At 68.4% G+C, this 56804-nt stretch carries 46 protein-coding genes and 9 pseudogenes (1 of these 55 running past the window's edge); 26 read left to right on the forward strand and 29 right to left on the reverse strand.

Annotation, left to right across the window (positions count from 1 at the left end; all coding sequences use genetic code 11):
• Positions 1 to 69: 69 nt before the first annotated feature.
• Entirely contained in the window at positions 70 to 1167 is a 1098-nt protein-coding gene (locus ACFZDE_RS30055; RefSeq protein WP_391205680.1) for a Bcr/CflA family efflux MFS transporter, read from the forward strand.
• 297 nt (positions 1168 to 1464) lie between these two features.
• On the opposite strand, the pseudogene ACFZDE_RS30060 reads toward ACFZDE_RS30055, so the two are convergent.
• From ACFZDE_RS30060 to ACFZDE_RS30080, 5 genes and pseudogenes are all read right to left on the reverse strand, one after another.
• Positions 1465 to 1622 (reverse strand): annotated as a pseudogene (locus ACFZDE_RS30060) (IS256 family transposase); the annotation flags it as partial.
• Positions 1623 to 1813: 191 nt separating this feature from the next.
• Complete coding sequence (locus ACFZDE_RS30065) at positions 1814 to 2680, reverse strand: alpha/beta fold hydrolase (protein WP_391205064.1); 867 nt, start codon at positions 2678 to 2680, stop codon at positions 1814 to 1816.
• Between the two features lie 27 nt (positions 2681 to 2707).
• On the reverse strand, positions 2708 to 3595 hold the full coding sequence (locus ACFZDE_RS30070; RefSeq protein ID WP_391205067.1) for a VOC family protein: 888 nt from the start codon (positions 3593 to 3595) through the stop codon (positions 2708 to 2710).
• 814 nt (positions 3596 to 4409) lie between these two features.
• Positions 4410 to 5174, reverse strand: coding sequence for an IclR family transcriptional regulator C-terminal domain-containing protein (locus ACFZDE_RS30075; RefSeq protein WP_391205070.1), 765 nt, complete (start codon positions 5172 to 5174; stop codon positions 4410 to 4412).
• Between the two features lie 224 nt (positions 5175 to 5398).
• The gene (locus ACFZDE_RS30080) at positions 5399 to 6040 is read right to left on the reverse strand and encodes an NAD(P)H-dependent oxidoreductase (RefSeq protein ID WP_391205073.1); all 642 of its coding nucleotides are present in this window, start codon (positions 6038 to 6040) and stop codon (positions 5399 to 5401) included.
• A gap of 298 nt (positions 6041 to 6338) precedes the next feature.
• On the opposite strand from ACFZDE_RS30080, the gene ACFZDE_RS30085 reads away from it, so the two are divergent.
• Positions 6339 to 6827 (forward strand): MarR family transcriptional regulator, encoded by a 489-nt coding sequence (locus tag ACFZDE_RS30085; RefSeq protein ID WP_391205077.1) that lies wholly within the window; start codon positions 6339 to 6341, stop codon positions 6825 to 6827.
• Positions 6828 to 6844: 17 nt separating this feature from the next.
• On the opposite strand, the pseudogene ACFZDE_RS30090 reads toward ACFZDE_RS30085, so the two are convergent.
• The 5 genes and pseudogenes from ACFZDE_RS30090 to ACFZDE_RS30110 form a co-directional block, all read right to left on the reverse strand.
• A pseudogene (locus ACFZDE_RS30090) lies at positions 6845 to 7106 on the reverse strand (4-hydroxy-2-oxovalerate aldolase); the annotation flags it as partial.
• A 281-nt stretch (positions 7107 to 7387) separates the two neighbouring features.
• A complete protein-coding gene (locus ACFZDE_RS30095; protein WP_391205079.1) occupies positions 7388 to 7744 on the reverse strand; it encodes a VOC family protein in 357 nt (118 codons plus the stop codon).
• A gap of 182 nt (positions 7745 to 7926) precedes the next feature.
• On the reverse strand, positions 7927 to 8946 hold the full coding sequence (gene dmpG / locus ACFZDE_RS30100) for a 4-hydroxy-2-oxovalerate aldolase (protein WP_391205082.1): 1020 nt from the start codon (positions 8944 to 8946) through the stop codon (positions 7927 to 7929).
• A gap of 2 nt (positions 8947 to 8948) precedes the next feature.
• Positions 8949 to 9923 carry an acetaldehyde dehydrogenase (acetylating) gene (locus ACFZDE_RS30105; RefSeq protein WP_391205085.1) on the reverse strand — a complete coding sequence of 325 codons (975 nt, stop codon included), beginning with the start codon at positions 9921 to 9923 and terminating at the stop codon, positions 8949 to 8951.
• Positions 9920 to 10756 carry a fumarylacetoacetate hydrolase family protein gene (locus ACFZDE_RS30110; protein WP_391205088.1) on the reverse strand — a complete coding sequence of 279 codons (837 nt, stop codon included), beginning with the start codon at positions 10754 to 10756 and terminating at the stop codon, positions 9920 to 9922. Before ACFZDE_RS30110 ends, ACFZDE_RS30105 begins: the two co-directional genes overlap by 4 nt.
• A gap of 1201 nt (positions 10757 to 11957) precedes the next feature.
• Between ACFZDE_RS30110 and ACFZDE_RS30115 the strand changes: the two genes are divergently transcribed.
• Positions 11958 to 12509, forward strand: coding sequence for a transposase (locus tag ACFZDE_RS30115; protein WP_391205091.1), 552 nt, complete (start codon positions 11958 to 11960; stop codon positions 12507 to 12509).
• A 362-nt stretch (positions 12510 to 12871) separates the two neighbouring features.
• Here the strand turns inward: ACFZDE_RS30115 and ACFZDE_RS30120 are convergent, their stop codons facing one another.
• A complete protein-coding gene (locus ACFZDE_RS30120; RefSeq protein ID WP_391205094.1) occupies positions 12872 to 14206 on the reverse strand; it encodes an MFS transporter in 1335 nt (444 codons plus the stop codon).
• Between the two features lie 537 nt (positions 14207 to 14743).
• Between ACFZDE_RS30120 and ACFZDE_RS30125 the strand changes: the two are divergent.
• Positions 14744 to 15132, forward strand: a pseudogene (locus tag ACFZDE_RS30125) (ATP-binding protein); the annotation flags it as partial.
• Positions 15133 to 15187: 55 nt separating this feature from the next.
• Here ACFZDE_RS30125 and ACFZDE_RS30130 read toward each other — a convergent pair.
• From ACFZDE_RS30130 to ACFZDE_RS30140, 3 genes and pseudogenes are all read right to left on the reverse strand, one after another.
• Positions 15188 to 15767: pseudogene (locus ACFZDE_RS30130) on the reverse strand (DinB family protein).
• A gap of 516 nt (positions 15768 to 16283) precedes the next feature.
• Positions 16284 to 16607 carry a hypothetical protein gene (locus ACFZDE_RS30135; RefSeq protein WP_391205096.1) on the reverse strand — a complete coding sequence of 108 codons (324 nt, stop codon included), beginning with the start codon at positions 16605 to 16607 and terminating at the stop codon, positions 16284 to 16286.
• A 243-nt stretch (positions 16608 to 16850) separates the two neighbouring features.
• A complete protein-coding gene (locus ACFZDE_RS30140) occupies positions 16851 to 16973 on the reverse strand; it encodes a hypothetical protein (protein ID WP_391205099.1) in 123 nt (40 codons plus the stop codon).
• A 259-nt stretch (positions 16974 to 17232) separates the two neighbouring features.
• On the opposite strand from ACFZDE_RS30140, the pseudogene ACFZDE_RS30145 reads away from it, so the two are divergent.
• Positions 17233 to 17785: pseudogene (locus ACFZDE_RS30145) on the forward strand (GNAT family N-acetyltransferase).
• Between the two features lie 564 nt (positions 17786 to 18349).
• Here the strand turns inward: ACFZDE_RS30145 and ACFZDE_RS30150 are convergent.
• The 4 genes from ACFZDE_RS30150 to ACFZDE_RS30165 form a co-directional block, all read right to left on the reverse strand.
• On the reverse strand, positions 18350 to 19498 hold the full coding sequence (locus ACFZDE_RS30150; protein WP_391205102.1) for an acyl-CoA dehydrogenase family protein: 1149 nt from the start codon (positions 19496 to 19498) through the stop codon (positions 18350 to 18352).
• Positions 19477 to 20703: an acyl-CoA dehydrogenase family protein gene (locus ACFZDE_RS30155; RefSeq protein WP_391205683.1), complete on the reverse strand. Its 1227-nt coding sequence runs from the start codon at positions 20701 to 20703 to the stop codon at positions 19477 to 19479. Before ACFZDE_RS30155 ends, ACFZDE_RS30150 begins: the two co-directional genes overlap by 22 nt.
• 305 nt (positions 20704 to 21008) lie before the next feature.
• Complete coding sequence (locus ACFZDE_RS30160; RefSeq protein ID WP_391205105.1) at positions 21009 to 21443, reverse strand: thioesterase family protein; 435 nt, start codon at positions 21441 to 21443, stop codon at positions 21009 to 21011.
• A 171-nt stretch (positions 21444 to 21614) separates the two neighbouring features.
• Positions 21615 to 24188, reverse strand: coding sequence for a LuxR C-terminal-related transcriptional regulator (locus ACFZDE_RS30165; protein ID WP_391205108.1), 2574 nt, complete (start codon positions 24186 to 24188; stop codon positions 21615 to 21617).
• Between the two features lie 695 nt (positions 24189 to 24883).
• Between ACFZDE_RS30165 and ACFZDE_RS30170 the strand changes: the two genes are divergently transcribed.
• From ACFZDE_RS30170 to ACFZDE_RS30180, 3 genes are all read left to right on the forward strand, one after another.
• A complete protein-coding gene (locus ACFZDE_RS30170; RefSeq protein ID WP_391205111.1) occupies positions 24884 to 25912 on the forward strand; it encodes an ABC transporter permease in 1029 nt (342 codons plus the stop codon).
• Between the two features lie 185 nt (positions 25913 to 26097).
• Complete coding sequence (locus ACFZDE_RS30175) at positions 26098 to 27594, forward strand: AMP-binding protein (RefSeq protein WP_391205114.1); 1497 nt, start codon at positions 26098 to 26100, stop codon at positions 27592 to 27594.
• Between the two features lie 84 nt (positions 27595 to 27678).
• On the forward strand, positions 27679 to 28404 hold the full coding sequence (locus ACFZDE_RS30180) for a hypothetical protein (RefSeq protein WP_391205117.1): 726 nt from the start codon (positions 27679 to 27681) through the stop codon (positions 28402 to 28404).
• A gap of 121 nt (positions 28405 to 28525) precedes the next feature.
• On the opposite strand, the gene ACFZDE_RS30185 is transcribed toward ACFZDE_RS30180, so the two are convergent.
• The 5 genes and pseudogenes from ACFZDE_RS30185 to ACFZDE_RS30205 all read right to left on the reverse strand — a co-directional run bounded on the left by ACFZDE_RS30185 (position 28526) and on the right by ACFZDE_RS30205 (position 32917).
• Positions 28526 to 29164, reverse strand: a complete 639-nt coding sequence (locus ACFZDE_RS30185) for a LysE family transporter (protein WP_391205119.1) — start codon at positions 29162 to 29164, stop codon at positions 28526 to 28528.
• 99 nt (positions 29165 to 29263) lie between these two features.
• A pseudogene (locus ACFZDE_RS30190) lies at positions 29264 to 29965 on the reverse strand (phage/plasmid primase, P4 family); the annotation flags it as partial.
• 17 nt (positions 29966 to 29982) lie between these two features.
• A complete protein-coding gene (locus ACFZDE_RS30195; protein WP_391205122.1) occupies positions 29983 to 30207 on the reverse strand; it encodes a hypothetical protein in 225 nt (74 codons plus the stop codon).
• A 179-nt stretch (positions 30208 to 30386) separates the two neighbouring features.
• Positions 30387 to 31277 (reverse strand): alpha/beta fold hydrolase, encoded by an 891-nt coding sequence (locus tag ACFZDE_RS30200; protein WP_391205125.1) that lies wholly within the window; start codon positions 31275 to 31277, stop codon positions 30387 to 30389.
• A 362-nt stretch (positions 31278 to 31639) separates the two neighbouring features.
• A complete protein-coding gene (locus ACFZDE_RS30205; RefSeq protein ID WP_391205127.1) occupies positions 31640 to 32917 on the reverse strand; it encodes a DUF418 domain-containing protein in 1278 nt (425 codons plus the stop codon).
• A 419-nt stretch (positions 32918 to 33336) separates the two neighbouring features.
• On the opposite strand from ACFZDE_RS30205, the gene ACFZDE_RS30210 reads away from it, so the two are divergent.
• From ACFZDE_RS30210 to ACFZDE_RS30230, 5 genes and pseudogenes are all read left to right on the forward strand, one after another.
• Positions 33337 to 33540 (forward strand): hypothetical protein, encoded by a 204-nt coding sequence (locus ACFZDE_RS30210; protein WP_391205130.1) that lies wholly within the window; start codon positions 33337 to 33339, stop codon positions 33538 to 33540.
• Positions 33540 to 33986, forward strand: coding sequence for a tyrosine-type recombinase/integrase (locus tag ACFZDE_RS30215; protein ID WP_391205686.1), 447 nt, complete (start codon positions 33540 to 33542; stop codon positions 33984 to 33986). The genes ACFZDE_RS30210 and ACFZDE_RS30215 overlap by 1 nt, the downstream gene beginning before the upstream one ends.
• Positions 33987 to 34267: 281 nt before the next feature.
• On the forward strand, positions 34268 to 34627 hold the full coding sequence (locus tag ACFZDE_RS30220; protein WP_391001824.1) for a hypothetical protein: 360 nt from the start codon (positions 34268 to 34270) through the stop codon (positions 34625 to 34627).
• A gap of 43 nt (positions 34628 to 34670) precedes the next feature.
• Positions 34671 to 34784 (forward strand): annotated as a pseudogene (locus tag ACFZDE_RS30225) (ATP-binding protein); the annotation flags it as partial.
• Positions 34736 to 35088 (forward strand): annotated as a pseudogene (locus ACFZDE_RS30230) (transposase); the annotation flags it as partial. The pseudogenes ACFZDE_RS30225 and ACFZDE_RS30230, both read left to right, overlap by 49 nt.
• A 2-nt stretch (positions 35089 to 35090) precedes the next feature.
• Here the strand turns inward: ACFZDE_RS30230 and ACFZDE_RS30235 are convergent.
• Entirely contained in the window at positions 35091 to 35546 is a 456-nt protein-coding gene (locus ACFZDE_RS30235; RefSeq protein WP_391001822.1) for an AsnC family transcriptional regulator, read from the reverse strand.
• Between the two features lie 105 nt (positions 35547 to 35651).
• On the opposite strand from ACFZDE_RS30235, the gene ACFZDE_RS30240 reads away from it, so the two are divergent.
• Positions 35652 to 36611: an SMP-30/gluconolactonase/LRE family protein gene (locus ACFZDE_RS30240; RefSeq protein ID WP_391205133.1), complete on the forward strand. Its 960-nt coding sequence runs from the start codon at positions 35652 to 35654 to the stop codon at positions 36609 to 36611.
• A 99-nt stretch (positions 36612 to 36710) separates the two neighbouring features.
• Here ACFZDE_RS30240 and ACFZDE_RS30245 read toward each other — a convergent pair whose 3' ends face one another.
• Positions 36711 to 37232 (reverse strand): hypothetical protein, encoded by a 522-nt coding sequence (locus tag ACFZDE_RS30245; RefSeq protein WP_391001819.1) that lies wholly within the window; start codon positions 37230 to 37232, stop codon positions 36711 to 36713.
• Between the two features lie 881 nt (positions 37233 to 38113).
• Between ACFZDE_RS30245 and ACFZDE_RS30250 the strand changes: the two genes are divergently transcribed.
• From ACFZDE_RS30250 to ACFZDE_RS30285, 8 genes are all read left to right on the forward strand, one after another.
• Entirely contained in the window at positions 38114 to 39313 is a 1200-nt protein-coding gene (locus ACFZDE_RS30250; protein WP_391205136.1) for an ATP-binding protein, read from the forward strand.
• A gap of 20 nt (positions 39314 to 39333) precedes the next feature.
• Entirely contained in the window at positions 39334 to 40167 is an 834-nt protein-coding gene (locus tag ACFZDE_RS30255; protein WP_391205689.1) for a roadblock/LC7 domain-containing protein, read from the forward strand.
• Entirely contained in the window at positions 40160 to 40543 is a 384-nt protein-coding gene (locus ACFZDE_RS30260) for a DUF742 domain-containing protein (RefSeq protein ID WP_391205139.1), read from the forward strand. Before ACFZDE_RS30255 ends, ACFZDE_RS30260 begins: the two co-directional genes overlap by 8 nt.
• A 3-nt stretch (positions 40544 to 40546) precedes the next feature.
• Positions 40547 to 41107: an ATP/GTP-binding protein gene (locus tag ACFZDE_RS30265; RefSeq protein WP_391001815.1), complete on the forward strand. Its 561-nt coding sequence runs from the start codon at positions 40547 to 40549 to the stop codon at positions 41105 to 41107.
• 10 nt (positions 41108 to 41117) lie between these two features.
• The gene (locus ACFZDE_RS30270; RefSeq protein ID WP_391205142.1) at positions 41118 to 42524 is read left to right on the forward strand and encodes a cytochrome P450; all 1407 of its coding nucleotides are present in this window, start codon (positions 41118 to 41120) and stop codon (positions 42522 to 42524) included.
• Between the two features lie 117 nt (positions 42525 to 42641).
• Entirely contained in the window at positions 42642 to 43895 is a 1254-nt protein-coding gene (locus ACFZDE_RS30275) for a cytochrome P450 (protein ID WP_391205145.1), read from the forward strand.
• Positions 43892 to 44710: an enoyl-CoA hydratase-related protein gene (locus ACFZDE_RS30280; RefSeq protein WP_391205148.1), complete on the forward strand. Its 819-nt coding sequence runs from the start codon at positions 43892 to 43894 to the stop codon at positions 44708 to 44710. The genes ACFZDE_RS30275 and ACFZDE_RS30280 overlap by 4 nt, the downstream gene beginning before the upstream one ends.
• Positions 44711 to 45220: 510 nt before the next feature.
• Positions 45221 to 46678: a DUF1996 domain-containing protein gene (locus ACFZDE_RS30285; protein ID WP_391205151.1), complete on the forward strand. Its 1458-nt coding sequence runs from the start codon at positions 45221 to 45223 to the stop codon at positions 46676 to 46678.
• 150 nt (positions 46679 to 46828) lie between these two features.
• Here the strand turns inward: ACFZDE_RS30285 and ACFZDE_RS30290 are convergent, their stop codons facing one another.
• Positions 46829 to 47530 carry a restriction endonuclease gene (locus tag ACFZDE_RS30290; RefSeq protein WP_391205154.1) on the reverse strand — a complete coding sequence of 234 codons (702 nt, stop codon included), beginning with the start codon at positions 47528 to 47530 and terminating at the stop codon, positions 46829 to 46831.
• A 973-nt stretch (positions 47531 to 48503) separates the two neighbouring features.
• On the opposite strand from ACFZDE_RS30290, the gene ACFZDE_RS30295 reads away from it, so the two are divergent.
• Entirely contained in the window at positions 48504 to 49796 is a 1293-nt protein-coding gene (locus ACFZDE_RS30295; protein ID WP_391205157.1) for a zinc-binding dehydrogenase, read from the forward strand.
• Between the two features lie 138 nt (positions 49797 to 49934).
• Here the strand turns inward: ACFZDE_RS30295 and ACFZDE_RS30300 are convergent, their stop codons facing one another.
• The gene (locus tag ACFZDE_RS30300; RefSeq protein ID WP_391205160.1) at positions 49935 to 51380 is read right to left on the reverse strand and encodes an FAD-dependent monooxygenase; all 1446 of its coding nucleotides are present in this window, start codon (positions 51378 to 51380) and stop codon (positions 49935 to 49937) included.
• Positions 51381 to 51562: 182 nt separating this feature from the next.
• Here ACFZDE_RS30300 and ACFZDE_RS30305 point away from each other — a divergent pair, with 182 nt between their 5' ends.
• Positions 51563 to 52162, forward strand: a complete 600-nt coding sequence (locus ACFZDE_RS30305; protein ID WP_391205163.1) for a TetR family transcriptional regulator — start codon at positions 51563 to 51565, stop codon at positions 52160 to 52162.
• Between the two features lie 406 nt (positions 52163 to 52568).
• Here the strand turns inward: ACFZDE_RS30305 and ACFZDE_RS30310 are convergent, their stop codons facing one another.
• On the reverse strand, positions 52569 to 53285 hold the full coding sequence (locus ACFZDE_RS30310; protein ID WP_391205166.1) for an MOSC domain-containing protein: 717 nt from the start codon (positions 53283 to 53285) through the stop codon (positions 52569 to 52571).
• Positions 53286 to 53484: 199 nt separating this feature from the next.
• Between ACFZDE_RS30310 and ACFZDE_RS30315 the strand changes: the two are divergent.
• A pseudogene (locus ACFZDE_RS30315) lies at positions 53485 to 53779 on the forward strand (ArsR/SmtB family transcription factor); the annotation flags it as partial.
• Between the two features lie 92 nt (positions 53780 to 53871).
• Here the strand turns inward: ACFZDE_RS30315 and ACFZDE_RS30320 are convergent.
• Positions 53872 to 54861 (reverse strand): aldo/keto reductase, encoded by a 990-nt coding sequence (locus tag ACFZDE_RS30320; protein WP_391205169.1) that lies wholly within the window; start codon positions 54859 to 54861, stop codon positions 53872 to 53874.
• Between the two features lie 445 nt (positions 54862 to 55306).
• On the opposite strand from ACFZDE_RS30320, the gene ctaD reads away from it, so the two are divergent.
• Positions 55307 to 56804, forward strand: the 5' portion of a protein-coding gene (gene ctaD, locus ACFZDE_RS30325) for a cytochrome c oxidase subunit I (protein WP_391205172.1). The gene runs 215 nt beyond the window's last position; only the first 1498 of its 1713 coding nucleotides appear in the window; its start codon is at positions 55307 to 55309; the stop codon falls past the right edge of the window.

Below are 56804 nucleotides of genomic sequence, written 5' to 3' on the forward strand. Positions count from 1 at the left end.
GCCCGATTGACCCCCGTCGAGTACGAGACCATCATGACCCCACCCGCAGCTCTGGCTGCATAAACCCCGCTGTCACCAGATCATGCAGCAGTCCCAACCGACGCCTCCGGCGCGCAACTGTCCCTGACCAGCTTCCTGGTCGGCATCATCGCCGGGCAACTTGCCCTCGGCCCGCTCAGCGACGCGGTCGGCCGCCGACCCGTCCTCATCGGCGGGTCTGTCTTGTTCGCCGGCTTCTCCATCGTGTGCGCTCTGGCGCCCACGGTAGCTGTGCTGAACTCGGCGAGGGTGGGACAAGGCGTCGCAGGGGCCGCCGGGATCGTGGTCTCCCGAGCTGTCGTCACCGATCTTTTCGACGACCGCGAACTCCCCACGGTGTTCTCCCGCCTGGGAGCGATCGGCGCCATGGCCCCGGTACTGGCTCCGCTTGCTGGCGGCGCCCTGCTCCTCCTCGTTCCCTGGCGTTACGTCTTCGCCGTCCTCGCCCTTATGGGCGTACTCCTCGCTGCGGGCGTATGGCGCTGGATCCCAGAGTCCCACCCACCCGACGCCCGCCTCACAGGCGGCCTGGCCCCCAGCCTTCGCGCCATCGGACGGACAGTCGCGCAGCCTGCCGTCCTCGCCCCGGTGCTGGCGCTCGCCTGCGGCGGAGCCGCCGTCTTCGCCTACATCGCCGGCACCACCTTCGTCTTCCAGGACATTTACCATCTCTCCCCAGCCCTCTCCAGCCTGGTCTACGGGGTGAACGCCCTCGGCAACATGTCCGGAAGTCTTGCCTACGGGCACCTGACCAGGCACCGGTCTCCCGAAGCCCTCCTCATCATCAGCGGCGCCCTGGCTACGGCAGGAGCAGTGGCACTGCTTCTCCTCCAGACAACTACTGGCAGCATCATGCCTCTGACCTGGCTCTGTCTTCTGATCACCATCAGCGCATTCGGCCTCTTCTTCCCCGCCGTCATCACCATCGCTCAAAGTCGCGGCCGAGCCGCCCCCGGAGCCACATCCGCACTTCTCGGAGGCGGCCAGTTCCTTCTCGGTGCAGCCGCCTCACCCGCGGTCGGGCTGTTCGGCACCCAAAGCCCCGCGCCCATGGCAGCCGTGATGGCTGTCTCCCTCACCCTGGGCACCCTGGCAGCGATCGCAACGAAACGGACATACGGCCACTAACGCCAGAGTGCCGAGCGGGTACAGGGAGAGGAATAGCGCCAGTCACGAATACGTGCCTGGTACCAGCTATCCGCGGGGACGTAGACATCGACATCCATGAGGTGCCGCTGTTCGGCGAAGGCAGCACCTTGTCATGAGTCAGGACCGGACCGTGGTCGGCTCCGTGGTGGGCGACTACGACGGCCGCGGTGAGCGCTGACGCAGGTCCAGGTAGCAGCGCAGCCATACGCCGAGCTGACCGGCGTCCGGCCCCGTCTCCTCCGGGTGTGGCTGTCGCCCGCCGTTCGTCGAGCAGGTTATCTCCACCGGGCCCACGTCAGTCAGCATCGTCTTGGAGCATGTGCCGTTGGGCGAGTTGCCGCCGTTCTTGCCGACCGCATCGTGCTTGTCATAGCGGGGGGGGCGGTGATCTCGCCCTCCAGGGCGGACTTCAGTAGTCGCTTGGTCAGTTGCTGCTACAGCTCGCCCTCGTCGGACACGACCTCCAACCGGACCGCTACGGGACATTGACTGTGCCGGTGGGACGTAGCAACGAGTGACGGTGAGGTCCGCAAACACTTGAGGGGGCCCGGCCACGGACACCGCCCGTGGTTCCGGCAAGAACGGGCGGCCCGCACGATCGTGCGGGCCGCCCACTCCGAGGGGATCAGTGTGCCGAGATGAACTCGTGCACGACGCGGTTGAACTCCTCGGCGTGTTCCATCTGCGCCCAGTGGCCGCAGTTGTTGATGAGGTACAGCCGGGAAGACGGAATCATCACCATCAACCGCAACGCGTTCTCGAAGTGGACGGCGCGGTCGTTCCGCCCTTGCATGATCAGCGTGGGCACGGTGAGCTCGGCCAGCAGCGGCGGCAGGTCCTGGAACAGCTGCGGCGGGCCATTGAGATCCCCGCTGGGCAGCGAGAGCCTCATGTTCTCCAGGTGGTCCGGCCGGGCGAGTGCGGCCTCGGACCGCTGGCGGGCGAGGTCGGCGTCCTCGGCGAGCGCCGGGTCGTACGCGAACGCTGCGACCATCGCCTGGAAGTTCGCCGGCGACGGGTCGAAATACGCGCGCACCAAGGGGAGGATTCCGTCCGTCTTGTCATTGGGCGGGCCGAGCACGTTGACCCCCGGGGCGGGGGCGCCCATCGGGATCAGGTGGCTGACCCGCTCGGGATGATGCGCCGTGAACCGGAGCGCCGTCCTTCCGCCCAGCGAATTGCCGACGACGGCGACCTGGTCCAGTTCGAGCGCGTCCAGTGCCAGTTCCAGCGCCTCCACGTGGTCGCGGTCGCCCGGCACGGCGGTGTCGCTCTTGCCCCAGCCGGGCATGTCGATGGCGATCACACGGTAGTGGCGTGCCAAGGAGGCGATGTTGCTCGAGTAGTTGCTCCAGCCGCTGGCGCCGGCTCCCCCGCCGTGCAGCAGGATCAGCGGGTGACCGTCACCGGCCTCGTTGTAGTGCAGCTTCCACTTGCTGGTCTGCACGTACTTGCTGGTCGCCGATTCGGTCAGGGCCTCGGTTGTGGGCATGGCTTTCCTCTTGTCTTGGGTGGCGGTTCAGGCGTCGGCCGCGATGTACTTGTGGCCCCAAGAGCTGATCGCGTCGTAGTGGGCGACCTGCCACGTGTCGTCGTCGACCACCACGCCGCCGCTGCCGTACTCGATCTGGAAACCGGACGGCGTGGTCACGTAGAACGAGGTCATGTGGTCGTTCGTGTGCTCGCCCAGCGTGATGATGACGCGGTCGGGGTCGCCGTTGATCTGGCTCATGATGCGGCCGACGGTGGAGAAGTCGGAGACTTCGAGCATGAGGTGATCGAGGCCCGGGATGGGGCCGACGCCCTCGCCGACGCCGATGGAGTGATGGCGGGGGTTGCAGTGCAGGAAGTAGGCGTTCTCGTCCGATCCGAACTGAGCCATCGATATCGTGTCGGTCAGCCTGAATCCCAGCTCACGCTGGTAGAAATCGGCCAGCTCGCGCGCGCCACCCGGATTGGTCAGGAGGGCGTGCCCGACTCCCAGATCACCGGTGACGAAACGGACCCCCAGCGGGGACGCGAACGGAGTGTCGGCGAGCGGCAGGCCGTGGACGGCCTCGATCGTCTGGCCTGCGGGGTCGGAGAAGACCCGCAGTCCCTCGACGCCCCGGCGGGCTCGCAGTTCCTCCTCCTCGCGGACGGTGATGCCCCGGGCGGCGAGGTGGGTTTCCAGCGCGGTGAGCGTGGCCGCGTCCGGGACGGTAAGGCCCAGTGCCATCAGGGACCGGGGGCCCGCGGGCTCGCCGTCCTCGACGAGGATGCGGTACGCGTACTCGTCGAGTCGCAGGCGCAGTTCGCCCGCGGCGGACGGCGAGGGTTCCGCGCCGATGGTCTGGGTGGCGAAGCGGGCCCACTCGTCGAGTGGGCCGCGGACCACGACATAGCCCAGCGATGTGAAGAAGCTCATGTGCTTTCTCCTCAGGTTGTCCGGGATGATCAGTGAGCTGCGGTGGCGAAGGTCTTTCCGGCGGCCCGGCCGGCCTGGGGGCGGGAATCCCGAGCGTGCGGGCGACGGTGTCGAGCGGCGCGCCGATCGGGACGCCGACTCAGCTGATGACGTTGACGCTAAGGCGGGAGACCGCGCCGACGAAGCGAGTGTTCCGGGAACCGGCACATCGTTCCGCCGGCGCTGCGCGTGTTCCGGAACCGGCACAACCGTTCCACCGCGAGCCGGGCCCCGGCCTACTCTCTCCCCGCCACCTCAACGGCCACGGAGAGGGCCCTGCCACGCACCGGACCGGCTGGATCGACGTCCGCGCCTTCGCCTTCGACACCGCGCACACGGTCCTCCTTGTCCCCGTTGACGCATAGCAAAACGGCACTTGACCTGCGCTTTCGCGGGTCAAGTGCCGTTGTGCGTCTCATCGACTCCCATCGATGCGGATCGATGTCAACCGCGACCTTATTTGGAGCACTGCTCAGTCGCGGTCCAGCCACCGGACTTCTGCACGTAGCCTGCCCACGGGTCTGGGTGCCCCCCGGCATCGGTGCACTTCTTGTCGGCGGCCTTCTTGGCCGCGGCCGGCGTAGATCCGGTCCCCTGGACCGTCCAGTACCTGGTTGCCGCGTTGGCGGGGAGTGCGGTCGCAGAGCTGAGCGCGACGACCCCCGCCGCTATGACACCCAGCGTGACCATCCTGGAGCGTATGCGTGACATATATATCGGATTCCTTTCGAAGTGGCTCGTCTGCAGTCGTGCGACGAGCACTTGGTTGCCCCCGTCACGTCAGGACGCCGGGCAGTGCCCTGACGATCGACGACACCGTTCGCCGCAGGGGTGGCAGGAACACATCGGCCGACCCGTGTTCGGTGGGGAACCCGATCGACACAGCCGCCACCGCCTGGCCGCCGAAGACGATCGGCATGGCCACACACGACCGTCCGGGCGCCGCCTCCTCGACGTCGGTGGCGACCCCACGCTGGCGGACCCGTCGCAGCTCACGACGGAGCAGTTCCGGATCCCGCACCGAGTGCGCGGTGAGCGCGCGCAGAGGGCCCGTGGTGGCCGCCTCGACCAGGCCCGGGTCCGTGTGGGCCAGCAGTGCCTTGCCCACACTCGTGCAGTGAGCGGGCAGAGCCATCCCGACCTCCGTGGCGAACAACCGCGCCCGCGGGGTGTACAGCTTCTCCACGTAGACGACCTCCGGGCCGCGCAGGACGCACAGATGGATGGTGTGCCCGACGGCCCGGTGCAGATCCAGCAGATACGGAAGCGCGACGTTGCGGACCGCGCCTTCGGGCGACGCCGCGCCGAGGGCCATCATCCGGAACGCGGTCCGGTAGCCGGTGCCCTCATGTTCGACCGCCCCCACCTGGACGAGCATCCCGAGGACGCGGTAGGCGGTCGACTTCGGCAGACCGGCGCGGCGCGCCACCTCACTCAGCGTCAACACGCGGCCGTAACGGAACACTTCCAGCAGATCGAACGCCTTCTGCATGACCGACGACGGAACGGCCGCCTCCCGCACTGCGGCTCCATTGCCCATGTGCAGTCCCTTCAGAACGCCTTGAGAACATTCGTTCCAGGGGCTGTCCCGTAGATCAGTGCGGTGGCGAGCGGCCGTCCGCGCGGATGCATCGCAAGGCGGCGGAGAAACGCTCGCCAGATGATCCTCGTGCGACGACGCCGACGCGGCCAGTCCCCCGCCAGCGGGAGGTGCCGCGCCGGGGACGCAGCCCACGATGATCTACGAGACAGGTCCTGAGCCGGTCAGACCCTGCTCAGCTTGGCGATGCGCAGCCCGTGCTCGGCGGCATCCTCGTGCCCCGTCTTCATCGACTCCTCGGCCAGCCCTCGCAGGTGCGCCATCTCCGGGTTCCAGAATGCGTGGGTCAGCTCCGCCTCGGCGATCTGCAGGTCGAGCCCGAAGACGTCGGCCAGGATCCTGCGCAGGTAGGGCGTGGCGTAGTCCCAGCCCTCCTTCGGGGAACCGGGCCCGTAGCCGCCGCCCCGGCTCAACGTCAGCAGCGCCGGCTTGCCCTTGAGCGGCTGGTCACCGTGTATCCCCACCTGGTCGTGCTTCAGGATCAGGTCGATCCAGGTCTTGACCTGTTCCGGGACGTTCCAGTTGTACATCGGCACCGCGAACAGGAACGCGTCGGCGGCGAGGAGTTCGGCGCCGAGGCGGTCGAGGAGCTCGTGCGCCTCGGCCGGGGCCGGTGCGGCCGGGTTGACGACTTCGTAGGCGAGCGTGGTCCACGCGTCCCCGGGCAGCGGGTGAAACCCGAGGTCGCGCCGGGTCACGACGCCGCCGGAGTGCTCGGCGAGCCACGCCTTCTCGGCGGCGTCCGCGAGGGCGCGGCTCACCGATCCTTCGGTACGGATGCTCGCGTCGAGACGGAACAGGTTCATGGTGTCGGTACCTCCAGCATAGTTCGGCTGTGATGCAGATAGTATGCACAACAGAACATCTGCTTTCAAGAAAAGTGGGCTGGCTAACAGCCCGGCATGAGGCGGGTGTGGTGCTGGTGGCTCGCGACGGACTCCAGTGGGCCCTCGACTGGGGGCCGGGCGCGTCACCACAGGCGTCCGGCGGTCCCGCGCCACCAAGGATTCGGGGCCGGAGCACCCCCAAGGGCGCGCTATGCCGACAAGATATTCTGCCGACCAGACTATCTGCAGTCATGCCGTAAGGTGCTACGGTGATGTGATGTCCTCTGAACCCCGCGACCGAGCGAGCGAAAGCGCCAAGTGTCTTGCCTTGGACAACGACCTGGTTTGGGCCATTCGCATGATCTCGGGGGCGCTTCGGCGCGCTGCAGCCGACGCCTCGGAGACGCTGCCCGGAGGGTCACGCGCCTACTTGGTGCTCATGGCATTGGCCGAGGCCGGGAACAAACCCCCCACGCAACTCGAACTGGCCGGCCAGGTTGGTCTCGACCGAACGGTGATGACCTATCTCCTCGACGACTTGGAGAGGCAGGGTCTGCTGTCGAGGCGCCCGAATCCGCAGGACCGGCGGGCTCGCCACGTGACTCTGACGGACGAAGGCCGATCGCAACTGCAGCGCATGCGAACTGATGTCGCGGCCGCTGAAGCACGGCTGCTTGTCGAGTTGAGCGAAGAACAGCGGGCCCAGTTTCGAGACCTCCTGACCCAAGTTGCGCTCACCGCCCAGCGGGGCACTGTCAAAGACTGAGGTGCGCGCTGTTCCTCTTCGACGGCGACAACGGTGTTCGCCACGCCCAGGGCGACGTGTGATGGGCGTGGATGCCCAACTCCGTGACCGGGTTGAGGACGTCACGTTAGGCGCGGAAGCGGTCGCGGATACCGTCCATGGCGAGCCGGCCGCCGGAGTCGGTGACGTAGACGCAGTGCGCGCCGTACGACTCCATAAACCGCGCCTGGCGGGCGAGTTCGGCCGATTCGGCCATGTAAGACATCATCAGGACCCGGCGACGTCCATCCCCAGCTCGCGCCCGCGAGGCGGTGCCGATGACTGCAGGCATCGCCCGACCGCCGAGGCCGCACCGGACTCGACCAGGCCGGCCTGACCGGCAATCCCCTATCGCCGACCGCGGTGCGGGTGAAGTCGAACGCCGCGGCAGTCCCGCCCGCGCGTCGTGGGCGACGAGGCGCTGGACCGCTCGGCGACGCGGTTCAGCGAGTGACGCAGCGCCTCGTCAGTCTCAGCATCCGTCGCGGTGTCGGCCATCGGGTAGTGCGTCTCGTCGCTCTACGGGACCCTCCGTTTGTCGGTCAGGCCCACAGGCCGACAAGATTCCCGTCCGGATCGGCGAAGATCGCGTAACGGCTGTGGTCACCCGGCAGGTCGGTGGGCGGCACCACCTTCTTCCCACCCAGCGCCTCAGCCCTCGCCAGATTACCGTCCAGGTCGTCGACCCTCATGTAGATCTTGACTCCAGTGTCTCCCGGGGCGATCGACGGGCCGATCCCTCCGATGATCGCCGCGCCGCCGGCGCCGGTGTCCACCAGAGCGTAGCCACCCATCGCCGGATCCGGGGTGACCTGCCAGTCGAACAGATCCGCGTAGAATTTCTGTACCCGCTCTTGATCTGTGCTGATCACTTCGAAGAACGCTACCGGCTGACCCATGCCAATCATCTTCCTCTCTACATTCGTTAAGCCGGGTGTGGCGCAGTGCACCTCCAGCGTGACGACCCGTCACTTCAACCGTCACGCGGGTGAGATGCCTGGTTGCCCAGCGGTCCGAGCCCGCAGACCAGCAGGGACAGATACAGCCGACGGTGCACCGGTTCCTCCTCGGCTCCGCGCGTCTAGGACGCGGTGTCCGCCTGCGCGGACAGATCCAGTGCGATGTCGCTGATCATGTCCTCCTGGCCGCCGACCATGCGCCGTCGGCCGGCCTCGACGAGGATGCTGCGGGTGTCCAGGCCGTGCCGGGCAGCGGCGGTCTCGGCGTGGCGCAGGAAGCTGGAGTACACGCCCGCATAGCCAAGGGTGAGCGTCTCGCGGTCCACCCGCACCTCGCGGTCCTGGAGTGGTCGTACGAGGTCGTCGGCGGCGTCCATCAGCGGGAACAGGTCGCAGCCGTGCTCCCAGCCCATCAGGTCGGCGACCGCGATGAAGGCCTCAAGCGGGCAGTTGCCCGCCCCTGCTCCCTGGCCGGCGAGGGAGGCGTCGACCCGGACCACACCGTTCTCGACGGCGACGACGGTGTTGGCCACGCCCAGGGCGAGGTTGTGGTGGGCGTGGATGCCGAGTTCCGTGGCCGGGTCGAGCACACCGCGGTAGGCGCGGACGCGGTCGCGGACGCCGTCCATGGTGAGGCGGCCGCCGGAGTCGGTGACGTACACACAGTGCGCGCCGTAGGACTCCATCAGCTTGGCCTGGCGGGCGAGTTCGGCGGGCTCTGCCATGTGGGACATCATCAGGAACCCGGCGACGTCCATCCCCAGCTCCCGTGCGGCGGCGATGTGCTGGGCGGAGATGTCGGCCTCGGTGCAGTGCGTGGCGACGCGCACCGAGCGGATGCCCAGGGAGTGCGCCTGCTTGAGGTCGTGGACCGTTCCGATGCCGGGCAGGAGAAGAGTCGTGGGGACGGCCCGGCGCACGGCGCCCACCACCGCTTCGATCCACTCCCAGTCCGTGTGGGCGCCGACGCCGTAGTTGATGCTGGAGCCGGCCAGACCGTCGCCGTGGGCGATCTCGATCGCGGCCACCCCGGCGGCGTCCAGGGCGGCGGCGATCGTAGCGGCCTGGTCGACGGTGTAGCGGTGCCGGACGGCGTGCATGCCGTCCCGCAGGGTGACGTCCTGGACGTACAGACGGGTCATGTTCAGGCCACCTCCGTGGCGATGGGGGTCTCCCCGCTCGAGCGAAGCCGAGATTGGCGGAGAGTGGCCATGCGTTCCGCGGTGCGCAGCGCGGCCGAGGTCATGATGTCGAGGTTTCCTGCGTAGGCCGGGAGGTAGTCGGCGGCGCCCTCGACCTCCAGGAAGACCGAGACCTTGAGGACCTCGCCCGCGCCGGGGGCGAGGGTGCGCAGCGGGTCGTCGGCTGCCACCTTGGCGAACTGCACCTTTTGCTTGAGCCGATAGCCGGGCACGTAGTCCTGCACGCGCGTGACCATCTCCTCGACCGATGCCGTGACGGACTCGGTGGCGCAGTCGGAGACTAGGCAGTGCACGGTGTCCCGCATGATCAGCGGGGGTTCGGCCGGGTTGAGGATGATGATGGCTTTGCCGCGCCGGGCGCCGCCGACCCGCTCGATGGCGGAGGCGGTGGTCTCGGTGAACTCGTCGATGTTGGCCCGGGTGCCGGGGCCGGCGGAGCGGGAGGAGATGGAGGCGACGATCTCGGCGTAGTGCACGGGGGTGACGGCGCCCACCGCGGCGACGACCGGGATGGTGGCCTGGCCGCCGCAGGTGACCATGTTGACGTTCGGTGCGTCGATGTGGACGTCGCCGTTGACGGGCGGCACCACGTACGGGCCGATCGCGGCCGGAGTGAGGTCGACGAGGGTGCGGCCGAGCGGGCGCAGTATGTCCTCGTGGTGCCGGTGTGCGCCCGCCGACGTGGCGTCGAAGACGATCTCGACGTCCGCGAACTCGTCCAGCCGGACGAGTCCTTCGACGCCCTCGTAGGTCGTGGCCACCTTCAGGCGGCGGGCGCGGGCCAGGCCGTCGGAGTCCGGGTCGATGCCGGCCATCGCCGCGATGTCGAGGGTCTCCGACAGCCGCAGCACCTTGATCATCAGGTCGGTGCCGATGTTGCCCGAGCCGATGACGGCGACCTTGGTTCGTGCGCTCATGCTTCGCTCTTCTCACTCGTGAACTCGACACCTACGGTGCCCAGTTGGCTGATGGACGCCTCGAACCGGTCACCGGGGACGGCGGGAGCGACCGGCCCCAGGGCTCCGGTGAGCACCAGGTCTCCGGCGCGCAGCGGGTCTCCCCGCTCGGCCAGCGCGGAGGCAAGCCAGACGGCCGCGTTGAGCGGGCTGCCGAGACAGTCGGCACCGTTGCCCTCTGAGACGGTTTCGCCGTTCCGTGTCATGGTCATCGTCACGGCGCGCAGATCGACGCCGGTGAGCGACAGCGGGGTGCCGCCGAGGACATACAGGCCGCAGGAGGCGTTGTCGGCGACCGTGTCGACGAGGGTGATGTCCCACCCCTGTACCCGGCTGTCCACGATCTCCAGAGCGGGGAGCGCGAAGTCGACCGCGCGCAGCACGTCCACCACGGTGCACTCGCGATGCGGCAGATCACGGCCGAGCACCAGCGCGACCTCGGCCTCCACCTTGGGCTGCAGCAACCGTCCGGGCGGCACCCGGCCGCCGTCGGCCACCGCCATGTCGGCGAACAGTGCCCCGAAATCAGGCTGGTCAACGCCCAGTTGGCGTTGCACGGAGACCGAAGTGAGGCCGATCTTGCGGCCCACGATCCGGCGGCCGGCAGCCTGGGCGCGCCGGACGTTCAGCTGCTGCACGGCGTACGCGGTCTGCAGATCGCCGCCTTCGTCGAACAGCGTTCGCACTGGTGGACAGGAGGCCCCGGTGCGGGCAGCTTCCGCCAGCAGGTCGGCTGCCTTGACCACCGCTGGTGGCACGGTGTCCGAGCTTGCGTTGTCGAGCGTGGTCGACACGGGTTACCTCCAGAGGGAAGCGGAAGCGGCGGTTGTACACCGGTTTAGACAGCACCGCCGTGATGGGCCAATCTTTGTTCCGGGACGCGGAACACTGTGGGCGGTGTCGGCGGCTGTCGCTGCCGCTGCGGGGCCAGGCTGCGTGGTGGCAGCGAGGCCCTTTTCCCCTGCTCCGGCGGTTGCGCCACCCCAGGCGGCTTCCGCTCGCAGTGCGACAGGAGCGACGATCTACCTCCCGGCCGCCTGCTTCGGCGTCGCAGTCGGCTACATCGCCTATCGCCACACTCGTCCGCGCCGAAAGATCGGCCGTTTCGGACCTGGTCACCGTGGTTACCGCTGTCGGCAGCCGGGCTGTCACCGGTCTATTCGATCCCCAGGAAGGGGACGCTTTCGGCTGGTACTCCATCGGACTGCTCGCACGCATGGCCGTTTTCTTCCTGCTATTCCTCGCTATGAACGGCAGGACAGCCACCGCCGTCTTCATGGGCGCTCCGGACATCGACCGCCCCCATGCAGACACCATGCGGGAGGCAGGGCCGGTAATGTGCCGGCCCGCTTCAGCCGGTCGCCATGCTTCCCCTGGCGGTACCCATGATCACGGCTGCGGTGCTGGTCCCCTGGCTGCTCGGACGGTGGGACGCCCGGCAGGGCACGAGGGCCGGGCGGCGAGGCGGCTTGTGCCCCCCGCTACTGGCCGGGGAGGCCAGCGGCCGGGGGGCGGTGTGGCGGGAGGCCTGCATCTGGCCGACAGGCTCTCAGCTTGTCGTTTATGGTCTGGCGTCGAACGTGTTTCACAGTGAGTCGGGTTTCCCCAGATCAGGACACGCGGGAACGGCCTTCCATTGATGCTGTGCTCCGTCACAGATATACCGCTCAGCAGGAAGGCGGTGGGGTGAGTCTGCTGTGTGTGGATGTTCCGCAGGATGCGCTGGGGCAACTGTCATGCTTCCGGGCGGACCTCTACGGCTGCTTGACCAGGCGCGCGGACGCCCTGTTCGATCTGACGGACTCCCTGCTGTGCACCGACGGGGCCGTGAAGACACTGGTCGGACTCGCCCTCCCTCGCACCCGAACACCGGCGTGAGCACGGCGCGGTACGGCGCTCTCAACCAGGGCCGTATCGAGGTCGCCCGGCTGCGGCGAGTGCTGGCCTCGGTACCATTGCCGCGGGCGACCAACGGTCGGCTGGCCCTGGCTGTGGATGTCTCGCCGTGGCTGCGGCACCGACGCCGCCACCAGCGATGCCCGCTCGTTCTGCCCTACCTACAGCCGAGGCGAGAACAAGCGCCTGATGATCCCGGGATGGCCCTGCTCGTGGGTCGTCGCCCTGGAGACGGGCCGCTCCTCGTGGACCGCGCCCCTGGACGCCCTGTGGCTGCGACCGGGCGACGATCTCGCCGCCGTGACCGCCGACCAAGTCCGAGACTTGGTCGGACGCCTGATCACAGCAGGCCAGTGGCACGAGGGCGCCCCCCCCCTGATGTGGATTGTGATCGACGCCGGCTACGACGTGATGCGCCTGTCCTACCTCCTGCGACTCCCCGCCGAACTCCTCGGGCGTCTCCGCTCGGACCGGGTCATGCGCCGCCCGGCATCCTCCCGCGAGGAGTACTACCGGGCCCATCCCCGCGGCGGCCACCCGCCCCGGCACGGCAGCGAGTTCATCTTCAAGGACGTCCGAACCTGGGGTGCCCCCGACGCGGAGACGAAGACCGTCACCACCCGCTACGGCACCGCCCACGCCCAGGGCTAGGACCGGCTCCACCCCGAACTGCAACAACGCTTCGCCTGGCGCGACCACCCCGGCAAGCTCCCCATCATTGAGGGCACCGCTATGGCCGCCCTGCGAGAATGCGCCGAGCTACTCCAGACCGGTGCCAAACGCGTCGTCCTCGGGACCGGAGAGGCGGAATTCCTGGACAACTACCGGATGTGCACGGCCAGGACGTCTTCACACCGCGGTATGACGGAACGGACCGGTGGCTCAAGCGCACCAGCATCCTCCGCGACCTCCGCAGGGCGTACGTCCACATGGCGTCTCGCTCACGCGTGCTTGCCTGACATGTCTGCGGGTTCTTTCGCCGCACCGAGTGTGCGTGCGACGAAAGAACCGGGTCAGGCGGTCTCCTTGAGATCCCCGGGCCCTCCTGTGCCCTCCCCACGCTCTTCACCGGTCTCCTCACGCACTTCGAGGGTTTTCCGGGAGCCGATCGAGGCACGGCCGGCCACGCCGACCGCAGCAATCAGGCCGAGCATCAGAATGCCGGTCGCGGCAAGCAGAAGCGCGTCACCGCCGCCGAGAGCGGCGACTAGCGGCCCGCCTAGCGCCGTGCCCAACGGCACGGACAGCACGCGTACGGAGGAACTCGTCGCCAGGACCTGTGGAAGGAGTGCGGGGGGCGCCGAACGCTGGAACAGTGCGGTGGACAGTGACGCGTACGGTGGCCACAGCATTCCGGCCGCTGCGAACGAGGCCAGGGCGACAAAACTGGGGACGCCCAGACCGATCGGAAGCATGACGGCACCGAAGGTGATGACGATGCCGATCGTAGTGGGCCACAGCCGACGGTGACTGAGGTAACCGGTGAGCATTCCGCCGACCAGCGCACCGAACCCGAATGAGGTGTAGAACATGGAAAGCAAAGCGGCTGATCCGCCCAGTTCCTCCGACACGTGCAGGGGCAACGCCACATAGACGGGTCCGAAGAGGAGGAAGAAACCGAAGCTGAGGGCCAACAAGCCCAGCAGCTTCGGATTACGCCGGATAACCAGCAGCCCCGTCGATCGTGAGGGCTCCTCCGTGTTCCGTTCGTGAGCGGTGTCGGGAAGCTCTCGTGGGAGCAGAAAGAGGAAGGTGGCCGCGAGCGCCGCGAAGGTTGCCGCGTCGACAGCTATCACGGTGGCCGCTCCACCCAGGGCGATCAGCGGAGCGGCCACCATAGGCCCCACGATGGTGCTGAAGGAACCGATGGTGGAGAGCACCGCGTTGCCCGCAAGGTGGTCGTGCTCAGGCAGGACTCTGGCAATCAGCGTGTAGATGCCGGCCTGGCCCCAGGAATGAAGCACCGAGGAGGCGGCGAGGAGCCCGATATACAGGCCGATGCTGAGGCCCCCCAGGGCGTAGGCGAGCGGGATGACTCCGAGGGCGCAGGCACGGAGCACCGCATCCCAGCCCGCGAGTCGGGCGGGCGACCGGTGCCTCAGAAAACGTCCGAGGGCCAGTGCCCCCACCGCGCCGGGCAGGGTGTACGCCGCCACCGCCATCGCCGCCCAGACGCTCTGGTCGGCTTTCGGAGCAAGCTGGAGGGCGAACCAGCTGACGGCCACGACGGCCATGCCGTCGCCCAGTGAGGACAGAACGAAGCTGGGCAGGAGCCGGCGAATGGTCGGGTGGCGGACCACCGGCCAGTACGGAGACGTCTCTATGAATCTGTTCAGGGCCTGTGTCATTCGTTTCTCCGGGACATCGAGGATCGCTCGGCCGAGTTTGACTCCAGGTGGGCGACGAAAGTGCAGTTTTCGCGTGCAGCATAAAATGAAGCAGTTGCGCCTGAGGGATCAAAAATGGGAAAACTGCGCCAGGTTGACGATTCCGGACCCGGCATACATTGCGCACTCCAGAGTGTGGCGGGTCAGACCCGCTCACTCAGCAAGTGTGAACTCGAATCCCATATCGTTGATGTCCTGATCCCGGTAAGAGCTCGTAACAGATCTTGTTGAGGTCCGCGGTGTGACTGAGCACTTCAGTTGTCGCTCGGTCAGTTCAGGTGGCACCTCGGGCGCTGGTCTCGCTTGGGATGCCGGGCCACAGGGCATGGCCTTTTGAAGGAGCGGATCACGTGAGTGCGAGCGAGGGACGGGAGCACTGGGAGTTGTTGCCCGGAGCCGGGGTGGGGCCACGGGAGTTGTCTGTTGTACACCCTCGATCACTCCCTCGCCCTGACCGATCTGGGGGTTCTGCTGCGCTCACAGGAGGTAGGCGGCGTGCGGATGTCGCGGCCGGTCTTCGTGAAGGAGGACTGGTTGGAGTCGGAGTACTTCGACGCCAACCCCAACATCGACCCGGCCACCGTCAACACCCTCGCCACTTGCGAATGGGTCAAGAAGGGGGAGCCGCTCTGCCTGATCGGCGACTTCGGCAGGGCAGGGGCGCTGAGCTGCTGTTTCAGGTTCTGACCGAGCGTGAGGAAAGGAACAGCGCCGCGATCGCTTCGAACGAAAGTTTCAGCGGGTGGACGAAAACGTTCACGGATCCGCGGCTCTGCGCGGCTATCGTCGACCGCCTGACCTTTAACGGCGCGATCATCCAGACCGGCACCGAGTCCTACCGCCTCGCCCACACCAAAGCCCTGGCCGAACAGACCCAGGCCGGCTGAACAGAGCGCCGTATGGCCGGCCCCGGAGGTCAGCGGGGTCGGCAGCAGGGCGAGATCAGCCGTCGGCTTCCCGCGCCACGCGCTCCAGCCCGCTCCACCACGCCTGCTCCCCTGGCGGCATGTTGTCCTTGCCCTGCAAATACCCGACAGATCCGTCGATGAGCTCACGCACGATGTCCGCGTGGCCGGCGTGCCGTTGAGTATCGGAGATCACGCGCACCACGATGTGGTGCAGTGTCACCTCCCCACGTTCCTCCGGCCACCACGGAACACGGCCGATCGCATCCAGCGCGAGTGCCGCGATCGTGCTGTCGGAGTGCTTCCACGCCTGCCGATACAGCCCAATGATGTCTTCACGCGACTCGTCCGCAGTGGCCCACATGTCCGGGTTGGATTCTGTGTCCTCCGTATACCACCAAGGCGGCGGCTCCTCGTCGAAGAACGGCCGCCCGAACGTGTCGCCGAAATAGCCCAGTTCCACGCCCGCGACATGCTTGACCAGCCCCAACAGGTTCGTGCCTGTGGGGGGGGCGGCGGATGTCGTAACCCGAGAGCCCGTCGAGCTTCCAAAGCAGGACATCACGTGCTTCTTGCAGGTATTGGAGAAGGTCCGCTTTCGGCTTCGGTTCGATCATGCTCGGCGGTCTTCCACCCGGCACTGACAGTCGAGAGTGACATCAAAAGCCACTGACATTGATCTTGCCCAACGCCGTGAAACGACTGGCCCAAATTTTGGTAGTCAATGTCGTTGATGGGGAGGACTGGAGTTCGCGCTGATTTTCCGTGGTCCGGTCGTATATCGACTGCCGAGGATTGCGATGGTTGGTGCATCAGCGGGAGATATGACGCAGGCGCTAAGGTCCATCACAGTGGCAGTTCCGGAGTCGCGGGGTGTGCCGATCGAGCCTGTCATAGTCGACCTACAAGAGACCTCGACGCCGTCACGGATGTGGTGGAACGCCACCCGCGCCTTGGCCGACAGAATCTGGTTTGCGCCGTGTTTCCCTGCATTCAGGGACGACGGCTCGCCGTGGCCGGCGACGCGCCGCTCACGTGAGCGGCCTCCTGATCGCGGGCCCCTCCGAGGCACTTGCGCTTGTCCACATCAGCCCGACCAGAACGCGCTTGGACGATAGCGTGGAAGTAGCTGTTCACACGGTCTCGTGATTCAGGTGGATGAGCCCTTCGATGGACCCCAGGCGGGCTTGTAGGGCCGGGTCCGCGGTCGGAGTGGTGGTGAGCAACAGCACCTGGGCCGCTGGGTGTTCCGGAGCGTAGAGGTCGTCTTCGCCGTCGTCGCCGGGGATCGAGTTGGGCTGGATCTCGATCCGTCCGTTGGGGCTGCTGGCGAGGTGGTAGGCGCCTCGGTGATCGCTCTCACGCTCGGTGAAGACCTGCCCGAGGCGATCACTGACGAGCCGGACCAGCTCGCTGGCGCTGTGGGTGCTGGTGCCGTAGGTGTGGTGGTCGGTCATGGTGCACCAGACCCTATGCCACGGCGGTGGCGGGACGCTCGACCAGTTGGCCGCGTTCGAAGCGGGCCCCGGCACGAAAAGGGGGACTAGGTGGGGTGTGTTCACGGCCCGCCACCGCTGCTGGCGGACTCGACGAGCTTGAAGACCATGGCCTAGGGCCACGGTGGGGATCCGGCCCCGCGCGTGACCTTGGTGCGCAGGCGGACGGTGGCGAACGAAGGAGGCCCGGTCTGCGCCGCTGAGTCAGGGCCGGATGACCAGGAGCAGCGGCACGGCGGCTGCGCCCAGGGCGAGGACGGCCGCCGTGCCGAACACCTTGGTCGGCAGAGGCAGGTCCTTGTCGGCGACGGACGCGAAGCCCGCCAAGACGGCGCCGTTGAAGGCAAGCGGCAAGGACGGCTTGCCGTCCGTCCTGCTGGAAGCGCGCGGATTCCCGGCTTCCTGCGCGTCCGACCCTCATAACTCGGACGAAGGTCCCGCTTTTGGGAAGTCAGGTGGATGGGTTCCTCGACGCTGGGGTGCAGATCGACTGCCCCAGACCGATCAGGACTCGGCGAGAGAGGAACTTCGGGCTAGGACTTCTCCCTTCGGATCCCCCTCACGGGGATGCGACAGGTTGCCCGCCATGACTGAGTTCGGACCCGTCGCCTGGCCACCTGCTCCGATCGGGACCGAACGGCTTGTACTCCGGGAGTCCGAGGCCCGGGACCGTGCGGCGTTCATCGAGCTTTTCGCCTCAGCAGAGTTGCGCACCTACCTCGGTGGCCCTCGCCCGCGTGATGAGCTCGAACGCGCCGTGCCCGAGATACCCGGGCAGCGCCCTGGCCTTTTCGTGGTCGCTCTCGACGGAGCGATGATCGGCACTATCACGCTTCTCGATCGGCGGAACGCGGAGCGCCCGGGGCACGTTCGTCCGGAGGCTGGGGAGGCCGAGCTCGACTACATGTTCGCGCAGGGAAGCGTGGGGATGCGGGTACGCCGCCGAGGCGTGCGCAGCGGCACTCGACTGATTCGCCGACGCGTTCCCCGGCGAGCCGGTAGTGCTCTGCACGCAGACGGCCAACGACCGCTCGATGCGCCTCGCGGCGAAGTTGGGGTTTACCGAGGTGGAGCGGTTCGAGGAGTGGGGCGCCGAGCAGTGGTTCGGCGTGTGGTCTTCGGTCCCACCGTTCAACTGAGTCAGGGCGTCTCTTTCGGATCTTGTCGAGCCCCGTGGTGCCTGGCGAGATTCGGTTCTGGTGCCCGGATCTGATCTATGTTGACAACATGGCAAGAAGTCACCTCCCTCTCGTTGCATCGTTTCTGGCTTGCCTCGCGCTATCCGCTTGCTCCGGGGACAAGGCGCCGCCGACCCCGGCTGGTGTGGCTTTGTTGACGGGCAGTGGTTCTGGCTCAGCTTCTGTGACACGCCCACACTGAGCGGCTGGGGCGCCTCCCGGAGGTACGCGAAGTCGCCCGAAATGAGCTGTGTCCATGACGGTGGCGCCGACAGTTCGCTGCCGTGGAAAAGGTCGCGCTCCGGCTGATAGGTCGTTGTTCCCATCGATGCCGGGTTCATGGCTCCCTCGACGGGTCTGAACAGCACACTGGAGACGAGCTACGTCACCGACCTGTAGCCCCCGGACCAGAGCGGTAGTCGACCTGCTGCGGCCGTCATGACTGCTGGAAGCGGGTGCCGGAGACGAGGGCATACCGATCCACCTTGTAGACGAAGTGAGTCGCAAGGTGCTCGATACGAGTGATCATCGCGGGACCGCGCCCGGCAGGCCGGCCAGGCCGCCGAGGGCGAAGCGGTGCCGGTCCGCCGTCCCCAGAGCGAGCGCCGTGCTCTTGGCCCGCTTCAGGTAGAGGTGCACGGGGTGCTCCCAGGTGAAGCCGATGCCACCGTGCAACTGCAGCGCTTCCTCCGCCACCTTCACCGCGGCGTCGGAGACGAACGCCTGGGCCAGCGCCGCCTCGGTGGCCGCCGTGGCCGTGTTCGCGGACAGCGCCGCTGCGGCGTTGCGGGCGACGGCCCGGGCCAGGGTCACCAGAACCCACAGGTCCGCCAGGCGGTGCTTGACGGCCTGGAACGAACCGATGGGGCGGGCGAACTGGTGGCGCTCCTTCGTGTACGCCACCGTCGTGGAGAGGCACCATTCGGCCACTCCCAGCTGCTCCGAGGACAGCAGGGCGGCCCCCGCGACGAGCGCCTGGCGGAGCGCGCGCTCGGCATCGGCCCCCTGTGCGAGCGGCAGGGCGGGCGCCGAACGCAGGACGATGTCGGCGAGCGGGCGGGTGAGGTCCAGAGAGGTGACGGCCTGGCGGGTCACGGTCGAGCCGGTGCCGGACAGGTCGACGGCGTGCAGGGCGGGGCCGTCCGGGCCGGTCGAGGGCACCAGCAGCACATCGGCGGCGAGCGCGTCGGCCACACCGCTGACCGTGCCGGGGCCGGTCCGTATCGTGTCGGGGAACACGCCGCCCGGCCAGGACGCGAACGGAACGGCCAGGCAGGCGATCCGCCGGCCGGCGGCGACCTCCGGCAGGAGGCGGGTGTCCCCCACCGCGAGCAGCGCCGCGGTGGCCAGCACACTGCTGCCCAGGTAGGGAACGGGCGCGGCAGCGCGTCCCAGTTCCTCCAGCACCAGCGCGGTCTCGTTCCAGGAGGCTCCCGCTCCCCCCAGCTCTTCCGGGACGCTCAGGCCTGCCACCCCCAACTTCCGCGCCAGTGCCTGCCACAGCGCGGTGTCGTGGAGGTCCTCGCCCTCCACCGCGGCGAGGAGAGCCGCCGGAGGGCAGTGGTCCGCGAGCAGGGCGCGCACCTGTGTGCGCAGGTCGTCCTCGACATCGCTGTAGAGGAGGTCGAGGACGGGGGTCTCGGGGGCGGTGCTCACCTGGGCAGGTCCTTCCATGGCGTGTGCTTGTCGGTCCTGGTGTCCTGGGGCAGCCCCAGGACGCGTTCCGCGATGACGTTGCGCAGCACCTCCGTCGTTCCGCCTTCGATGGAGAGCCCCTTGCTGCGCAGGTAGAGGTAGCCGAACGAGCGTTCCGCGAAGGTCTGGCCGGGATCCGGCCAGCGGAACGTCCAGTCGTCGTAGCGCAGCCCCTCCGCACCGAGGAAGTCCAGGGCCAGCCCCGATATCTCCTGGTTCACACGGGCGAAAGCGACCTTGACGGCGGATCCTTCGGGACCGGGCTGGCCCGCGACGAGTTGCTGTCGCAGGCGTTCGGCGGTCAGCCGCAGCGCCTCTGCCTCGACCCAGTGACGCAGCAGTGCCGCGTGCAGGCCCGGCGTGCGCAAGTGCGGGTGTTCACGCCAGGCAGCCGTGAGGGCTCCGATCATTCCGCCTTCACGCGGCAGGGTGTCGGCCCCGATGGCGACGCGCTCGTTCATCAGGGTGGTCTGGGCGACTTTCCAGCCCTCGCCCACCGCTCCCAGGCGGTGGGTGTCGGGCACGCGCACGTCCGTGAGGAACACCTCGTTGAACTCGGCCTCGCCGGTCGCCTGCCGAAGCGGCCGCACGTCGACGCCCGGGGCGCTCATGTCGACGAGGAAGTAGGTCAGGCCCTGGTGCTTGGGCACGGCCGGATCGGTGCGGGCGACGAGCAGGCCCCAGTCGGCCTCATGGGCATGGGAGGTCCAGACCTTCTGCCCGTTGACGATCCAGTCCCCGGTGACCGGGTCCGGTACGGCCCGGGTGCTCAGGGCGGCGAGGTCGGAACCCGCGCCCGGTTCGCTGAAGAGCTGGCACCACACCTCGCGCCTGGCGAACAAGGGGCGCAGGAACCGTTGTTTCTGCTCCTCGTCGCCCCAGGCCAGCAGTACGGGTGCGGCCATACCGAGGCCGATCATGTAGATGCCCAGGACATCGGTGGCCGCTCCGGCGGCTTCCAGCTCCGCGTCCAGCACCGTCTGCAGCGAGCGGGGCGCACCGAGCCCGCCGCTGCCCGGAGGGAAATGGATCCAGCTCAGTCCCGCGTCGTACCGGGCTTCCAGGAATTCGGTCGGACCCATGGCCCGGGGATCGTTCTCGGCAAGGAATCGCCGAGTGAGTGCGCGAATGCTTTCCGGTGTCCAGGACGGTGTGCCATCCGGGCCTTGCCGTGGCTTTCGCATTGTCATGGAAATGCCTCTCATGCGGTTGCGTGTACTGGCAACAGCCTTGCCGGGCAGGCTGGGTGACGTTTCCCGCAAGCAGAGAAACTCCACCTCTCCCCTCCCTGGTTCACCGCACGCTCCATGCCCAGGATCGGCGGAATACAGGGAGGACAGAGATGGAGGGACTGCCGAGAGACGCTCAACGGTCGGCAGCCGGGCCAGGGCGTCCCCACGTCCTGCCGTTTCCTATGTCATCACTCAGCCGCTGCCGGGCACATGAGTGATGTCTACTCCGCCGGCCGGGCAGGGCCCCCTGCCCACCGTCACATGCCCGGGTCGAAGTCGGTGATCATCTTCTGGGCGGCGGCGAGCTGTTCCTCGGGAAGTGCCACCGCCCGGCGGGCGGTGGTGTCGATGTGGACCCCCGTGATGACGGTGACCGCCGCCTGCTCGCCCGTGGAGGCGTTCTCCATGTGGTGACAGAAGCGGATCTTCTTGGCGCCGACCTCCAGGAGCCCGGTACGCACCACCACCACGTCTCCTGCGCGCAGTTCACGCCTGTACGAGATCCGCTGGTCCACCGCGACCATCCCCCTTCCCTGTTCCCGCAGGTAGGCAGGGGTAAGACCGATGCGGTCGAACAACTGCCAGGTGGCCTCGTCGAACTTCCCCACGTACCACATGACGTTCATGTGCCCCATGTGGTCGCAGTGCCAGGGGTAGACCGTGCCTCGGTAAGTGATCTCCAGATCCGCCACGCCGGGGTCTCCTCGAGTATGCGGGTGCGGCCCCGCCGGTGAGCGGGGCCGCACCGGGAGCGAAGTGCTTGTAGGGGCCAACGTATGGGGCGGCACAGGGATGTCATGAGTGATCGCTACTCACGCGCGAGCACCGTGCCCCCGAGGGGAGCTCTGTGCCGAGCGGGGTGCCTAGGCCGACAGGAGCCGGCGCAGGTGGCGCCGGTCGGAAGCACCGACCTTCTGATAGACGCGGTAGAGGGTGTTGCTGACGGTGCGTGGGGAGACCACCAGTCGGCTCGCGATCTCCTTGTCGGTGAGGCCCTGTGCGGCCAGTCGCGCCACCGTTCGCTCCCGGGGCGACAGCGCCACGCTCTCGCCGAGGAAGTGCAGCGGCGGTGTGGCCACGTCGCCGCAGTGGGCGAGCAGGGCGCGCGCCTGGGCGGTGGACGCCGTCGCCGCGCGGTCTCTGCCCGAACGGCGCTGCAGGCGGGCCAGCTCCGCATACCCTTCCGCGGCGTACAAGGCGGCTCCCGAGTCGGCCAGAACCCGGCAGGCCTGCCCCAGCAGTTTGACGTCCCCGGAATGGACCGCGCGGGCCAGACGCAGGCGACTGCGCAGGTAGGAGCCCTGGAGAGGGATGTCCTGGGCGAGCGCCGGGTGGGCGGGCAGGCCCAGCCGCGCGAGTTCGTGGAAGACGGTCACGGCGTCCGCGCAGGCCCCGTCCTCCAGCGCGGCGTCACCCGCGGCGTGCAGCATCGCCGTCGCTCTCTCCTGATCCCCCTGGCGGTGTGCCTGCCAGGCGCGGGCGACGGCGAGTTCGGTGCCGAAGCACCCCTCCTCCAGATCGTCCAGCGGATCCTCCGGCCGGTTGTGCACGGAGGACGACAGGCAGGTCAGGCTCAGGGCACGCTGGATCCTCGCCTTGACGTGCCAGGGCCGCCATCCGACCTGGTAGGCGGGTGTGAACGAGAGGTACGGAAGCGCGTCGCGAATACGGCCTCGTTCGTACAGCGCGATGCCGAGCGCCAGACCCCGCTGGGCATCGACGCGCGCGCCGCTGCCCTGAGTGACGCGACGGTACTCACCGAGCATGGTGCTCTCCGCCTCGTCCAGCCGTCCGGCGTGGATGAGGGCGAAGGCGTGCATCTCCTCCAGCGAGTCCCGGCCCACGGGCAGTGCGGGCTGGTCGGGCACGGTGAGTTCACGCAGGTGGGCGTACAGCTCGAGCGCGTCGTGCGGACGGCCCAGGTGGCACAGGGCGCCCATGGCGAGCAGGCCCGCTTCCATACGGTAGGGCGATCCCGAGTCGCGGTGGACGCCTTGCGCGTGGTGCAGCGCGTCGGAGAAGCGGCCGCGGAAGAAGGCCGTCATGGCCGTGAGGGCCGTACGTTGGCCGGTGGGCAGTTCCCGGGCGAGCCGGTCCGCCTCCGCGTGCCGGCCTTCGACGAGGAAGGCCCTCGCCTGGACCGGCACGAGCCTGGCGGCGTACTCCGGATGGTCGAGCCACACCTTGGCCACGAAGTCGTGCAGCTCATCGAAGCCCGCTCCGGCGAACATGGCACGGGCGTTCAGCTCCGCGGCACGCGCGGAAGGACGGGTGTCCCAGGCCGCTGCCGCCAGACGGCCGGCGGTCGGAGCGTCATGATTGCGCAGCGCGTGCTCCGCGCTGTCCAGCAGACCGCTCTGCTCGGGGACCTCACCCGTGTCGAGGTGCCATTGGACCAGACGGACCCTGTCCACCGGCCGCTGCACGTCCGGCTCGGGCAGGGCCGCCGTCCACAGGCGCAGGTAGTGGCGTCGGCGCAGTGGGGCGACACCCTGGCGCAGCACGTGACCGAGGTAGGGGTGGGCGACGGCCACCGATGCCCGGTCACGCTCCGACTGGAGACCCCGCGGGTCGGGCACGTGGAGGAGGCCTTCGTCTTCCAGCTCCAGCAGGGTCTCGGCTCGGACGACCTTCTCCAGGACGTGCAGGGGCGCCGGTTCGGCAAGGGCGACCAGTTCCAGCGCCTGCCGGCCGTCCTCGGAGAGCCGTGCGAGCCGGCGGATCACCAGCTCGCGCAGCGCGGTGGACGACGGCACGCCGTGGTTCAGCCGCCATGCCGGGCCCGCGTCCTGGACGATCAGGTTCTGCGCGAGGGCGGCCCTGACGAGTTCGCGGAGGAGGAGCGGGTTGCCGGCCGACATGGTGGCCAGACGCACGACGCTCGGCTGGTTCAGCCGGTGTCCGAGCAGCGAGCTCGCGAGACGCCGGGTCGACAGGACGTCGAGAGGACCGAGTTCCACGCGGGCGAGGTGCTGGTCCTTCCAGAGCGAGTTGAGCTGGGCCGGAGCCTCGTCCACGTTCACCGCGAGCAGCAGCCGGTCGTGCCGCTGGTGCGCGAGTTCACGCAGGGAGGCGACGCTCTCCGGTGACAGCACGTGCGCGTCGTCGATCCACAGCGTCCTCGGGCGGCGCGATCCCGAGCGCAGCAGCCGCTGCACCGCCGACAGCACCGCTCCGGGGGACAGCCGTTCGACGTGGCTCGTCTGGCGTGGCATCGCTGCCAGGGCGGCCTCGGCGGAGGTGTACGCGCCTCCCGGACTCCCCGCCGGTTCGGCCGACGGCGACAGGGCGGCCACGATCTCCTCGCCGAAGCGGGACTTCCCGACACCCGGGGCACCGACGATCAGGACTCCGCCCGGTCCGGTGGAGGGATGAAGGGCTCGCAGGGCCAGGCACAGTTCACGGTCACGGCCGACCAGGTCCACTCGGTCGGCCATGGTGAGTCCGGCGGCCCCGTACGTGAAGCAGGGACTGCCGGACGGTGCGGTGTGCGCAGGTGAAGCCATCGTGATCCCCCAGGCGTCGGTGGTGCTGGCAGTGAGATGAGGTCCGGAAGGGCACCTGTCACCGATGCTCCGGCGCCGGCCGGTCCGCTCGCGTTGGGGCAGCACCCCAAGGTTTGCGGACACTGGGGTGCGCGTGGCGGCGGCCGGCCCTGCTGCCTGGGCGAAGGCCACGCGCGTCGGGCGGCGGGGCGTACGCGATGCGTGCCGGCCGTTTCCATGCCCTCTCCTGGCGTCCCTGGCTACAACAAGACACGGTGCGGGACCGGGGCGTGGGTTCGCATCCGTGCTTCCACTGGGATGCGGCCGCTGTCCGGTGTTCTCCTGACAGCTGCGGCTGCTCGCCACTCTGTGCCTTCCCCTTGTCGCACCTCGTGTCCGTACGACGCGATCCCCTGACCTCGCCCAGTGGAGTACTGGTTACTCATCGCACCAGGCGGGTCGCTCGTAGCCTTTTTCCGTCACAGCACACGGCAGCGTGCCGCCCGTCGCGGCGACCTGTGCTGGGCAGGCAGGCGGGAGTCGCCGCTCGGCGGCGCCACGTGTGCCTGCGTCCGCGCCGCGCGTCGCCCTCGTCCGCCGGGATCACTTCCGCGACAGGGCCGCGGGGTCCGCTCTCAGGAGGATTCATGAACACCGCACCGTCCGCACCGCACGGCGAGCCTCTCGCCGACGGCCCGCCCAAGGGGGCCCACGGGACACCCAAGCCTGTCGTGCTCGCGGCAGTCCTGGCAGTGGTCCAGCTGGTCGTCCTCATCGCTTTCGCGTGGCCGGCCGCTCGCATGAGTCCGCACGACGTGCCGGTCGTCGTCGCGGGCGGCGGTCCGGTGTCGACGGCGCTGCGGAAGCAGCTCGTACAGGCCGAGCCCGGGGCCTTCGACATCTCCACCCGTGCCGACGAGGCGGCAGCGCGTGAGGCCCTGCTCGACCGGGACGCCTACGCTGCCGTCGTGGTCGACGGCAGCCGGGTGAAGGTGCTGGTCGCCACCGCCGCCAGTGCCGCCGTCAGCTCCGCGTTCGGACAGGTGGCCGCCGAGCTGGGCAAGAAGACCGGCACGGCCGTTCCCGTCGAGGACGTGAAGCCGGCGCCCGCCAAGGACTCCCACGGGGCGGCTTTCGCCTCCAGCGTCCTGCCGGTGGTCCTGACCGGCATCATCGGCGGCCTTCTCTTCGCCTTGAGGCTTTCCGGCCGAGGAGCGCGACTGCTGGGCGTCACGTTCTTCGCCTGCTTCGCCGGACTGGCCACCACCGCTCTGGTGCACGGGTGGATCGGGGCCCTGAACGGTTCGTACGTCATGGAAGCCGCGGTCGTCGCCCTCATGGTGATGGTCATCTCCGGTGCGGTCGCGGGGCTGGGCTCCGCGCTGGGGCATCCCGGCCTGGCGCTGGGCGCCCTGACGATCCTTCTGGTGGGCAACCCCTTCTCCGGAGTGGCGTCCGCTCCCGAGATGCTCCCGGGTCCGTGGGGAGCCATCGGCCAGGCACTGCCGCCGGGAGCGGGCGCGAGCCTGTTGCGGTCCGTCACCTTCTTCGACGGCGCCGGCGCCACGAAGCCGCTGACCGTCCTTCTGGTCTGGGCTCTCGGTGGTCTCACGCTCCTCGCCGTCAGCGGCCGCGGCAAGGCCGAACGGAAGGTCCCCGCGCTCGCGACGGCGTGACAAGCAGTCCGTCCTCACCGCACGGCGGTGCGCCCTGATCTGTCCCCCGGTTCAGGGCGCACCGCCTTTTTGCCGGCGTCATGGACCACCCCGTGTTCGTACGGATGCCCCGCGCCACGCGCTGCCCTTAGACATGTGAGAAAGGTTCGGCCCCGCCCGGCGAGATCAAAGACCTGAGGAACCCAATGTCCCGGACACGACCCATCGGACGCATCATCAGAGAGCTGGCGGAGCGGTCCCCCGACCGGCCGGCTGTCACCTGTGGCGCGGAAACCATCACCCGCGGGGAACTGGAACGGCGCAGCAACCAACTGGCGCGTGCCTACGCCGGGCTCGGGGTGCGCCACGGCGACCTCGTGACCATCGGGCTGCCGAACTCGGTCGAGTTCTTCCTCGCCGTCGTCGCCACCTGGAAGCTCGGGGCCATACCTCAACCGGTTTCCTGGCGTCTGCCCGCACTGGAGCGGCAGGCGATCGTGGATCTGGCCGACTCGGCGCTGGTCGTGGGTTGTGACGCCACCGATCACCCGTACCGCACCTGCCTGCCGAGCGGATTCTCCCCGGCGCCCTCGTTGGCGGACACCGCGCTGGAGGACCGGGTCTCCCCGTCGTGGAAGGCGCCCACCTCCGGGGGCAGCACCGGACGGCCCAAACTCATCGTGGACGGTCTCTCAGGAGACTTCGACGCCGAACTGGGCTCCGGGCTGCACATGAGGCCCGACGACTGCCAGCTCGTCGCCGGCCCGCTCTACCACAACGGTCCCTTCAGTTTCGCCTTCCTCGGCCTCTTCATCGGCCACCACCTGGTGGTCCTGCCCCGCTTCGACGCCGCCGAGGCGATCGAGACCATCACGGCGCGCTCGGTGGCGTGGACGATGATGGTGCCCACGATGATGCAGCGCATCCTGCGCACCGTCCAGGAGCGGGATACGGTCCCGGACCTGTCGTGCCTGCGCATCCTCCTGCACACCGCTGCCGCCTGTCCGGAGTGGGTCAAGGAGGGGTGGATCGAACTCATCGGCGCGGAACGGCTCTGGGAGATCTACTCCGGCACGGAATCCCAGGCGATGACGGCCATCAACGGTGCCGAATGGCTCCAGCACCGTGGTTCCGTCGGAAAGCCGGTCCAGGGAGAAATGATCATCATGGGATCCGACGGCAAGCCGGTGCCGCCCGGGACGGTCGGGGACATCTACATGCGCCGCCCGCCGGGGCCTGCGCCTTCCTACCGGTACGTGGGGGCGAAGGCGCAGGTCCGTGACGGCTGGGAGTCGCTGGGCGACCTGGGGTGGATGGACGAAGACGGCTACCTCTACCTGAGCGACCGCCGTACCGATCTGATCGTGTCCGGCGGGTCCAATGTGTACCCGGCCGAAGTGGAGGCCGCGCTCACCCAGCACCCCGCGGTGCTGACCAGCGTCGTCGTCGGTCTGCCCGATCCCGACCTCGGCCAGCGGGTCCATGCCGTCGTCGAGGTCCTGGGCGAGGTGACGCCGGACGAACTGTTCGAGCACCTCAGTTTGCGACTGGTGCGCTACAAAGTCCCCCGCACCATCGAGTTCAGCGCTGAGCCGCTGCGGGACGACGCCGGCAAGGCTCGCCGCAGTGCCGTCCGTGACCGCGTCATCGAACGGCTTTCAAGTCCTCCGCATTCCGGGGGAATTCACGAATTCGCCGGATGAGCACTCATTACTCTCGTAGCGCGATCGAGATCGGGAAACATTACTGGTGCACGCATACAAGCAACCTCGGTAAGGGGAGAAGCGTTGACGAATTCAGTGCACAGGCGGTCCGGCACACGCAACCGCCGCATCGCCATCGGTCTCGTATGTGCCGGACTCACGGCGGTGCTCGTCCCGTCACTGACGCATGCCGCCGAGTCGGATCAAGCAGACGAGTCGAGCAAGACCAAGCCCGTTCATTCCAAGGGGCGTTGGGTCGAGGAGTCGTTCTTCTCGGAGGTCCCGAAGGACGGCGTCTTCGTGACCCACCCGGGTGACCTGCCGCTGGCAGCCGCCCCGGAGGGCATTCCGAAGCTCACCGAACCGCGGCTGAGGAAGGCATTCGCCCTGGGAGGCAAGCTCCGGGACAAGTCCGGCACGGTGGTGGGTTTCGCGGTCGAGACCGAGGAAGTCCTGCCGGAAACCGACCTCGAGTCCGGGAAGCTCGTCACCCACAGTGTGTGGACCTTGTCCATTCCCGGTAGGGGGACCCTCATCCTCGACCAGATCGAGAACTCCTCGAAGGTCGCGTCGACGGTGTTCAAGCCGGCCTTCGACAGCGGCAAGCCGTGGGTGGGCAAGCTCACCGAGAACACCACGGCCGGTCCCAGGAAGGACGGCAAGGGAGTGATTCTCGCCGGTACCGGTGACTTCGCCGGGGCCCGCGGCTCCGGGGTCGAGATCGCCAACCTCCGGCGCTTCGACCCCAAGACCGGCGTCCTCGACGGCACCTTCGAACTCCGGTTCCGCTACCACACGGCAGGCCGGTGACACTCCGGGTGCCCTGACCGACGCACCCCGCCGGTCGCACGAGTGCCGCGTACGGACCCTCCGTACGCGGCACTCGCTCTTTTGCCGGCGGCCGCGGCGTTGCTGCGGTTCTCGTCGACGATCACTGCCAGTGGCCGGTGACCGCCAGGGCGACCCCGAGTCCGATCATGGTGAGGCCGCCGGCACCGCGGAGGGCCGAGAGGCGACGGGGCGACCGGGCGAACCACTCCCTGCCGGTCGCCGCCGCCAGCCCCCATGCGCTGTCGAAGACCAGCGCGATGAGGTTGAAGACCAGACCCAGCGTGAGCATCTGCGACACGACATTGCCCTGCTCACGAACGATGAACTGGGGCAGTACGGCGGCGAAGAAGACGATGGTCTTGGGGTTCGTCACCCCGACGACGAAACCTTCCCAGAGCGTGCGGAGCTCCCCGCGACCTTCCGCCTCGCCGTTGTACGCGGCCGGCAGGGAACGACGGCCACGGGCCGCCTTCACGCCGAGATGGATGAGATAGGCGGCACCGGCCAGCTTCAGCGACATGAAGACCGGCTCTGACCGTGCGACGACCGAACCGACGCCACACGCAACGGCCACGACCAGAACACACGCGCCCAGGGTGTTTCCTGCCACGGTGGTCAGCGCGGCACGACGCCCGTGCGCCAGAGCCCGTCCGATCACGAAGAGCACACTGGGTCCAGGTATGACGATCAGCAGGAAGGACATGGCCGTGAAGGCGAGCAGTCGGTCGATGGGAACCATGCGACCGAGGGAAGCACCGCACGGCCGCGCGTTCCAGGAGTTCGGAGAAGTGGAGTAAGAACTACTTCGTGCTTGTCTCCTCGTCGCCGATCAGGGCACTCATGCCCTCTCCTCGTCGGCGAGCAGTCCGATCCCGGGGTAGTACTTCAGCGAGTAGGACAAGATCATCTGCCGTGGTGAGGCATCGAGGAAGCGCCCCATGTGCTCCTCGGTCTCGGCATACGCGTGGGTGGCGGTGCGGACCTTGTCGGGTCCGGTGGGGTCCTTGTCACCGGCGAGGTAGCGGCGAGCTCCCTCGATGAGCCAGTCGAGGATGCCAGGGCCCTCTTCGGCGACGGGGATGTCGGCCAAGTCGTCGATCTTGCGGTCGCCGAAGACCGTACGCTCGAACGGGATGAGTCGCACGCGTCGCCAGAACGCGAAGCCACCGGCGCCGACTTGAGGCCGATGGTTACCGAGCAGCCAGAGCTGGTGAGCGGGGGCGAAGGAGAAGAAGTCCTGGCTGCGCATACGACGGGCCTTGATGCGGTCGCCGCCTGTCAGCAGTTTGACGCGCGCCTCGTCGAACTTGTCGCCGGGTTTGACGTCGGAGCAGACGACGCGTCGGCCATGCAGTTCGGTGAGGTCGGTGGGATGGCCTTCGTACGGTCGCGCCATCGGGAAGCCGGGCGGCGCCGCGGCCTCGGCGTAGTCACCGAGCAGCTTCACCAGGACGTCGATGAGGACGGACTTGCCGTTCTTGCCCGCGCCGAAGAGCCGGCGCAGCATGAACCTGCCCGGCTTCCCCTCGACCAGCCAGCCCCGCTCCACCGGCCGTTTCAGCCGAGCCCGTGCTCTCCCTCGACGCGGGAGACGGACATTCTGTCCCAGCCCAGCACCACCGCTGCCCGCCGGGCACCCGGCCCATCGGCTCCCGCGTCCAGGGCCGCGGCCATCAACGCGTGGTGGTCCATCGACAGATCCTCGACACCGGCCGCGTTCTGCTGGTGCGGCACCGCGCGTCGCGGCCCGACTGGCTTCCTCCGCGATGACCCGACGGCCATGACCGCGGGCTCCTCGTCCTCCGCCAGCGGCGCGAGATACTAAGCGCGGCGGAAGGCCGCGGCTGTACGGGTGGAGGAACTCGGCGCCGAACTGGAGTGGTTGCGGCAGGAATTGGCGGAGACGGAAGAGGTACTCAGGCGCCGGGAGCGCGACCGGCAACGAGTCGAGACGATGGTGGCTAGACCTCCTGTGTGAGCTCCGCGATCGCTTGGGCCACCAAGGCGAAGACCTCGTGCGGCGGAGCAAGGTGGCCGTAGCCGTCCAGGACGAGAAGTCCGGCGCCCGGGATGGTCTCGGCCAGTCGGCGCCCGTGCTGAACGGGCACGATCGGGTCCTCGGTGCCGTGCACGACCAGCACCGGCAGGTCCAGTTCCCGCAGTCGGGGAGCCAGGTCCTTGTCCGAGGCGGCGACCGCCGCCCCGTGATGGTCGGGACGGCCGGGAACGACGGCCCGGTCGAAACCCTCGACGGCCAGCTGATACAGGCGTTCCTCGTCACGGACGGATCCGGCGTGCAGCAGGAAGAGCTTGTACTGGGCGTCGATGACCTCTTCCCGCGTGGTCGCGGGGCGGGCGGTCATCTCCTCGACGAGGGCGGTGAAGGCCTCAACGTATGACGCCAGCGGCGGCGGATCGCAGTGCGTCGGGCCACCCCCCAGTGCCACGGGAACTCCGGACAGTGCGGAACTCGTCGACATCAACGTGGCGGAGCGGACCCGCTCCCGGTGGTCGAGGGCGAGGTACTGGCAGATCAGTCCGCCCATCGACGTCCCCATGACGTGGGCGGACTCGATGCCGTAGGCGTCCAGAACCGCCACGGCGTCCCTGGCCAAGTCCCGGCAGTCGTACGGCGCCCGCTCCCAGTCGACGGGGGTGGACCTGCCGATGTCCCGCTGGTCGAAGCGGATCACGTGATGACCCCGGGCCACGAGGTCCTGGCAGAACTCCTCGGTGTAGTGGATCACCGGAGCGGATGCCCCCATGACCAGGAGCAGAGGGGCATCACCGGGGTCTCCGAAGTCCTCGGTCCACAGTTTCACATCACCGACGGACACCATCTTTTCGGCCATGCTCGATCGTCCTCTCGCGGCCAGAAGCCTCTCTCGGCGCGCCGCTGTACCTCTGCGGCGACACCTGCGGTCCGCACCATCCAACGTCGCGCGCTCGCCCACGGCATCCGTAGGAGCACCGGTCGATCGCCTGCCGCACCCGGTTTCCTGTTCACGCCAGCTGCTGAGGACAAGCGCGGGGGCGGGCGGCTCAGGTCTACGCGGTGGGGTTGATACGGCGGGCGCGCCCGCGATGTTGTGCGAGTCTGCGGGTCAAAACAGTGAGCCGGTCGGCCAGGACCACAACCGAAGCCCGAAGCCCGCAAGGGCGATCCCCCTGCGGGCCGGGGTGGGGCAGGAGGCCGAGCCACCCCGCCGGGACCTCACCGGATGTACTTGGCAGGCTTGGTGGCGGCGTTGAGCAGATACTCCAGAGGGCCGCGGCGGAAGAAGCGGGACCAGATCGTGGCGAACACGATCGCCCCGAGGATGTACAGGAGCACGGGCACCCAGGACTTCGTCATGCCGGAGCCGGAGGCGGGCCACGCGGACTGTGCGAGGAAGTGGCCCACATAGGCAGTCAGGGACATCGTGCCCACAGTGATGACCGGCTTGGCCAGACAGCGTAGCCGCGGCAAGCGCTCCACCGCTGCGGCCGCCCCCACGATCACGAGGATCGCGACACCCAGGCAGCCGATGGTGTCGAAGGTGGTGCCCGTGTGCGACACCGCACCCAGCAGGTCCGAGGCCGACAGCTCAGGCCCGCCGGAACCACTGCCCATGGACCCCGAGATCCCGGAGCCGCTGCCCATAGAGCCCGCACCGGAGCCACTGGGCGGCCCCCCGCCTCCCCCGAAGCTGAACACCGCGCTCGTGCCCGACAGCAGCATGGCCAGGCCGTAGGCGCCTGCGGCAAGGCCGGCACCGAGCGCCGCCAGACGCCGCTGGACGACGGCGGCGGACAGGTCGAGGCGGGCCAGCGCCATGCCGGCGATCACGAACGCCATCCACGTGATCGTCGGGTAGAGGCCCGTGAGCAGCAGATCGAGGACTCCCACGGTACTGAGCCGTTCCAGCGGGTCGTAGGCGTTGATGCTCTGCTGGACAGAGTCGCTCAGCCACATCTTCAGAACGAACGCCAGCTGCGGCATCACGAGCGCGATCCCCGCCGCGATCATCGCAAGCGTCCTGGCGCTCAGTCCCACCAGGAGCAACGCGAGGAAGAAGTAGACGCCGTAGTAGGCGAGGATGATGATGTCGCCGTACTCCATAGCCAGCACGGTGCCCAGCGCCAGCAGGACCACGGCCCGGATCGCGATCCTGGCCTTCGCCTGCCGGCCGGCCAGGCCGGTCTTCGGCTCCAGGCGGCCGGCGATCAACATCAGCGAGAACCCGGCGAGAGTGGCGAACAGCGCTGACGAACGCCCCTCGGCCAGGAAGTACACCCAGCTGCCGACGCTGCCCGAGGCTGACTCCATCGGGGCGATGTGCACGATGTACATGCCGAACACCGCCAGCGCGCGGGCCAGATCCACCCCGACCAGGCGTCCCATCGAGGGGCCGCCCGCGACCGGCCCTGCGGACTCGGACGAGGTTCGCGGCGGTGGAGGCGAGTTCTCCTGCGCAGCAGATGTCTCCTGCGGCGGCTTTATCTGTGTCATGCGCAGGATCTTTCAGCGCCGTCAGAAGGCGGACCACCCGACAGGTTTCGGCGACGCCCCCGCCGACCGGCCGGGACCACCCCGCCGACCGGTGGAACAGCGCCGCTACGGTCGGCCGGCAGGTCCTGACGGCCAACCGCCCTCTTTCATCACCCTCCTCACCACCCTCTGGTCCCGCTTCTACATGCGTGGGCCGCCGCCGGGTGGCTGGTCCGCGCGGCCTGGGCCCGCTGCTGACGTTCTTGCGTGAGGCTGAAGTGGTGCCCGCGCTGCAGGTGCCGCCGTCGCCGGTGGACGTTCTGCTGAACAGGCAGTGAAGGACGGCCAGTTCAAGTCGGCCCGTCCGACCGGAGCGGACCTGAATGCGTTCCTGCTGCGGGAGCGCGCCAGGCTCTCGGCGGACTCAGCAAAGGGGGCGGGTGGCCGAACTGCGGTCGCTGATGCGGTTCCTTCACCTGCAAGGCGTCATGCCGATGAAGTTCGGCGGCGCGGTGCCTCCAGTGGGCGGCTGGCGCTTCGCCTCCGTGCCGCCGACGATGGCGGTCGGCGACGTTCAGCAGCTGCTGGACCGGACTTCCCGTCACGTCACGGGACGGTCGGCGTCCGCGACTATGCGATCTTGATGCTGGTGGCCAGGCTCGGACCGTGTCCGATCGAGGTGGCCCGGCTGGTGCTGAACGACATCGACTGCGATGCGGCGAGGTCGTCGTCCGAGGCAAGGGGCGCAGGGAGGGCCGGCTCCCGCTGCCAGCCGATGTCCGGCCTGCGGCCTTGCCTGGATGCATGCCATGTCTTCCTGACCTGCAAGGCTCCGCATGCTCCGATCCGGGCGGACCTGGTTGGTGACGTGGTGGAACGAGCCTGTCGGCGGGCCGGCTCGCGCACGGTCGGGCCGCACCGACTGCGTCATGCCCTGGCCGCGGACATGCTGCGGCACGGCGCCGGCCTCACCGCGATCGGACAGGTGCTCCGGCATCAAGACCTGGCCACGATCGCGCGCTACGCGAAGGTCGACTTCATCGCCTCGCGGGCGGTCGCACAGCCCTGGCCCGGGACGGAGGCGGCATGACCTGTCTTCGTCAAGCAGTCGACGACTACCTGCGACTCCGCCGGTTCGCACGCCGGCGTCTGCTCCACCGACGCCTACGTACACGCCGACATGACCATCCAAGAGAAAGCGCTCGCGCTGACCACGCCGGTCACCGCCCGGCCGGGCCGCTACCGGCCCACCGACAAGGTCGTGGCCTTCCTCGATCGCTTGTGACTATGTCGAGAACTCAAATGGCTTGCTTCCCCGAGGGCGGGCTGCGAATGTCGGAGCGAAACACGGAGCAGTCGAAGGAGCAGACGGTGGCGCTGGTCAAGAAAGGGTCCCGGCGCATCGTCGTGGACGGCGTCACCTACCGCTGGCGTGTCCGCCACAAGCCGACCTACTGTCAGTCAAACGGCTGGACTCCGCTGACGTTCGCGGTCGAGGACGCCACCACCGCGGGAACCGTTCTCGTCGTCGAGACCGACCGGCCACACCCCGAGAACTGGTTCGCTCTGGCGACCAAACCGGTCGTTCCCGCTGATGTCGCCCAGGCCATCCGGACCGCCCTCGCACAGGGATGGACACCACCAGCCAACGGATCGCCCTTCCATCTCGACGTATCAAACGAAGACAAGACAGGCCAGGAAGCAACTTTCGCCAGCGAATTGTCGGCATAGTCGCGGGCTCGGCATAGATCGCTCTATACCGATATCGGCGTAGAGCGTCGCCATCGCCTCCAACGAGTCGTTCGGCGGCTGGACCAAGACGTTCACCGAGCCCCGCCTTTGCGCGGCCATCGTCGACCGCCTGACCTTCAACGGCACCATCATCGAGGCGGCCGTCGGGCGAGTCACCGCATGATCATCAATGAGATCTTGTACCGGAACCGCACGGGAGTGCCCTGGCAGTCTCTGCCTGCACGTTTCGGCAGGTGGAATACCGCATACGACGGCACCGACGGTGGCCGGCGGACGGCACGTGGGACAGACTCTTCGCGGCCGTCCCGGCCGACGCCGACGCAAAGGGCCGCCGTATCGACGGGTCGAGGGCGAGCGTGGACTCCACCTCCTGTCGGGCCCACCAACACGCGGCCGGTGCCTGCAAGACCCGCTCGCGAGTACCGGGAAAAGGAACGTCAGGTCACGTCTGGCGGGCGGCGGCTTGCGGGGAGACCGGTCGTTCGAAGAAGGTCTCCAGCACAACCGTCGCCTGGGTCCCGCTGACTCCGTCGATGGCGTAGATCCGGCGGAGCACGTCCTGTAGTTGCTCTGTGGTTGTGGTCCTGACTTTCACCAGCACCGAGGCGCTGCCGGCGATGATGTGCGCCTCCAGGATTTCGGGCAGCGCGGCGAAGTCCTTCGCCGAGTCGCCCATCCAGGCGGTCGAGTCGACCATCACGTAGGCCAGTACGCCGCCGCCCACCGCTACCGGGTCCACTTCGGCCGCTGTGCGCCGAATGACGCCGCGCTCCCGCAGCTTCCTCACGCGCTCATGAGCTGCGCCGGCGGACAGGCCCACGGCCTGGCCCAGCGCGGCGTAGGACTGGGTGGCGTCCTGCTGGAGCTGTGCCAGCAGGGCACGATCGATGTGATCCACAACTCTCCATTCGGAATTACCTTGCATGCACTATACGTCATCTTGCATTCTCCCGCTTGAACCGAAGGTTGTTCGGTAGAGGCTCGGCATATCCATAGGGGATCCATGACCAGCGAGCGCCCTGCGCTGTACGAGATGTTCGACGACCGGTTCCGTACCGGGCGGTGCATGAACGGTGATGACGGCTTGGAGGTGCTGTACACCGGCTGCCGCTGGGCCGAGGGACCGATCTATCTCCCTGCTTGGCGGCAGGTGATCTGGAGCGACATCCCCAATGACCGCATGCTGCGCTGGGACGAGGAGACCGGAGCCGTCAGCGTCTTCCGCCGTTGCGCGGGGCACACCAACGGCAACACCCTTGACCGCCAGGGTCGGCTGATCACCTGCGAGCAGGGCAACCGCCGAGTGACGCGAACCGAACACGATGGCACTGTCACGGTGTTGGCTGATCGCTGGCAGGGCAAGCGGCTGAACAGCCCGAACGACGCCGCCGTGAAGTCGGACGGCTCCATCTGGTTCTCCGATCCGGATTTCGGCATCACCAGCGACTACGAGGGCTATCGCGCCGACAGCGAGATCGGCGCCAACAACGTCTACCGGATCGACCCGGTCAGCGGTGAAGTACGCCTGGTCGCCGACTGCTTCGCGGCGCCGAATGGCCTGGTCTTCTCGGCCGATGAGCGACAGCTCTTCGTCTCCGACACCCGGGCCGGCTGCATCCGGGTCTTCGACGTACGCGATGACGGCACCCTCTCCGACGGCAAGGTCTTCGCCGACTCCGCATCCCGCCAGAACGCCCGTTTCGACAACCTCCGCTTCGATGACGGCGGACGGCTCTGGGCAGCCGCGATGGACGACGGAGTGCACTGCTACGACCCCGACGGCACGCTGATCGGACGACTCAACATCCCCGAGACAGTGGCCAACATCTCCTGGGGTGGAGCCAAGCGCAACCGTCTCTTCATCACCGCGCAGACCAGCCTCTACTCAGTGGTCACCGGCGTCACGGGCATACATCCGACCGGCCCGGGACACCAGCCCTGGCCGGCCCCGAAGTCCAGGTGACCTCCGCCCGACCGCCAGCTGGTCGCCCCGTCGCAGGAGTCATCTCAGGCCACTGCCCGGGTCGTCCAGCGCAGCAAGAAGGGGGTTCGCCCAGGTCACCTAGGCAGCATCGTGGATGGCGAGCTTGAACTCGGCGAGGGTCAACAGGCGCGGGTTGGCGTCGTTGTGCGTGACACGGAGCGCGACAGGGGTGCCCGGGACGACGAAGATGCCGTGGTTCTTGACGTAGTACTGGCCGCCGGGCGTCGGCGTGCGGTGCTCGGTCGCGGTGGTGTCGTTGGGGTTGGGCGTCAGGCCCAGTGGGTCACGGACGTACTGGTCACGCAGCTCGGTGTAGCCGGCCGTAGCGCTGGCGGACTCCCATTGGATCATCGCGTGCAGGTGGCCCCAGCCCGCTTTGGACGGCCAGATCAGGCCGCTACGGTCGTCTGTCGTCCAGTCACTCACCACGTAGCCGTCCGGCTGGACGGCCTGGTGCATCTCGAATCGGTCCGTCGATTCCGCGGTTCCGAAGGGAAACCGGACGATCGTGTACACGGTGCCCGGCGAGATCAGCTGAGGTGTATCAACCTTGAGAGAACAGACCTGCACTCCGCCCGCAACGCCACCATCCGTAGGCATAGTTCAGGATTACCCGCGGTCGGCCGACGACATGCCCGCGCCGACACGGCCCGACCCGCTCGCACCGTGCGTGACGCAGGTGCATGCGGCAGAGGCAGGTGGTCCCGGTGGCCTGGCCACCGTCTACTGTCGATGGCGATGGTGCCGTCAGCCGGCTGGGCGCGCACCTGGGCCCGTAGGTGTCCGTCGCCTGCACAAGGAGAGCGTCCTGGGGGCGGCGGGCCAGCTCTGGATCAGATACGACTCCACGACTTCGTCCACCTTCGTCTGGTCGACAGCCCTGTGCCAGCCGCGAGCGTGGACACGCGCCGGTATGAGCCGGGGGCCCTGGGACGCCAGCGAGGGCAGATCCGCGAGTTCGTCCGCGACGGACGTCACGAGCATTTCACGCCGTCGGCGGGCACCAAGCCGGTGCTGCCTGCGTCCAGGTCCTCGGCCACAGGTCCTTGCGGGTCCGTGATGTGGAAGCGGTGATACTCAACGTCCACCATTGCTGACCGAGAAGGGCCGCAAGGTACTGATTCCTGATGCACCGGGTGCCAGTTCTCATTGACATTTCCGGGCAGTCTGCTCGCTCACCGCGACCGTCGGTGAGGATGGGGACGCACATTCATCTGTGCCGCATCCCCGACACCTGAGCCGAGGCATTGTCCCACTCATCGATGGCGGTCGTCGTCCGCACTGGTCAATGGCATTGTGCAGCACGTTAGTTGATGTTTCTCGGGACGGCCAATCGGCAAAGCAGTGGCCTCGTGTTCCGGTGGTAGCATCCCGCCGTCCATCTCGTGATCCAGTCGGATCAGACGCCTGTGCTGCATGTGGTGCGGATCATCGCGTAACCGGTCGACCCTGGCCGCAGCCACGCACCGGGAAAGGTTTTCATGAATCAAGGCATACCCCTGTGGTGCCTGGTCACGGTCGTTGTGGTGGCCGTCGCCGCGATCCTGTTACTCGTCGTCCGTAACCGGGCCCTGCAGCGGAAGAAGGAGCGGTCGGAGTCGGATCTGGCGCGGCAGCGTGAAGAAACGCAGCGCCAAATGCGCATCGTTCACGACGAGTTGCGCAGACGTGAACAAGAGCAGGCCGACATGGTCACGGAAGCTGAGCGATCGGCAGAGGACCGGACCAAGGCCGTCCTCAAGGGAGCCGCCCGTTTCCTTCAGAGTCTCGCCGCCGAGCAGACGACGCTCCTGGACGAGATCCAGCGAAGGTACGGAGGGCATCCCGTGCTCACCGATCTCCTCGAAGTGCATCACGCCAACGCGCAGATGGTGCGCAAATCCGAGGGCATCGCCGTTATGTGCGGGGCGCCCCTCGGCCGTCGTAAGAAGCCCGCCAGTGTTTATGACGTCGTACGAAGCGCTCAGGGGCAGATCCGCAACTTCCAGCGGGTCGAGATCATGCAGGAAAGTGCCATCGCGCTGAAGGCGTCGGCGGTCGCACCGGTCGCGCTGACCGTCGCCGAACTGCTCGACAACGCGGCCAGCTTCTCGCAAGCCGACGCCCCGATCGAGGTCACGTTCCAGCGGATCCGGAACAACATGTGCATCGTGATCGACGACGCCGGTGTCGGAATGAGTGACGAGGATCGGCACTCTGCGTCGGAGCTGCTGTCCGGGCACGCCGTGCCCCGGCTGTCGCAACTGGGGAACCAGCCCAAGTTCGGCTTTCCCGTCATCGCTCGGCTCGCGCGACAGTACGGGTTCTCGGTCGATGTCACCGGAGTCTCCCGGTACGGCGGTGTCAGAGCGGTCGTCCTGCTGCCGGAGGAACTGTGGACCATGGAGGCGGCCCCCGCCTCTCCGCCCGAGCAGCGGCCTTCTGGCCTCAGGGTCCGGCGCGGACAGGGTCGGCCGCGGAGCGAAGGAAAGAGCGGGGAGCGCACCACGCACGGTCTTCCGGTGCGAGGCGCCCGTCAGGAGCCCGTCGCCCAGGCCGTCGACGACGGCGGTCTCGCACCCCGTTCACTGACACCCGCCGACGCGGACCGTGGTTCCACCCGGGGGCTGGGGGCTCTCCAGCGCGGCACGATGTCGGGCCGCGTGGCTGCCCCGTCGCCCGGAGAGACCGAGGAGTCATGACCAGAGACGACCTGTCCTGGATGGTGCGGGACATCGTGGACAACGTCCCGAGAGCACGCAACGCCGTCGTGCTGTCGGCGGACGGCATCCCCCGGGGAGCCACGGACGGCATGACCGAGGCGGACATACGGACGATCTCCGCCGCGATGGCAGGAATGCAGTCACTGAGCCGGGCCACGGCCCAGTTCGCGGGAGCGGCGCGGGAGGCCCGATGGAACCAGACCATCGTCGAGTTCTCGCACGGCTGGGTCTTCCTCATCGGTGCGGGGCAGGGTGCCTTCCTGGCTGCCGCGGCGGAGCCCGACGTGGATCTGCAGCAGATCTCCTTCCGTATGCACCGGCTGGTCGCCCGCCTGGGCGGCAACCTCACGGCCGCGCCCAGGACGAGTGCCGGACGGGCAGCCGCGGGCGGCGGCGGGGGTGAGTCGCCGGGCCGGCCGCAAGCGGCGGTGTCTTCGGGCCTGGAACTCCCCGAGCTGGACCGGGCGGTCGCCGGCGTGCGGGGAGCGCGACACGCCGTGCTGCTCGACGACCGGGGCCTGCCCCGGGGAACGACGTCCGGGATCGGCAAGGACCTGGCGGACACCGTCTCCGCGGCGATGACCGGCCTGCACGCCTACAGCCGGGCCACGTCACGGTTCGCGGGGGGCCCGGACGACGGTCTGTGGCGGCAGACGGTCGTCGAGTTCCAGCACGGCTGGGTCCTCCTGACCGCGGCCGGTGACGACGCCTGTCTGGTCGCGGCCGCGGACCACGACTGTGACATGGAGGAGTTCGCCACCTCTCTGCACGAAGCGCTTCCCTCGCCCGGCGCGTCGGCATTGCCCGGCGAAGGGACGGGCGGCGATGTGTGACGGCCGGAACCGGGATCTGGAACTGACCTCCGATCTGGTTCCGCTGTTCGTCATCACGAAGGGGCGTGGTCTGCCCCCTCGGGACGTGTACTCGCACACCACTCTCGTGACCGCGCAGGAGGGCGCCCCGGTCGCGGCCCGCACCCTGCCGCCGGAGGCGCGCCAGGTCATGGAGCTGGTCACGGACGGCTTCCTGTCCGTGGCTGAGGTGGCGGGGCGTACGCGCCTGCCACTGGGCGTCGTGCGCATCCTCCTGGCGCAGTTGGAGGAGGGCGGTCTCATTCTCGTGCGGCCGCCGATACCACGCGCCCAATCTGTCGACCGTGAACTGCTCAGCGCCGTGATCGACGGCCTGAGAGCCATAGCCGGAGCGTGACACGTGCATCTGGATCCTGGTGTCTCCCACATCGCGAAGGTCCTCGTCGTAGGGCACTTCGGAGTCGGGAAGACCACCTGCATCGGCAGTATCTCCGAGATCGAGCCGTTGCAGACCGAAGAGGAGATCACCGAGGCCAGCGAGGGCTTCGACGACCTGGCCGGTACGCCGGAGAAGACCACGACGACCGTGGCCATGGACTTCGGCCGGCGGACCCTGAACGATCGGCTCGTGCTCTATGTCTTCGGGACGCCGGGGCAGGAGCGCTTCAAGGAGATGTGGGAGGGGCTGTCCCGGGGAGCCCTGGGAGCGCTGGTCCTGGTCGACCCCGAGCGGCTGGACCAGAGTTTCCCCGTCCTGGACCTGGTCGAGCGCTTCGGCCTGACGTACGCCGTCGGCGTCAACCGCTTCGACGGCACACCCGACTACCCGCTCGACGAGGTACGCGAGGCCTTGAACCTCCCGGCGCGGACGCCCGTCGTGCACTGCGACGTGCGCGATCGGCGATCGTCCGCGCATGCGCTCGTCGTCCTCGCCCAACACCTCATGTCCACGCTCGGCTAGGAGCCACGATATGCAGCACGACGCCCCAGCGAAAACACCAGTCCGTTGCCCTGCCCACCGCAACGTCCCGCTGTTCGGCCCGGAGTTCGGCGCCGATCCGCAACGTCACTACGATCAGCTGCGCCGGATGGGCCCGAGCGCTCCCGTGGACATCGCCCCGGATGTCGAGGTCGAGTTGGTCACCAGCTACGACGCCGCCCTGTCCATCCTGCAGAACCCCGCCTGGTTCGCCCGGGACTCGCGGCTGTGGAACGCGCTGAACGAGGGGCGGGTCCCGCGTGACAGCCCGGCCGTGCCGATGATGGGTCACCGCCCCAACGCGCTGTTCGCGGACGGCGCGGCGCACGCCCGGCTGCGCCAGGCGATCACGGACAGTCTGGCGACGATCGAGGAGATCCGCCTCGTCAGGCTGGTGCAGCGGTCAGCCGACTATCTGGTGAGCCGATTCGCGGACGAACCGCACGGGCGGGCGGAGTTGATGGCCGACTACGCGCAGCCGCTGCCCCTGCTGGTCTTCAGTGACCTGTTCGGCTGCCCGCCCGAGATCGGCGACCACGTCATCGCCGGGATCAGCGGCATCTTCGAAGGCGCTCCCGGTGCGGACGAGGAGCTGGGTGGTGCCCTGAGCGACCTGATCGCGCTGAAGCACCTGCGCCCAGGCGCCGACCTGACGACGCGGCTGCTGAACCACTCCGCGCGCTTGTCCGACGAGGAGGTGCTGCACCAGCTCGTCACCCTGCTCTCCGGCGGCACGCTGCCTTTGGCGGCAACCATCGGCACCAGCACCGCGCTGTACCTCGACGCGGACTGGCCTGCGGGTCTGCCCGTCGAGGACGCGATCATGAGAACGCTGTGGCACTACGCGCCGATCGCCAACTACGCAGCCCATTACCCGCGCCGAGACGTCGAGTTGGGCGGGCGGACCCTTCGGGCCGGCGACCCCGTCCTCATCTCCTTCGCGGGGGCCAACACCGATCCGAAACTGACCGAGCACCGCGAGCAGCTCAGCGCCAAGTCGCATCTGGCGTTCGGTGCCGGTCCGCACGCCTGTCCGGCCAAGGATCCGGCGTTCCTGATCGCGGTCCATGCCGTGGAGTCCCTGCTCAACCGGCTGCCCGACGTCATGATGGCCGCTAGCCTCGACGAACTCGGCTGGGCCCCGACGCCGTGGATCCGGTCGCCGGCGTCCCTTCCGGTCCGGTTCACTCCGCGCACGGTGCCGTCGGCCACGGAGAGGGAGGTCTCCGGGGCGCGGACGGTTCCGGGCGGGTCCGGGTTCCCCGCGGGGCGCCCGGGCGGGTCCGGGTTCCCCGCGGGGCGCGTCGACCTCGCGTCCGCGCCGCGGGTGACCGCGTCCGCGCCGCATCACGGCAAGGGGTTGTTCAGTCGCTTCCTGGCCTGGGCCAGGGGCAACTGACACATGAGTGCCGGTGAGCACTTCGGTGAGCAGTGAGGCCCATGGGGATACTGCGCCGGATGTTCTCGTCGTCCCGGGGGTATCGATGACGGCTGTGCTCAGAAAGGGGCCGTCATCATGCCGAATGTCACAACTCCGCCCTACGATCGCCGGATCGGTGTCCCCCTGCTGTCCCGTCTGCGGACGGAGCGGGGGCAGCAGGATCCCTTCCCGGTCTACGCGCGGCTGCGGTCGGAGGGCGCGGTGGTCCCCGCGCCGTGGGGTGGGTTCCTCGTGACCCGCTTCGATCTCTGCGACGAGGCACTGCGCTCCGGCGCCTGGCTGGAACCGGACCGGCACTGGCGGGAGAGACAGGGGCCGTCCGCCCGCTGGCTCGCCCCCTCGGCCCGGGAGATGAGCGGCACCCTGCCCGCTCTCAACCCTCCGGAGCACGCCATGGTGCGCCGGACGGCCGGCGCGTTCGACCGCGGCACGGTCGAGAGGATGAGCGAGTCCGTCACCCGGGTGACCGACGGCCTGCTCGACACTCTGGCCGACCGGCTGAGGCGGGACGGCGAGGCCGACTTCGTCGCGCTGGTCGGTGAGGAGTTACCCCTCGCCACCATCGGGGACTGGCTCGCCCTGCCGTCGGCCGACCGGCCGCGCCTGCGCGAACTGACCCACGAACAGGTCTTCGCCCAGGAACTCCTGCCCTCGGCCAGCCAGTTGGCCCGCTCCGATGCGGCCACGGCCGAACTGCGGACCTACTTCATGGAGCTGGTGCGCGAACGCCGCGCCCACCGGGGCCAGGACCCCGTCTCGCGGTGGATCTCGATCTGGGACGACCTGGAGCCGGACCAGGACAAAGCTGATGAGGCCGTCTACTACCTGGCCCTGTTCGTGCTGCTTGCCTCGCTGGAGACCACCTCCACCCTGCTGTCGACCATGACGCTCCTGCTGACCGAACGCCCGGAGCGGTGGAACCTCGTCGCCGCCCGCCCCGACCTGGCCTCCGCTTTCGTGGAAGAGACGCTGCGTTTTGACCCTCCCACGCACGTGATCTCCCGCGTCGCCGCCGCGGACTGCACCCTGGGGGGAGTCTCGGTCCGCGCAGACGAAACGATTCATCTCATGGTGGGGGCGGCCCACCGTGACCCGGCCAGGTACCGTGACGCCGACCGGTTCGACCCCTTGCGCGCGAGGCCGGCGCACCTCGCCTTCAGCAGCGGGATCCACTACTGCCTCGGTGCTCCGCTGGCCCGGCTGGAGGCCCGGATCCTGCTCCGTCGGCTGGTCGTTCGCCTCCCCCGGCTCACCGTCGTGCGCCGTCCCACGATGGCACCCCGGGTGGCGTTCCGGCGCCCGCTGAACCTCGACGTCGCCTTCGCATGACACACACGCCCCCTACCGAGGTCCCTGGTGCGGCCGTCCGGGTCGACCAGGACGGTCCCTTGCTGCACGTCCGTCTCAACCCGCCCGCGGGCGACACCGCGTTGGGCGGGGCCGCGGTCGATGCCCTCATCGTGGTTCTCGAGGAGCTTCATGAACGGCCGGACATCCGCGTCCTGGTGCTGTCGTCCCTGGGCGAGGATTTCTGTCCGGGAGCGGACCGGGACGAGTACCGGGCCGCTCTGGCCTCGGATCCGACAGGGGCCGCCCTGCGGCGGATCGCCGACAAGGCGCACCGTCTCTGCCAGGCCCTGGAGAACACCCACGCCATCACGATCGCCCGGCTGCACGGCAGGGTCATCGGCGCCGGACTCGCGCTCGCCGCGTACTGCGACCTGCGGGCAGGTGCGGACACCTGCCGGTTCCGGATGCCCGAGGTCGGTCTGGGCCTCCCGCCCGCCTGGGGCGGGGCCATGGGCCGTCTCATCGCCGAGGCGGGTTCCGCGCGAATCCGCGAACTCATGCTCACCTGCGAGGGGTTCGACGCGCTCACCGCCCGGAAGTTGGGCCTCTTGCACCGGGTGGCACCACTCGACCGGCTGGACCACGTCATCGGCACCTGGACGAAACCGCTGCTGCGACGCCCGCCCGAGGCGCTCGTCCTGACCAAACGCATGCTGGCGGGCTACGCCCGCGCCGAACGTACCGCCGATGCGGGGCTGTTGGACTCGCACTTGCTGGCGTCGCACCTCGCCGCGGCCCGACGCGGTGACGCGGCCACCCAGCGACCGGGGGGCCGCGGCGCTGGCACCCGGTAACCGGCGAAGCCGCGGCACGGGAACCCAGAAGGCGATAGGCGGCGGAAGCTCATGCCCCATGGCATGAGACCGGGTCGCCTCCCTGGCACCGGGGAGGCGACACCGCTCATGCCGGGCGAGCGATTCACCGGCCGTCCGACGCCTCGCCGATGCCCCCGTACGGCTGCCACCCGTCGACGACCGGCCTGACAACACAAGCAGCGCACCGGTAGGACCGAAGGAGGCCGGAACCCCTGGCCAGCCGGGCCCCTGGTGCCTCAACGGGCCCGGCTGGCCTCCTCGTTCGGGCGGTGACAGGCTCCGTCGAGCCACGGATGCCGGACGAACACTGAGCCCGGCGATCAAGGCGCCGCCGTACCGGATGAAGCCGGAATGGGCATGAACGCTCGGCCTGACCTTGCCGTACACGACGCAGTCGGGCGCAGACGGCAGCCTCGAGAAACATCGCGGATGTCTCGCACGCGACGAACGAGCCGCAACGAGCCTTGCAGGGAAGTTTTGAGGAGATCCATGAAGCGCAACGCACGAAAGCGCCGCACACCGCCGGCAGTCAAGGCGATAGCCACCTTGGCAGTCCTGGCGCTTGGGGGCGGACTGCTGGCGGCGAACTTCTACGCCTCGGCACACGAGCCGACGAACCAGGCAGGGACACGGACCAAGGCGGCATCGAATCGGATCGTGGCCATCACCTGTCCGGACGTCAGACCGAGACTGGGGACCGTGCCTCCCGCGATCCAAGGTGAAATCGACCGCGAACTGGCCGGTCTCGACCGCCAGACCACCGCCTTCAACCAGCGGCTGGCGGCTGCGGGAGAAGAACGGGCCAAGGACCCCCAGTTCATCGAGAATTCCCTCATCCGGCTGCTCCAGCGAAGCCGGACGACGGTTCTCCAGCGCATCCCGGTGAAGATCACGCAGGCGGGCGGTACCGCACCTGGAGATCTCCTCGATCTCGCCCGCTGCACCCCCGTGCCTGCCGGCCAGAACGACACCAGAGGTCAGCAGGACGGCGACGGTGGCCCGAAGGGCGGCGACGCAGGCGGGCAGGCCGGCATCGGGCCGACCGCGGCGGACTTCGTCGACATCACCAAGGTCCGTCCGAACGTACGCGCCAAGGCGGCGAACCGCCGAAACGCCTCCACCGGTACGTTCACGACGCGTTGCGGAGTGAACGCCAACAAGTTGCGCAACTCGGACAATGTAATCGTGGCGCCCGGCGTCACGAACGGTGCTCATCACACTCACGACTACGTCGGCAACCAGAAGATCGACGCGTTCTCCGACAACAGCAACTTCCTGCAAGGGGCGACCAGTTGCCGTAACCGGAACGACAAGTCGTCGTACTACTGGCCGGTGCTCCGTGTTCAGGACGGCACCCAGGAGGCGGACCACGACAAGCTCGGTGGTGGCAAGGAAGGCAACATCGGCCGGATCCTCACTCCGAAGCAGGTCGAGATCAAGTACGTCGGCAACCGGAACGGCAAGGTCGTGCCGATGCCGCAGTTCCTGCGGATCATCACCGGTGATGCCAAGACCACGACCAACGGACTGGCGAACGCCAACGCGAACTGGAGCTGCACCGGGTTCGAGGGCCGGGTGCAGCTGACCGAGCAGTACCCGATCTGTCCGCGGGGCAGCAACGTGGTGCGCACGTTCGCCTTCCAGAGCTGCTGGGACGGGAAGAACGCCGACAGTGCCAACCACCGTAGTCACGTCGCGTTCACCGACCGGAACGGCGTCTGCGCGAGCGGCTTCAAGGCGATCCCGCAGCTGACGATGCGTCTCGTGTACAAGGTCGCCCCGCCGACCATCGTCAACGGGCAGGTGAAGAACCCCTACGCGGTGGACGGCTTCCCCGAGCAGTTGCATAAGCCCGCCACCGATCACGACGACTTCATCAGCATCACGACCGGTAACCTGGCGCGCAAGATCGCCAAGTGCCTCAACAAGGGTCAGAGATGCGCATGAGCGGCTGACCGGCGTCGCTCACCTGTCCCGTGACGGCCCGTTGAGGTAGGGAGGCGGGCGGCTCGCCACGGGTCCCTGTGCCGACGGCTGTGGCCTCTGGTGGCTCCGCAGGTCAGCCGCCGGTCCGCAGGTCAGCCGCCGGTCCGCGGGTCAGCTCAGAGAGGTGGGCCGTCTCGGGGGCGGAACGGCCCGCAGCAGCTCCCACAGCGGCCGGGACCCGGAGGCCCACACGGCCAGGGTCTGGCGGTCCACCACGTGCAGCCGCTGCTGCTTGGCGAAGGTGACGGCCGGCCCGGTCACCCTGCCGTTGGTCACGATGACTGCGACGTCCGCGCCATGCACCGGGCGGGCGGTGCCGTTGAGGACCTGGAGGTCCGGTGTGCCCACCGCCGAGCCGCGGGCGCCGTTGCGACGGTGCTTGCACTGGATCACCCAGCGTCGCCCGAGCGGGTCGGTGGCTTTCACGTCCGCGCCCAGGTCGCCTCCCCCGCCGACGCGCTGCGCGTCCTGGCAGCCGTCTCGGCGCATCAGGTCCCGGACCGCCTCCTCGAATTTGGCGTGATGCAGCGCATCGAGCTGGGACAGTGCGTAACGCAGGCCCTGCGCCCGGACGGCCTCCCAGCGGGCCTGCTGTCGGCGGCTCGAGAGCCAGCCGATGCCGGCGAGCGCGGCGAGCACCAGGGCGATCAGAAGCACCCACCAGTGGGCCAGCAGCCAGTTCACCACCATCACCACCAGACCGATGACCGCCGCTGCCACCACAGCGAAGGCGATCAGCTGGGCGTCCTTCTGCTGCTGGCGCTTGCTCGGGCGCCGGGTACGCCGCCGTGCCGGCGGCCGCCGACGCGTCACCGGGCCCCCTCGGTCTCAGGAATCCGGACGGGATAGGACACCGTGGGCCGCGGCTGCTGGATCTGCGGCGGCGGGGCGTCGTCGAACCGGATCGGGTACTGCACCGTGGGCCGCGGGCGCGGAGCCTCACCCCCGCTGCCTGCCGTCGTACTGCCGTTGCCTAACGCCACCACGGCCAACGCGAAGCCGGCGAAGATCGTCACCTCGCGTCTGGCGCCCGGAGCCCATCTCGCATGTCCCCGCACGGGCGTCCCGTCAGAGCGCACGTAGTCCCGTACCCAAGGCATTACAGCCTCCCCCTCGAAGCCATACGACCAGAACCGCCCATGGTGGCAGCAGGCACTGACAATCGGTCCGCGCAGCAGCACTCGTGGTGATCAAGGAAGGCGAGAACAGGACGTTAAGTCCTCGACCTGGCGAAGGGTGTCAGCCAAGACGCCTTCGCCGGCTGTGTGGCGCCGGAGTATCTCGCCGATGCGGCGGAGTTCGGTGTCAGACGTCTCCGCTCCTGACTTCTCCGGCGAGTTGGCCCGCGCGGGCAGCGGGGCGCGCGAGTCGGCGAGTTCCGGCGCGAAGAGGACGACAGCGGCGCGGCGCAGCCGGATCTCCGCCGGGAGGAGGGCGGGTGTGGCCGGGTTATCGGCGGTCAGCATCCGCAGTGCCGGGTCGAGGGCGAGGCACGCCTGGGTGTAGGAGCCGATCCGGAACTGGAGGGCACCCAGATCACCGAGATCGGCGGCCGCACGGGCGGGCCTTGCCGCGCTCCAGATGGGCGACGGCGATGTTGAGCAATGGCGCGGCGGTCGTGACGTCCTGGCCCGGGATGCCGCCCGACGCCACTGCTTGTGCTGAGCCTTGCCCGTGAGAGGCCGACGCGGGGGTGGGGTGTGTGCCTCGGTGGAGGGCTGGCAGGTGGTCCTCGATCTCGTCGCAGAGGAGGGCTGGAATTGCCAGAACTCCGAAGGGGAAGAGGGTGCTTCCGGACGGAGTCGGGGGCGGGGTCGGTCTCGCCGTCGCCCGGCTGGCCATCGGGCGCGAGCTGCTTGTGATCGGCACCGGGAGCACCGCCAAACGGGAGCATGCCGAGGCCACAGGGGTGCGGTTCATCGACTACGCCGCCGAGGACGTCGCCGCCGCGGCACGCGAGCTGGTTCCGGACAGCTTCGACGGGATCATCGACCTGGCCGGAGGCACCTCGCTGCGGACAGTCGCTCCGCTGGCCCAGGACCCCCGCAACGTCATCGCCGTGGGTGATATGTCTGTGCCCGATCTCGGTGGGCGGTTCGTCGAGCGCCGCGTCGACCGCGAGAACCTGGAGCGGTCGGCCCAGCTGGCCCTCGACGGGCTCCTCACGCCCGTCGTCACCGCGGTCCATCCGCTCTCCGACGCCCCGGCCGGCCTCGCTACCCTCGAGAGCGGTCATACCTCGGGCAAGGTTGAACGTCATCACCGCCGTCGATCTGGTCGTCGGCGAGCCGATCCCCGGCAACACCACCAGCCCCTGCACCCTGTCCACCGAGACGGTCAGGACGTTCTCACCGAGCCCCGCGCCGCCGCGTCCGGCCTCGGCCGCCTGAATGCCCTTGCGGGGGGGGGCGGTTCGAACCATGCCGACTGCAGTGCGTTGTGCCATTCATATGATGACCGCATGGGCGTGTGCATGGAGGTCCTGATCGTTGACTGGGCCTATCTGGAGGGGGTACCGGCTGGACAGCGGGAGGACCTGGTCGAGCAGGCCGCGTTCGGACCGGACGATGCTTACGACTACGACCCCCCGTCGGGGTGGACATGGCCTGATTCCACGCAAGCCCGGTGGTGGGCTCGCTATGAGTTCCTCGACACCATGACCTCGTACAAGGCGCATTTCTGGGCCGGCGAACGCTGGGACGAGCTGCGCGCGTTCGTCGATGCGCCACTGCGGGACGCCCTTGACCAGTTCAGTGCTCCCCTGTTCTGGGATGGCTCCGCATACGCGTCACAGACGTCGAACTTCTCTCCTGCTGTGGAGTCGGGCGCTTGCGACTGGGCTTCTCGGAACGATGTCATGCTCTGGCTGCTGCCGCAGGAGGTGGTGGCGCTGCATCGCTTCTGGGGCCTGGTCGAGCCGCACCTTGGCTCACTGCATGAGCCCTTCGACCGCCACCTCACCGAACCCATGGGCTGGATCCAGGACTTCCCAGCGTTCTCACGGCTCGTCGCCGAGTGGGGCGACGTCGTCAGCCAGGCCGCCCGCCGCGACTGGGCCGTGATCGGCCTGCGAAGCTGAGCAGTTGCGGCCGGCACCGGATGCGGACAACCACACCGGCCTGGACAGAAGTGCTGCCACCAGGGCCGGAACCAGCGGCAGCGGGGCGGGGGCGACACTCCTGTGCCGTCACGGCCGTTGCCACCGCTGGTATGAGGTTCAGCCCGCGTAGCGGGCCACTGCCTCCTCGATCCCTGTCGCGTCCGCGTCCTCCGCCGCCCAGGCCACGTATCCGTCGGGTCGTACCAGGACGGTCGTCCGGCGGTCGCTCGCCCAGTGCTCCGTGGTCAGCCACTCCTCGTGGGCGCCGGGGCCTTCGTACGTCCCGGGTGTGATCAGCACGAACCGGCCGCCGCGCAGCGCCTCGTGGAGTCGGCCGTCCTTCAGGGCGATGTCCGGGGCGCGGGTGCCGGTGAGATGGTGGGTGCCGCGGGGGGCGGGGTAGGCGTAACCGATGCCGGTGATCTGACCCAGGGCCTTGCGCTGGACGGGTGGGGTCATGTCGACGAACGCGGAGACCAGGGCACGGGCGGCGCGCAGCAGCGGGTTGCGTGCGCGGGCCAGCCTGACCAGTCCGCCGCTGCTGCGCAGTACCGCCCTGCCGACCGGGTGGCGCTCGGCCTCGTAGCTGTCGAGGAGTCCCTCGGGTGCCCGGCCCTGGACGGCCGCGGCGAGCTTCCAGCTCAGGTTGGCGGCGTCTTGGAGGCCGGTGTTCATGCCCTGCCCGCCGGCGGGTGAGTGGATGTGCGCGGCGTCCCCGGCGAGGAAGACCCGGCCGACCCGGTAGTGCGGTGCCTGGCGCTCGTCACTGTGGAAGCGGGAGAGCCAGCGGGCGTCGTGCATGCCGTAGTCGGTGCCAAGGGCCCGGCGGGTGATCTCCTTGACCTCGTCGAGGTCGAGCGGGGCGTCGTCGGAGACCTCGTTGCGGCGATTCCAGCCCATGACGCGGTACCAGCCGTCGCCGAAGGAGGCGATCATCGCGAAGGCGTCGCCGCGGCCGTTGACGGTGAGAACACCGTCGGGCTTCTCGGCCAGCCGGACATCGGCCAGGATCAGCGACTTGATGACCGAGACACCGGGGAAGTCCAGGCCGATCGCCCTTCGCACGGCGCTGTGCTGACCGTCGGCACCGACGACGTAGGCCGCCCGGCGGGTGACAACCGTTCCGTCCGCGCCGCGCACGTCGAGGTCGACCCCCTCGGGGTCCTGCCGCAGCCCTACGACCTCACTCTCGTACGCGAACTCGACCCCAGCCTCCCGGGCCCGCCGCTCCAGGAGCCGCTCGACCTCGTACTGCGGGGTGATGAGCAGGAACGGGAAGCGCGAGGGCAAGGTGCTCAGGTCGAGGGAGAGGCGGTGGAAGAGCCGCAGGCCGGTGATGGTGTCGCCGGTGGTGAGGAGTTCGTCGGCGAGGCCGCGGGCGTCGAGCTGCTCCAGGGTGCGGGCGTGCACCCCGAAGGCGCGGGAGAGGTTGCTGATCTTGTGCGGCCGCTTCTCGACGAGGGTCACGGGGACGCCGGCCGTGGCCAGGTCACCGGCCAGGAGGAGGCCGGTGGGGCCGGAGCCGACGACGATCACGGTGCGGTGGGCGGCGGTGCCGTTCATGGGGCCTCCTGTGACCGGGCTTGCTTGCCATCGTCCACTTGCCGAGATGGACGTGCCAACACGTGTTGGCCAACGTTCGTTGACGAAGGTAGCGAGACGGCGAGACGCCTGTCAACACTTGTTGGCAAACGGCTGTTGGCGAACACTTGTTGACCTACGACTGTTGGCCTACGCTTGTTGGCATGAACGGCAGCAACAGCACCTCCCCGGTTCCCGGCTCCGGCGCCCCACGCCGTTCCGACGCCACCCGCGGCGCGATCCTCGCCGCGGCCCGGGAGCGCTTCGCGACCGACGGCTATGAGCGAGCCACCATCCGCGCCATCGCCAAGGACGCGAACATCGATCCTTCGATGGTGATGCGGTACTACCGCAACAAGGAGGGCCTCTTCGCGGCGGCCGTCACCATCGACCTGCGGCTGCCGGATGTGAGCGGGACGGGCAGCCGACAGGACGCAGGTCGCATCCTCGTCGAGCACTTCCTCGACATGTGGGACAACAACGACGTCCTCACAGCCCTGCTGCGGGTCGGCGTGACCAACCCGGCCGGGGCGGAGCGCATGCAGGGCATCCTGCGCGACCAACTGCTGCCGGTCGCCCGACAGGTGTGCCCCGACCCCGAGCAGGTCCCGGCACGGGCCGCACTCATGGCGTCGCAGCTCCTGGGGCTGGCGCTCACGCGGTACGTGCTGCGAATGCCTCCGGCGGTGGGGCTGGCGCGGGCGGAGATCGTGGCATGGCTGGCACCGACGATCCAGCGGTACCTGACCGCGCCAAGTCCCTGAGGTCGGCTGAGCGTTCGTATCCGCCAGGGTTGGGGCTGACCTCGTCCTTGACCGCGATCGGCACCTCGCGGGGCCGAGAACCGTGCCGCGGTCAATTAGGGCCGCCAGGGCACGTATCTACGGTCGCGGTGCGGCGAGTAGCGTCCGGCGCAAGCTGCCGGGGATCCGCGCCGGGGCCGCGAGGTCGTCGCCGGCACCTGATTGCCAGAACCTCGCCCGGCAACTCGACCGGCTTGCGGCCCGTTCAGGGCCTCGCCGCCCCCGTCCAGGAGTTCACACGGGCCAGCACCTCCTGGGAAGCTCGCCTCCGCGCGGGCGTCACAGCAACGTTCCCGCTGGACGCCGCGGCGCCGAGTTGGAAGACGCCCTGGGCGCAGCCCGAAGCAGGCTGCCCTTAGATGGTGTATCAGGTCAGCACAAGGGTGTCGCCGAGTCGTACGCATCCCGCCTCTGTGACTGTGGCCAGCGCGTCCAACCGCATGTCGTGTGCCTGTGCGATGGCCCGAAGGATCTGCGGGGAGTGCGGCAGGTCCTGTTGGGCCTCGTTGGTCATCACGCACCGCTCGCTGGAGCGCTCGAACCGGATACGCAGGGTGTCGCCGATGCGCGCAGTACTGCCGAACCACTCATCTTCCACGAACGCAGGTGTGCCAGGCGGTGTCCGCAGCAGCAGGTTCGGCCGGAACCGGCGCTCGTCGACCGGCACACTTGGAACGGCTGCGCGGACCCAGTCGAGGGTGGCAGTGGTCAGCAGACTGAGAGGGAGCTGGTCGAAATGCGAGACATCATCCTCCCGTGCCACTTCGACGTCACCGCGGTCCAGGTATCGCCGCACATAGACACTGGGGTCCGCCACCGGCACGCCGTCCGGATCCAGCAGCTCGGGCCCCTTCGTGACCACTCCTGCGGGGTACCGGGAGCGCAACTGCAACAGCCCGGGCATGCGCCGGAAGCGGCGCGTGTGCTTGCCTGAGCCGAACTTGCCCTCGGCGTCCCGCACCGCGTAGAGCCGGTCACCCACCAGGCCCCGGGCATCGACGGCCGCCTCGTCCAGCGATTCACCGCCGGTGGACTTGATGGGGTACCGCCATATCCGCTCGATCGTTCCGAGCACCGGGCCCATGTCCCTCCCTCTCGTCACAATGGCCTGGTCAGACCATGTCTGACATCTGTGATGTTCCTCATTGTCGACGATGTCACACAACCCACTACGCCGAGGCCGGAAAACGGATCGGGCTGTTGGCTCCCTGCGGTGTGGAACAGCCGCCGCTGGAAGGCCTCCACGGAGCAGCGGACCGGGCAGCGCGGTCCCCCAAGGGCTTCTGCGCGCCGTCTCCAACCCCACGCGCCACCGGATCATGGCCGTGCTCCGCTTCGAGCCGGCGACGATCACTCAGATCGCCGAGCGGGTGGGCCTTGCGAAGGGGAGTTCCAGCTATCACGTCCGGCTGCGGGAGCGGGCTGGTCTGGTGAAGGTGGTACGGACGCGGAAGGGTGCGGGGAGTCACCGAGCGGTACTGCACGATGGCCGCGCGGTCGGTCGTGCTGCCGGATCCCGGTGAGGGAGGGCCGGATGGGCTGATGCGGCATGCGGTGGCGGGCCTGGAGGCGTCACCGGCCTGCCGCTTGCCTCGGCTGGTGGTGCGACGCGGGTGCCGGGTCGGCCCCCGCGATCCCACGAGCCTCCGTGTCGTGCGGGCCCCCTGCGCCTACCGGTTGACGGACCGCATCCCTGCCTCGTCGTACCGCTCACCGGCCGCCTCGGGCAACTCGACGTCGATGCGGGCCAGATCGTCCTTCGTCAGTTCGATGTCGACGGCGGCGGCGTTCTGCGTCAGGTAGGTGCGTCGCTTGGTGCCCGGGATCGGCACCAGGTCCTCGCCCTGGGCCAGCACCCAGGCGATGGCCAGCTGAGCCGGCGTCACGTCCTTCTCGGCGGCGATCTCCTTCACCTTCGCCGCCAGCCGCAGGTTCGCCTCCAGATTGGCGTCCTGGAAGCGCGGGTTCTGACGGCGCCAGTCATGGGCGTCCAGGTCGTCCGGCGAGGCGAACCGCCCGGCCAGGAAGCCGCGACCGAGGGGCGAATACGGTACGAAGCCGATGCCCAGCTCCCTGCAGGCCGGCAGCACTTCGGCCTCCACGTCCCGCGACCACAGCGAGTACTCGCTCTGCACGGCCGTGACGGGGTGCACGGCGTGCGCGCGCCGGATGGTCCGGGCACTCGCCTCGCTCAGCCCGATGTGGCGCACCTTGCCCTCGGCGACCAGTTCGCCCAGCGCGCCGACCGTTTCCTCGATCGGCACATTCGGGTCGACCCGGTGCTGGTAGTAGAGGTCGATGTGGTCGGTTCCCAGACGCTTCAGGGAGCCGTGGACGGAGCTGCGGACGTGTTCGGCCGAGCCGTCCTGCGGGCCGACCGTGTTGATGTCGCCCGGTACGGCGTCGTCCATCCGGTAGTTGAACTTCGTCGCGATGACATAGTCGTCGCGGCGCCCCCGGATCGCCTCGCCGACGAGGGACTCGTTGGTGAGCGGGCCGTACATCTGCGCGGTGTCCAGGAAGTTCACCCCGAGGTCGAGGGCGTGCCGGATCGTCGCGACGCCCTCCTTCTCGTCGGCGGTTCCGTAGAAGGCGGACATGCCCATGCAGCCCAGGCCGATGGCCGATACCTGCAATTCCCGCAGACTACGCTTCTGCATGTCGTGTCCCAGCCTTCCCTGCACGGTTGATCGTCCTTCGGACGGCACGAGGCCTCCGGTCCATCCAGGCACAGCTGCCGTCCCCCGGCATCCCAGGAGGGGCGGGCACCGGGACGGTCTCGTGCGCCGTCGTGTCCTCGACGTTATGACTTCGAGCGCACTCCATCGCAAGTGAGGTGCGAGGAAGGCCTGGCTTCTGGTCGGGCACCGCACCCGTGTGACGCTTCCGGGCTTGGGGGTCCCCGCGGGCGCCAGGCAGGACGCGCGGCAATGTCGCCCCCTGCGCGAAAAGCAGCGCGGGCTGTCTGCGCCGCTCGTACGGATGGTTCCTTCGATCATTCAGAGCACAGTCGGGCCTTGGCGATACGGCGCGAGGGCTAGGTTCCTCCCGGCTGGATGCGTCCTGCCTCTTCTCCGTCCGTGCATGTTTGCTGATCGAGGACTGATGGCGACACACACTGAGCCGGTTGCACCTGTACCCGCGGTGGAGCGCCGCGGCAGGGGGAAGGTGATCGTTTCCTGGCTGACGACCACCGATCACAAGAAGATCGGGCATCTGTATCTGATCACGTCGTTCGCGTTCTTCCTGGTGGGTGGGGTGCTGGCGATGGTGATCCGGGCGGAGCAGGCCCGGCCGGGGTTGCAGATCGTCTCCAACGAGCAGTACAACCAGGCGTTCACGATGCACGGCACGATCATGCTGCTGCTGTTCGCTACACCCACGTTCGCCGGTTTCGCCAATGCGATCATGCCGCTGCAGATCGGCTCCCCCGACGTCGCCTTTCCCCGGCTGAACATGTTCTCGTACTGGCTGTTCGCCTTCGGTGGCCTGATCGTGTTGTCCAGCTTCCTCACTCCGCAGGGGGCGGCCGACTTCGGCTGGACCGCCTACACGCCGCTGAGCGGCGGTGAGCGCACCGCCTATGTCGGGGGTGATCTGTGGCTCATGGGACTGGCGCTGGCGGGTTTCGGCACGATCCTCGGTGCGGTCAACTTCATCACCACGATCATCTGTATGCGTGCTCCCGGCATGACCATGTTCCGGATGTCGATCTTCACCTGGAACGTGCTGCTCACCTCGGTACTGGTGCTGTTCGCCTTTCCCGTTCTGGCCGCGGCTCTGTTCGCGCTGGAGGCGGACCGGAAGTTCGGAGCGCACATCTTCGATCCGGAGAACGGCGGGGCGGTCCTTTGGCAGCACCTGTTCTGGTTCTTCGGTCATCCTGAGGTGTACATCCTGGCGCTTCCGTTCTTCGGCGTGATCACCGAGATCATCCCCGTCTTCGCGCGTAAGCCGATCTTCGGGTACACCGGGCTGATCGGCGCCACCGTCGCCATCGCCGGGCTGTCGGTGACGGTGTGGGCCCATCACATGTTCGCGACCGGTGCGGTGCTGCTGCCGTTCTTCTCCTTCATGACGTATCTGATCGCCGTGCCGACGGGCGTGAAATTCTTCAACTGGATCGGCACGATGTGGCGGGGCTCGCTGTCGTTCGATCCTCCCATGCTCTGGGCGGCCGGATTCCTGGTCACCTTCCTCTTCGGTGGCCTGACCGGCGTGATCCTGGGCTCTCCGCCGCTGGACTGGCACGTCACCGACAGCTATTTCGTGGTCGCCCACTTCCATTACGTACTGTTCGGCACGATTGTTTTCGCGATGTTCGGCGGATTCAGTTTCTGGTGGCCGAAAATGACCGGGACCATGCTCGATGACCGTCTCGAGAAAATTCACTTCTGGACGCTGTTCGTCGGTTTTCACACCACCTTTCTGGTGCAGCACTGGCTCGGCGCCGAAGGAATGCCCCGCCGCTACGCCGACTATCTGGCCGCCGACGGATTCACCGCCCTCAACACCGTCTCCTCCATCGGCGCGTTCCTGCTGGGCCTGTCCACCCTGCCCTTCCTCTACAACGTGTGGCGGACCGCCCAGAAGGGCGAGAAGG

The organism is Streptomyces sp. NPDC007929 (assembly GCF_042959065.1).
In the GTDB taxonomy this organism is placed as follows: Bacteria; Actinomycetota; Actinomycetes; order Streptomycetales; family Streptomycetaceae; genus Streptomyces.

Excerpts from the sequence above, each read along its gene's own strand:
- ACFZDE_RS30065 (WP_391205064.1), bottom strand. The coding sequence starts at position 2,680 with ATGCCCACAACCGAGGCCCTGACCGAATCGGCGACCAGCAAGTACGTG.
- ACFZDE_RS30070 (WP_391205067.1), bottom strand. The coding sequence starts at position 3,595 with ATGAGCTTCTTCACATCGCTGGGCTATGTCGTGGTCCGCGGCCCACTC.
- ACFZDE_RS30075 (WP_391205070.1), bottom strand. The coding sequence starts at position 5,174 with ATGGGCAATGGAGCCGCAGTGCGGGAGGCGGCCGTTCCGTCGTCGGTC.
- ACFZDE_RS30080 (WP_391205073.1), bottom strand. The coding sequence starts at position 6,040 with ATGAACCTGTTCCGTCTCGACGCGAGCATCCGTACCGAAGGATCGGTG.
- ACFZDE_RS30085 (WP_391205077.1), top strand. The coding sequence starts at position 6,339 with ATGTCCTCTGAACCCCGCGACCGAGCGAGCGAAAGCGCCAAGTGTCTT.
- ACFZDE_RS30095 (WP_391205079.1), bottom strand. The coding sequence starts at position 7,744 with ATGGGTCAGCCGGTAGCGTTCTTCGAAGTGATCAGCACAGATCAAGAG.
- dmpG (WP_391205082.1), bottom strand. The coding sequence starts at position 8,946 with ATGACCCGTCTGTACGTCCAGGACGTCACCCTGCGGGACGGCATGCAC.
- ACFZDE_RS30105 (WP_391205085.1), bottom strand. The coding sequence starts at position 9,923 with ATGAGCGCACGAACCAAGGTCGCCGTCATCGGCTCGGGCAACATCGGC.
- ACFZDE_RS30115 (WP_391205091.1), top strand. The coding sequence starts at position 11,958 with ATGTCTCGCCGTGGCTGCGGCACCGACGCCGCCACCAGCGATGCCCGC.
- ACFZDE_RS30120 (WP_391205094.1), bottom strand. The coding sequence starts at position 14,206 with ATGACACAGGCCCTGAACAGATTCATAGAGACGTCTCCGTACTGGCCG.
- ACFZDE_RS30135 (WP_391205096.1), bottom strand. The coding sequence starts at position 16,607 with ATGACCGACCACCACACCTACGGCACCAGCACCCACAGCGCCAGCGAG.
- ACFZDE_RS30150 (WP_391205102.1), bottom strand. The coding sequence starts at position 19,498 with ATGGAAGGACCTGCCCAGGTGAGCACCGCCCCCGAGACCCCCGTCCTC.
- ACFZDE_RS30155 (WP_391205683.1), bottom strand. The coding sequence starts at position 20,703 with ATGCGAAAGCCACGGCAAGGCCCGGATGGCACACCGTCCTGGACACCG.
- ACFZDE_RS30165 (WP_391205108.1), bottom strand. The coding sequence starts at position 24,188 with ATGGCCGACCGAGTGGACCTGGTCGGCCGTGACCGTGAACTGTGCCTG.
- ACFZDE_RS30170 (WP_391205111.1), top strand. The coding sequence starts at position 24,884 with ATGAACACCGCACCGTCCGCACCGCACGGCGAGCCTCTCGCCGACGGC.
- ACFZDE_RS30175 (WP_391205114.1), top strand. The coding sequence starts at position 26,098 with ATGTCCCGGACACGACCCATCGGACGCATCATCAGAGAGCTGGCGGAG.
- ACFZDE_RS30185 (WP_391205119.1), bottom strand. The coding sequence starts at position 29,164 with ATGGTTCCCATCGACCGACTGCTCGCCTTCACGGCCATGTCCTTCCTG.
- ACFZDE_RS30195 (WP_391205122.1), bottom strand. The coding sequence starts at position 30,207 with ATGGCCGTCGGGTCATCGCGGAGGAAGCCAGTCGGGCCGCGACGCGCG.
- ACFZDE_RS30200 (WP_391205125.1), bottom strand. The coding sequence starts at position 31,277 with ATGGCCGAAAAGATGGTGTCCGTCGGTGATGTGAAACTGTGGACCGAG.
- ACFZDE_RS30205 (WP_391205127.1), bottom strand. The coding sequence starts at position 32,917 with ATGACACAGATAAAGCCGCCGCAGGAGACATCTGCTGCGCAGGAGAAC.
- ACFZDE_RS30215 (WP_391205686.1), top strand. The coding sequence starts at position 33,540 with ATGCTGGTGGCCAGGCTCGGACCGTGTCCGATCGAGGTGGCCCGGCTG.
- ACFZDE_RS30240 (WP_391205133.1), top strand. The coding sequence starts at position 35,652 with ATGACCAGCGAGCGCCCTGCGCTGTACGAGATGTTCGACGACCGGTTC.
- ACFZDE_RS30245 (WP_391001819.1), bottom strand. The coding sequence starts at position 37,232 with ATGCCTACGGATGGTGGCGTTGCGGGCGGAGTGCAGGTCTGTTCTCTC.
- ACFZDE_RS30250 (WP_391205136.1), top strand. The coding sequence starts at position 38,114 with ATGAATCAAGGCATACCCCTGTGGTGCCTGGTCACGGTCGTTGTGGTG.
- ACFZDE_RS30255 (WP_391205689.1), top strand. The coding sequence starts at position 39,334 with ATGGTGCGGGACATCGTGGACAACGTCCCGAGAGCACGCAACGCCGTC.
- ACFZDE_RS30260 (WP_391205139.1), top strand. The coding sequence starts at position 40,160 with ATGTGTGACGGCCGGAACCGGGATCTGGAACTGACCTCCGATCTGGTT.
- ACFZDE_RS30270 (WP_391205142.1), top strand. The coding sequence starts at position 41,118 with ATGCAGCACGACGCCCCAGCGAAAACACCAGTCCGTTGCCCTGCCCAC.
- ACFZDE_RS30275 (WP_391205145.1), top strand. The coding sequence starts at position 42,642 with ATGCCGAATGTCACAACTCCGCCCTACGATCGCCGGATCGGTGTCCCC.
- ACFZDE_RS30280 (WP_391205148.1), top strand. The coding sequence starts at position 43,892 with ATGACACACACGCCCCCTACCGAGGTCCCTGGTGCGGCCGTCCGGGTC.
- ACFZDE_RS30285 (WP_391205151.1), top strand. The coding sequence starts at position 45,221 with ATGAAGCGCAACGCACGAAAGCGCCGCACACCGCCGGCAGTCAAGGCG.
- ACFZDE_RS30300 (WP_391205160.1), bottom strand. The coding sequence starts at position 51,380 with ATGAACGGCACCGCCGCCCACCGCACCGTGATCGTCGTCGGCTCCGGC.
- ACFZDE_RS30305 (WP_391205163.1), top strand. The coding sequence starts at position 51,563 with ATGAACGGCAGCAACAGCACCTCCCCGGTTCCCGGCTCCGGCGCCCCA.
- ACFZDE_RS30310 (WP_391205166.1), bottom strand. The coding sequence starts at position 53,285 with ATGGGCCCGGTGCTCGGAACGATCGAGCGGATATGGCGGTACCCCATC.
- ACFZDE_RS30320 (WP_391205169.1), bottom strand. The coding sequence starts at position 54,861 with ATGCAGAAGCGTAGTCTGCGGGAATTGCAGGTATCGGCCATCGGCCTG.